The organism is Achromobacter sp. 10T422 (assembly GCF_056394065.1).
The window spans coordinates 747,670-803,805 of sequence record NZ_JBFTHD010000001.1; the positions used below are offsets into that span (position 1 = coordinate 747,670).

Annotated in this window: 55 protein-coding genes and 1 tRNA gene (2 of these 56 cut by a window edge); 21 read left to right on the forward strand and 35 right to left on the reverse strand. The window is 62.7% G+C overall.

Features of this window, described 5'->3' with window-relative positions; translation table 11 throughout:
- Positions 1–451: the 3' portion of a transcriptional repressor LexA gene (gene lexA, locus AC1DB0_RS03135; protein ID WP_054425136.1), read on the forward strand. The gene continues 200 nt to the left of window position 1, outside the view; the window shows 451 of its 651 coding nt (coding positions 201–651); its start codon lies off the left edge, out of view; the stop codon is at positions 449–451.
- A gap of 111 nt (positions 452–562) precedes the next feature.
- Here lexA and lon read toward each other — a convergent pair whose 3' ends face one another.
- The 5 genes from lon to loiP form a co-directional block, all read right to left on the reverse strand.
- The gene (gene lon / locus AC1DB0_RS03140; protein WP_054425133.1) at positions 563–3,013 is read right to left on the reverse strand and encodes an endopeptidase La; all 2,451 of its coding nucleotides are present in this window, start codon (positions 3,011–3,013) and stop codon (positions 563–565) included.
- Between the two features lie 206 nt (positions 3,014–3,219).
- Positions 3,220–4,518 carry an ATP-dependent Clp protease ATP-binding subunit ClpX gene (gene clpX, locus AC1DB0_RS03145; RefSeq protein WP_054425132.1) on the reverse strand — a complete coding sequence of 433 codons (1,299 nt, stop codon included), beginning with the start codon at positions 4,516–4,518 and terminating at the stop codon, positions 3,220–3,222.
- Positions 4,519–4,619: 101 nt separating this feature from the next.
- Positions 4,620–5,273, reverse strand: coding sequence for an ATP-dependent Clp endopeptidase proteolytic subunit ClpP (clpP, locus tag AC1DB0_RS03150; protein ID WP_054425130.1), 654 nt, complete (start codon positions 5,271–5,273; stop codon positions 4,620–4,622).
- A 4-nt stretch (positions 5,274–5,277) separates the two neighbouring features.
- Positions 5,278–6,588: a trigger factor gene (gene tig / locus AC1DB0_RS03155; RefSeq protein WP_054425128.1), complete on the reverse strand. Its 1,311-nt coding sequence runs from the start codon at positions 6,586–6,588 to the stop codon at positions 5,278–5,280.
- Between the two features lie 164 nt (positions 6,589–6,752).
- On the reverse strand, positions 6,753–7,508 hold the full coding sequence (gene loiP, locus AC1DB0_RS03160) for a metalloprotease LoiP (protein WP_054425126.1): 756 nt from the start codon (positions 7,506–7,508) through the stop codon (positions 6,753–6,755).
- Positions 7,509–7,772: 264 nt separating this feature from the next.
- Between loiP and AC1DB0_RS03165 the strand changes: the two genes are divergently transcribed.
- Positions 7,773–8,318: a TIGR00645 family protein gene (locus tag AC1DB0_RS03165; protein ID WP_054425124.1), complete on the forward strand. Its 546-nt coding sequence runs from the start codon at positions 7,773–7,775 to the stop codon at positions 8,316–8,318.
- A 119-nt stretch (positions 8,319–8,437) separates the two neighbouring features.
- Here AC1DB0_RS03165 and AC1DB0_RS03170 read toward each other — a convergent pair whose 3' ends face one another.
- From AC1DB0_RS03170 to AC1DB0_RS03190, 5 genes are all read right to left on the reverse strand, one after another.
- The gene (locus tag AC1DB0_RS03170; RefSeq protein ID WP_006225311.1) at positions 8,438–8,644 is read right to left on the reverse strand and encodes a cold-shock protein; all 207 of its coding nucleotides are present in this window, start codon (positions 8,642–8,644) and stop codon (positions 8,438–8,440) included.
- A gap of 343 nt (positions 8,645–8,987) precedes the next feature.
- A complete protein-coding gene (locus AC1DB0_RS03175) occupies positions 8,988–9,551 on the reverse strand; it encodes a DUF924 family protein (RefSeq protein WP_476756851.1) in 564 nt (187 codons plus the stop codon).
- Positions 9,552–9,727: 176 nt separating this feature from the next.
- Positions 9,728–9,931, reverse strand: a complete 204-nt coding sequence (locus AC1DB0_RS03180; protein ID WP_006220190.1) for a cold-shock protein — start codon at positions 9,929–9,931, stop codon at positions 9,728–9,730.
- Between the two features lie 370 nt (positions 9,932–10,301).
- Positions 10,302–10,622 carry a hypothetical protein gene (locus AC1DB0_RS03185; RefSeq protein ID WP_054425120.1) on the reverse strand — a complete coding sequence of 107 codons (321 nt, stop codon included), beginning with the start codon at positions 10,620–10,622 and terminating at the stop codon, positions 10,302–10,304.
- 96 nt (positions 10,623–10,718) lie between these two features.
- Complete coding sequence (locus AC1DB0_RS03190) at positions 10,719–11,117, reverse strand: hypothetical protein (protein ID WP_054425118.1); 399 nt, start codon at positions 11,115–11,117, stop codon at positions 10,719–10,721.
- 120 nt (positions 11,118–11,237) lie between these two features.
- Here AC1DB0_RS03190 and AC1DB0_RS03195 point away from each other — a divergent pair, with 120 nt between their 5' ends.
- Positions 11,238–11,540: a DUF2513 domain-containing protein gene (locus AC1DB0_RS03195; protein WP_054425587.1), complete on the forward strand. Its 303-nt coding sequence runs from the start codon at positions 11,238–11,240 to the stop codon at positions 11,538–11,540.
- A gap of 15 nt (positions 11,541–11,555) precedes the next feature.
- On the opposite strand, the gene AC1DB0_RS03200 is transcribed toward AC1DB0_RS03195, so the two are convergent.
- The 3 genes from AC1DB0_RS03200 to AC1DB0_RS03210 form a co-directional block, all read right to left on the reverse strand.
- Complete coding sequence (locus tag AC1DB0_RS03200; RefSeq protein ID WP_054425115.1) at positions 11,556–11,828, reverse strand: hypothetical protein; 273 nt, start codon at positions 11,826–11,828, stop codon at positions 11,556–11,558.
- A gap of 63 nt (positions 11,829–11,891) precedes the next feature.
- Positions 11,892–12,287 (reverse strand): RidA family protein, encoded by a 396-nt coding sequence (locus AC1DB0_RS03205; protein ID WP_476756592.1) that lies wholly within the window; start codon positions 12,285–12,287, stop codon positions 11,892–11,894.
- Positions 12,288–12,312: 25 nt separating this feature from the next.
- Positions 12,313–13,458, reverse strand: a complete 1,146-nt coding sequence (locus AC1DB0_RS03210) for a DSD1 family PLP-dependent enzyme (RefSeq protein WP_476756591.1) — start codon at positions 13,456–13,458, stop codon at positions 12,313–12,315.
- 125 nt (positions 13,459–13,583) lie between these two features.
- Here AC1DB0_RS03210 and AC1DB0_RS03215 point away from each other — a divergent pair, with 125 nt between their 5' ends.
- Positions 13,584–14,504: a LysR family transcriptional regulator gene (locus AC1DB0_RS03215; RefSeq protein WP_054425110.1), complete on the forward strand. Its 921-nt coding sequence runs from the start codon at positions 13,584–13,586 to the stop codon at positions 14,502–14,504.
- Here AC1DB0_RS03215 and AC1DB0_RS03220 read toward each other — a convergent pair.
- On the reverse strand, positions 14,501–14,899 hold the full coding sequence (locus AC1DB0_RS03220; RefSeq protein ID WP_054425107.1) for a RidA family protein: 399 nt from the start codon (positions 14,897–14,899) through the stop codon (positions 14,501–14,503). The genes AC1DB0_RS03215 and AC1DB0_RS03220 overlap by 4 nt on opposite strands.
- Positions 14,900–14,965: 66 nt before the next feature.
- A complete protein-coding gene (locus AC1DB0_RS03225; protein ID WP_054425105.1) occupies positions 14,966–16,156 on the reverse strand; it encodes an MFS transporter in 1,191 nt (396 codons plus the stop codon).
- Between the two features lie 95 nt (positions 16,157–16,251).
- On the opposite strand from AC1DB0_RS03225, the gene AC1DB0_RS03230 reads away from it, so the two are divergent.
- The 3 genes from AC1DB0_RS03230 (at position 16,252) to AC1DB0_RS03240 (ending at position 18,785) form a co-directional block, all read left to right on the forward strand.
- Positions 16,252–16,836, forward strand: a complete 585-nt coding sequence (locus AC1DB0_RS03230) for a TetR/AcrR family transcriptional regulator (RefSeq protein WP_054425103.1) — start codon at positions 16,252–16,254, stop codon at positions 16,834–16,836.
- Between the two features lie 93 nt (positions 16,837–16,929).
- Positions 16,930–18,363 carry an MFS transporter gene (locus AC1DB0_RS03235; RefSeq protein ID WP_447982034.1) on the forward strand — a complete coding sequence of 478 codons (1,434 nt, stop codon included), beginning with the start codon at positions 16,930–16,932 and terminating at the stop codon, positions 18,361–18,363.
- Positions 18,364–18,476: 113 nt separating this feature from the next.
- Entirely contained in the window at positions 18,477–18,785 is a 309-nt protein-coding gene (locus AC1DB0_RS03240; RefSeq protein WP_175169285.1) for a hypothetical protein, read from the forward strand.
- A gap of 52 nt (positions 18,786–18,837) precedes the next feature.
- On the opposite strand, the gene AC1DB0_RS03245 is transcribed toward AC1DB0_RS03240, so the two are convergent.
- On the reverse strand, positions 18,838–19,095 hold the full coding sequence (locus AC1DB0_RS03245) for a hypothetical protein (protein ID WP_054425097.1): 258 nt from the start codon (positions 19,093–19,095) through the stop codon (positions 18,838–18,840).
- Positions 19,096–19,238: 143 nt separating this feature from the next.
- The gene (locus AC1DB0_RS03250) at positions 19,239–20,879 is read right to left on the reverse strand and encodes a PqiB family protein (RefSeq protein ID WP_476756590.1); all 1,641 of its coding nucleotides are present in this window, start codon (positions 20,877–20,879) and stop codon (positions 19,239–19,241) included.
- Between the two features lie 173 nt (positions 20,880–21,052).
- Between AC1DB0_RS03250 and AC1DB0_RS03255 the strand changes: the two genes are divergently transcribed.
- On the forward strand, positions 21,053–21,547 hold the full coding sequence (locus tag AC1DB0_RS03255; RefSeq protein WP_175169287.1) for a GNAT family N-acetyltransferase: 495 nt from the start codon (positions 21,053–21,055) through the stop codon (positions 21,545–21,547).
- Here the strand turns inward: AC1DB0_RS03255 and AC1DB0_RS03260 are convergent.
- The 3 genes from AC1DB0_RS03260 to AC1DB0_RS03270 form a co-directional block, all read right to left on the reverse strand.
- Complete coding sequence (locus tag AC1DB0_RS03260; protein ID WP_454669282.1) at positions 21,544–21,852, reverse strand: carbohydrate isomerase; 309 nt, start codon at positions 21,850–21,852, stop codon at positions 21,544–21,546. The two genes, AC1DB0_RS03255 and AC1DB0_RS03260, sit on opposite strands and share 4 nt — an antisense overlap.
- Before the next feature lie 66 nt (positions 21,853–21,918).
- On the reverse strand, positions 21,919–22,776 hold the full coding sequence (gene kdsA / locus AC1DB0_RS03265; RefSeq protein ID WP_054425092.1) for a 3-deoxy-8-phosphooctulonate synthase: 858 nt from the start codon (positions 22,774–22,776) through the stop codon (positions 21,919–21,921).
- Positions 22,777–22,953: 177 nt separating this feature from the next.
- Positions 22,954–23,643: an MgtC/SapB family protein gene (locus tag AC1DB0_RS03270; protein WP_346550443.1), complete on the reverse strand. Its 690-nt coding sequence runs from the start codon at positions 23,641–23,643 to the stop codon at positions 22,954–22,956.
- 275 nt (positions 23,644–23,918) lie between these two features.
- On the opposite strand from AC1DB0_RS03270, the gene AC1DB0_RS03275 reads away from it, so the two are divergent.
- Entirely contained in the window at positions 23,919–25,136 is a 1,218-nt protein-coding gene (locus tag AC1DB0_RS03275) for a DUF1444 domain-containing protein (RefSeq protein ID WP_342065893.1), read from the forward strand.
- A 73-nt stretch (positions 25,137–25,209) separates the two neighbouring features.
- Here the strand turns inward: AC1DB0_RS03275 and aqpZ are convergent, their stop codons facing one another.
- From aqpZ to AC1DB0_RS03310, 7 genes are all read right to left on the reverse strand, one after another.
- Entirely contained in the window at positions 25,210–25,923 is a 714-nt protein-coding gene (gene aqpZ, locus AC1DB0_RS03280; protein WP_054425086.1) for an aquaporin Z, read from the reverse strand.
- Positions 25,924–26,181: 258 nt separating this feature from the next.
- On the reverse strand, positions 26,182–26,574 hold the full coding sequence (locus tag AC1DB0_RS03285; RefSeq protein ID WP_054425085.1) for a VOC family protein: 393 nt from the start codon (positions 26,572–26,574) through the stop codon (positions 26,182–26,184).
- Between the two features lie 130 nt (positions 26,575–26,704).
- Positions 26,705–27,289, reverse strand: coding sequence for a glycerol-3-phosphate responsive antiterminator (locus tag AC1DB0_RS03290; protein WP_175169288.1), 585 nt, complete (start codon positions 27,287–27,289; stop codon positions 26,705–26,707).
- Positions 27,290–27,291: 2 nt separating this feature from the next.
- Complete coding sequence (locus AC1DB0_RS03295; protein ID WP_054425081.1) at positions 27,292–28,848, reverse strand: FAD-binding oxidoreductase; 1,557 nt, start codon at positions 28,846–28,848, stop codon at positions 27,292–27,294.
- Positions 28,845–30,524, reverse strand: a complete 1,680-nt coding sequence (locus tag AC1DB0_RS03300) for a glycerol-3-phosphate dehydrogenase/oxidase (RefSeq protein WP_476756589.1) — start codon at positions 30,522–30,524, stop codon at positions 28,845–28,847. The genes AC1DB0_RS03295 and AC1DB0_RS03300 overlap by 4 nt, the downstream gene beginning before the upstream one ends.
- A complete protein-coding gene (locus AC1DB0_RS03305) occupies positions 30,521–32,062 on the reverse strand; it encodes an FGGY family carbohydrate kinase (RefSeq protein WP_476756588.1) in 1,542 nt (513 codons plus the stop codon). The genes AC1DB0_RS03300 and AC1DB0_RS03305 overlap by 4 nt, the downstream gene beginning before the upstream one ends.
- Positions 32,059–33,516, reverse strand: coding sequence for an MFS transporter (locus tag AC1DB0_RS03310; protein WP_346550447.1), 1,458 nt, complete (start codon positions 33,514–33,516; stop codon positions 32,059–32,061). The genes AC1DB0_RS03305 and AC1DB0_RS03310 overlap by 4 nt, the downstream gene beginning before the upstream one ends.
- Before the next feature lie 455 nt (positions 33,517–33,971).
- Here AC1DB0_RS03310 and AC1DB0_RS03315 point away from each other — a divergent pair, with 455 nt between their 5' ends.
- Complete coding sequence (locus tag AC1DB0_RS03315; RefSeq protein ID WP_447578122.1) at positions 33,972–34,208, forward strand: toluene tolerance protein; 237 nt, start codon at positions 33,972–33,974, stop codon at positions 34,206–34,208.
- 113 nt (positions 34,209–34,321) lie between these two features.
- On the opposite strand, the gene AC1DB0_RS03320 is transcribed toward AC1DB0_RS03315, so the two are convergent.
- The 3 genes from AC1DB0_RS03320 to AC1DB0_RS03330 form a co-directional block, all read right to left on the reverse strand.
- On the reverse strand, positions 34,322–34,567 hold the full coding sequence (locus tag AC1DB0_RS03320) for a hypothetical protein (RefSeq protein WP_054425071.1): 246 nt from the start codon (positions 34,565–34,567) through the stop codon (positions 34,322–34,324).
- A 165-nt stretch (positions 34,568–34,732) separates the two neighbouring features.
- Positions 34,733–34,936 carry a cold-shock protein gene (locus AC1DB0_RS03325; RefSeq protein WP_175169550.1) on the reverse strand — a complete coding sequence of 68 codons (204 nt, stop codon included), beginning with the start codon at positions 34,934–34,936 and terminating at the stop codon, positions 34,733–34,735.
- A gap of 414 nt (positions 34,937–35,350) precedes the next feature.
- Positions 35,351–35,437 (reverse strand) — tRNA-Leu (locus AC1DB0_RS03330).
- Positions 35,438–35,484: 47 nt separating this feature from the next.
- Between AC1DB0_RS03330 and dapC the strand changes: the two genes are divergently transcribed.
- The 9 genes from dapC (at position 35,485) to AC1DB0_RS03375 (ending at position 47,144) form a co-directional block, all read left to right on the forward strand.
- Complete coding sequence (dapC, locus tag AC1DB0_RS03335; protein ID WP_447982044.1) at positions 35,485–36,681, forward strand: succinyldiaminopimelate transaminase; 1,197 nt, start codon at positions 35,485–35,487, stop codon at positions 36,679–36,681.
- Between the two features lie 24 nt (positions 36,682–36,705).
- Positions 36,706–37,527, forward strand: a complete 822-nt coding sequence (gene dapD, locus AC1DB0_RS03340; RefSeq protein ID WP_054425067.1) for a 2,3,4,5-tetrahydropyridine-2,6-dicarboxylate N-succinyltransferase — start codon at positions 36,706–36,708, stop codon at positions 37,525–37,527.
- On the forward strand, positions 37,528–38,667 hold the full coding sequence (gene dapE / locus AC1DB0_RS03345) for a succinyl-diaminopimelate desuccinylase (RefSeq protein WP_476756587.1): 1,140 nt from the start codon (positions 37,528–37,530) through the stop codon (positions 38,665–38,667).
- Positions 38,668–38,756: 89 nt separating this feature from the next.
- Positions 38,757–39,653 carry a 50S ribosomal protein L3 N(5)-glutamine methyltransferase gene (prmB, locus tag AC1DB0_RS03350; RefSeq protein ID WP_054425063.1) on the forward strand — a complete coding sequence of 299 codons (897 nt, stop codon included), beginning with the start codon at positions 38,757–38,759 and terminating at the stop codon, positions 39,651–39,653.
- Positions 39,650–41,584, forward strand: a complete 1,935-nt coding sequence (locus AC1DB0_RS03355; protein WP_476756586.1) for an ABC-F family ATP-binding cassette domain-containing protein — start codon at positions 39,650–39,652, stop codon at positions 41,582–41,584. Before prmB ends, AC1DB0_RS03355 begins: the two co-directional genes overlap by 4 nt.
- A gap of 126 nt (positions 41,585–41,710) precedes the next feature.
- Positions 41,711–42,199 (forward strand): RNA polymerase sigma factor, encoded by a 489-nt coding sequence (locus AC1DB0_RS03360; RefSeq protein ID WP_476756585.1) that lies wholly within the window; start codon positions 41,711–41,713, stop codon positions 42,197–42,199.
- Positions 42,199–43,125 (forward strand): FecR family protein, encoded by a 927-nt coding sequence (locus AC1DB0_RS03365; protein WP_054425057.1) that lies wholly within the window; start codon positions 42,199–42,201, stop codon positions 43,123–43,125. Before AC1DB0_RS03360 ends, AC1DB0_RS03365 begins: the two co-directional genes overlap by 1 nt.
- A gap of 123 nt (positions 43,126–43,248) precedes the next feature.
- Positions 43,249–45,882, forward strand: coding sequence for a TonB-dependent receptor plug domain-containing protein (locus AC1DB0_RS03370; protein WP_476758599.1), 2,634 nt, complete (start codon positions 43,249–43,251; stop codon positions 45,880–45,882).
- A gap of 137 nt (positions 45,883–46,019) precedes the next feature.
- Positions 46,020–47,144 (forward strand): cytochrome-c peroxidase, encoded by a 1,125-nt coding sequence (locus tag AC1DB0_RS03375; RefSeq protein ID WP_476756583.1) that lies wholly within the window; start codon positions 46,020–46,022, stop codon positions 47,142–47,144.
- Between the two features lie 65 nt (positions 47,145–47,209).
- Here AC1DB0_RS03375 and AC1DB0_RS03380 read toward each other — a convergent pair whose 3' ends face one another.
- From AC1DB0_RS03380 to AC1DB0_RS03390, 3 genes are read right to left on the reverse strand one after another with little or no spacing between them, the layout of a single operon-like run.
- Positions 47,210–47,515 (reverse strand): chorismate mutase, encoded by a 306-nt coding sequence (locus AC1DB0_RS03380; RefSeq protein ID WP_054425052.1) that lies wholly within the window; start codon positions 47,513–47,515, stop codon positions 47,210–47,212.
- A 2-nt stretch (positions 47,516–47,517) separates the two neighbouring features.
- Complete coding sequence (locus AC1DB0_RS03385; protein WP_054425050.1) at positions 47,518–49,812, reverse strand: UvrD-helicase domain-containing protein; 2,295 nt, start codon at positions 49,810–49,812, stop codon at positions 47,518–47,520.
- On the reverse strand, positions 49,809–51,017 hold the full coding sequence (locus AC1DB0_RS03390) for a DesA family fatty acid desaturase (protein WP_054425049.1): 1,209 nt from the start codon (positions 51,015–51,017) through the stop codon (positions 49,809–49,811). Before AC1DB0_RS03390 ends, AC1DB0_RS03385 begins: the two co-directional genes overlap by 4 nt.
- A 435-nt stretch (positions 51,018–51,452) precedes the next feature.
- Between AC1DB0_RS03390 and AC1DB0_RS03395 the strand changes: the two genes are divergently transcribed.
- Positions 51,453–51,773 (forward strand): hypothetical protein, encoded by a 321-nt coding sequence (locus AC1DB0_RS03395; protein WP_342065905.1) that lies wholly within the window; start codon positions 51,453–51,455, stop codon positions 51,771–51,773.
- A gap of 24 nt (positions 51,774–51,797) precedes the next feature.
- On the opposite strand, the gene AC1DB0_RS03400 is transcribed toward AC1DB0_RS03395, so the two are convergent.
- Both AC1DB0_RS03400 and purN read right to left on the reverse strand, forming a co-directional pair.
- The gene (locus AC1DB0_RS03400; protein WP_346550902.1) at positions 51,798–53,264 is read right to left on the reverse strand and encodes an RsmB/NOP family class I SAM-dependent RNA methyltransferase; all 1,467 of its coding nucleotides are present in this window, start codon (positions 53,262–53,264) and stop codon (positions 51,798–51,800) included.
- Positions 53,265–54,684: 1,420 nt separating this feature from the next.
- On the reverse strand, positions 54,685–55,350 hold the full coding sequence (purN, locus tag AC1DB0_RS03405) for a phosphoribosylglycinamide formyltransferase (RefSeq protein WP_054425047.1): 666 nt from the start codon (positions 55,348–55,350) through the stop codon (positions 54,685–54,687).
- A gap of 168 nt (positions 55,351–55,518) precedes the next feature.
- On the opposite strand from purN, the gene AC1DB0_RS03410 reads away from it, so the two are divergent.
- On the forward strand, positions 55,519–56,136 hold the 5' portion of the coding sequence (locus AC1DB0_RS03410) for a bifunctional riboflavin kinase/FAD synthetase (RefSeq protein WP_054425045.1). It continues 348 nt past the right edge of the window; the window shows 618 of its 966 coding nt (coding positions 1–618); the start codon lies at positions 55,519–55,521; its stop codon lies off the right edge, out of view.

Genomic DNA, 56,136 nt, shown 5'->3' on the forward strand with positions numbered 1-56,136 from the left:
CCGCTTGAAGGACAGCGCCGCTGCGTCCTCACAGACTTCCCTGCCCCTTCCCTCACTGGCACAGCTGTTGCTGCCTCTGGTGGGCCGTGTGGCCGCTGGCAGCCCCATTCTTGCGGCCGAGCACGTGGAACGCGAAGTGGGCGTCGACCCACACCTGTTTGCTCAAGCGCCCGATTACCTGCTGAAGGTTCGCGGCATGAGCATGCGCGATGCCGGTATTCTTGAAGGCGACTTGCTCGCTGTGAAGAAAGCGTCCGAAGCCCGCAATGGCCAAATCGTCGTCGCTCGCCTGGGTGACGACGTCACAGTCAAACGGCTGCAACGCACAAACGGCCATATCGAGCTGTTGCCCGAAAATCCTGACTTCCAAACCATCATTGTTGAAGCCGATCAGGAATTCGCGCTGGAAGGCATCGCGGTCGGCTTGATCCGAACTCACGCTCTGCACTGATCGCAGGAGTTTTGTGGGAGCCCTTCCCCGAAACGATCAGCCCATAAAAAACCCCGCCGCAGCGGGGTTTTTACTGGGCGCCTGCTTTCGAAGGCGCCCTGGGCTTCACGATCAGTGCTTGAGCACCGGATCAGTCGAACCCGGCTCGGCCGGCTTGGCAACCAGAGGTTCCTTTACGGCTTCGTCCTCTGCCAGAGGTTCCGGCAGACGTTCCAGCGCCAGCTCCAGCACCTTGTCGATCCAACGGACCGGCACGATCTCAAGGTGGTTCTTGACGTTGTCCGGAATCTCCGCCAAATCCTTGACGTTTTCTTCCGGGATCAAGACCGTCTTGATGCCACCACGGTGCGCCGCCAACAGCTTTTCCTTCAGGCCGCCGATCGGCAGCACTTCGCCGCGCAGCGTGATCTCGCCGGTCATGGCGACATCGGCGCGCACCGGGATGCGCGACAACGCCGACACCATGGCCGTCGTGATTGCGATGCCTGCGGACGGACCGTCCTTGGGCGTCGCGCCTTCCGGCACGTGGACGTGCATGTCGTGCTTCTCGAAGACGCTGTCAGCGAAGCCCAGACGGCGAGCACGCGAGCGCACCACCGTACGAGCCGCCTCAACCGACTCCTTCATCACGTCGCCCAGCGAACCGGTGCGTTGGATGACGCCCTTGCCGGGCATGTCCGCGACTTCGATCGTCAGCAGGTCGCCACCAACTTCCGTCCACGCCAGACCCGTCACCTGACCAATCTGGTTTTCCTTTTCGGCCATACCGAACGTGTAGCGGCGCACGCCCAGATAGTCGCTCAGGTTGTCGCCCGTGACGTTGACCGGCTTGACCTCAAGGGTCTTGCCTTCGGCCTTGGCACGATCGGTCTGGGTCAGCAACTGCTTGATGACCTTGCGGCAGATCTTGCCCACTTCGCGTTCGAGCGCACGCACACCAGCTTCGCGGGTGTAGTAGCGAACGATATCGCGCAGCGCGCTGTCATCGACCGTCAACTCGCTGTCCTTCACGCCGTTGTTCTTCATCAGCTTCGGCAGCAGATGGTCGCGGGCGATATGGATCTTTTCCTCTTCCGTGTAACCGGACAGGCGGATCACTTCCATACGGTCCAACAGGGCCGGCGGAATGTTCAGCGTGTTGCTGGTGGCCACGAACATCACGTCGGACAGGTCGAAGTCGACTTCGATGTAGTGGTCCTGGAACGTGTGGTTCTGTTCCGGGTCCAGCACTTCGAGCAACGCCGACGAAGGGTCGCCACGGAAATCCATGCCCAGCTTGTCGATTTCATCAAGCAGGAACAACGGATTGCGCACGCCAACCTTCGACATGTTCTGAACGATCTTGCCCGGCATCGAGCCGATGTACGTACGACGGTGGCCGCGAATTTCGGCCTCGTCGCGCACACCGCCCAGCGCCATGCGCACGAACTTGCGGTTCGTCGCCTTGGCGATCGACTGCCCGAGCGAGGTCTTGCCCACACCAGGAGGGCCAACCAGGCACAGAATCGGCGCCTTCACCTTGTCCACGCGCTGTTGCACGGCAAGATATTCGAGAATGCGTTCCTTGACCTTTTCCAGACCATAGTGGTCGTTGTCCAGCACCGTCTCGGCGTTGGCGATCGAGTTGTTGATCTTGCTCTTCTTCCTCCAGGGGAGGTTGATGAGCGTATCGATGTAGTTGCGCACCACCGTGGCTTCGGCCGACATGGGCGACATGAGCTTGAGCTTCTTGAGCTCGGCATCGGCCTTTTTACGGGCCTCTTTCGGCATGTGGGCAGCGATGATCTTCTTTTCAAGCTCTTCGATGTCCGCGCCTTCTTCGCCTTCGCCCAACTCCTTCTGAATGGCCTTGACCTGCTCATTCAGGTAGTAGTCGCGCTGGCTCTTTTCCATCTGCTTCTTCACGCGGCCGCGAATCCGCTTCTCGACCTGGAGAATGTCGATTTCGGTTTCGAGCTGGGTGAGCAGACCTTCAAGGCGCTCGGACGTGCCGACGATCTCGAGCATCTTTTGCTTCTGCTCGAGCTTCAGCGGAAGATGCGCGGCGATCGTGTCGGCCAGGCGTCCGGCATCATCGATGCCAGCCAGCGAGGTCAGGATCTCCGGGGGGATCTTCTTGTTGAGCTTTACGTACTGTTCGAACTGGGCGACGATCGCGCGGCGCAGGGCCTCGGTCTCGGAGCCTTGCATGGCGTCCGGCTCGATCGGCGTCACCTGGCAGGTGAAGTGCGAATCCGCATCTTCAATGCTGTTGATGCGGGCACGCTGGGTGCCTTCGACCAGCACCTTGACGGTGCCGTCGGGCAGCTTGAGCATCTGCAGGATACCGGCCACGCAACCGATCTCGTAGACGTCTTCGGGGGTGGGATCATCCTTGCCGGCGGACTTTTGGGCCACCAGCATGATGCTCTTGCCCGCTTCCATCGCAACCTCGAGCGCGCGGATAGAGCGCGGACGGCCGACGAACAGCGGGATGACCATGTGCGGAAACACCACGACGTCACGAAGTGGGAGCAGAGGGAGGTCGATCGGGTCGGAAGGCAGGGTCTGGCTGGCAGACATAGGAGGTTCCTCTGTATGACTCGGCGTATCGGGGACAGGAGACCCGGGTATACCCCGGGCTATCCACGTCAGTTACGTCTGTTATGGGAACAATAGCCGAAAATTCAAGATCTCGGCTGCCAGATATCCGAAAGGGGAAAAAAAATGCCCGGGAGGGCGGCCGAAAGGCAAAAAAACCCGTTACAGGAACGGGCTTTTTTGAAATATCAGGCTGCCGCGTCGCGGACTTCTCCGCGCTCGGGCTTGTCGGTCTCGCTGGCTTCGTCCGCGTAGATCAGCAAGGGCTTGCCCTCACCTTCAATCGCGTTCTCGTCAACCACCACGCGCTTGACATTGCCTTGCGACGGCAACTCATACATGGTGTCCAACAAGGTCTGTTCGATAATCGAACGCAGACCACGAGCCCCGGTCTTGCGCTTGAGCGCCTTGCGGGCGATCGCCTTCAATGCGGCAGGCCGCAAGTCGAGCTCGGCGCCTTCCATGGCAAAAAGCTTCTGGAACTGCTTGAGCAAGGCGTTCTTGGGCTCGGTCAGAATTTGCACCAGCGCCGCTTCGTCGAGTTCGTCCAGCGTCGCAACAACGGGCAGACGGCCGACCAGCTCGGGGATCAGACCAAACTTGATCAGATCTTCCGGTTCGACTTCGGAGAACAGCTCGCCCACACCGCGCTCGGACTTGGCGCGTACCGACGCCGAGAAACCGATGCCCGATTTCTCGGTGCGGTCGCGGATGACCTTTTCCAGTCCGTCGAAGGCGCCGCCTACGATGAACAGGATGTTGGTCGTGTCGACCTGAACGAAGTCCTGGTTAGGGTGCTTGCGGCCGCCCTGCGGGGGCACCGAGGCAACGGTGCCTTCAATCAGCTTCAGCAAGGCCTGCTGCACGCCCTCGCCCGACACGTCGCGCGTGATGGAGGGGTTGTCGGACTTGCGGGAAATCTTGTCGATTTCGTCGATGTAGATGATGGCGCGCTGCGCCTTCTCGACTTCGTAGTTGCAGTTCTGCAGCAACTTTTGAATGATATTTTCGACGTCTTCGCCCACGTAACCCGCTTCGGTCAGCGTGGTGGCGTCAGCCATGACGAACGGCACGTTCAGCATGCGCGCCAACGTCTGAGCCAAGAGCGTCTTGCCGGACCCGGTGGGGCCGATCAGCATGATGTTGCTCTTGGAGAGCTCGACTTCGTCACCCTTGATCTCGCCGTGACGAATGCGCTTGTAATGGTTGTAGACCGCTACGGCCAGCATGCGCTTGGGCGAATTTTGCCCAATGACGTACTGATCCAGGAAGGTCTTGATTTCAGCCGGAGTGGGCAGTTCGGAACGAATCGCCGCGCGCGCGGTAGCCTGCGCTTCCTCGCGGATGATGTCGTTGCACAAGTCGATGCACTCATCGCAGATGAATACCGACGGACCCGCGATCAGCTTGCGGACTTCATGCTGGCTTTTATTGCAAAACGAGCAATGCAGCACTTTTGCGTCTGCCGATCCCTTTTTTTCAGGCATATTTGTTTCGTATCTCAGGTAAAGATGCGCCAGACCGGTAACGGGCCCGGCGCATGCGCTTACTCAAACTTGATGGCAGCGGGTTCAGATCAACCGGGAAGTCAGCCTTCCGAGCGGGAGCTCATCACCTTGTCCACCAATCCATACGATACCGCATCTTCGGCGGACATGAAGTTGTCACGCTCCGTGTCCAGGCCGATGCGCTCCATCGACTGGCCGGTGTTCTCAGCCAGAATCCGGTTAAGACGTTCGCGCAGATCCAGGATCTCGCGAGCCTGAATCTGGATGTCGGACGCCTGCCCCTGGGCGCCGCCCGACGGCTGGTGGATCATGATCCGCGAGTTGGGCAGCGTGAAACGCTTGCCCTTCTTGCCAGCCGCCAGCAGGAACGCGCCCATGCTGGCCGCGAGGCCCGTGCACAGGGTCGATACGTCCGGCTTGATGAACTGCATGGTGTCAAAAATGGCCATTCCCGCATACACCGACCCGCCAGGCGAGTTGATGTACAGGGAAATGTCCTTGTCAGGATTCTCCGATTCCAGGAACAGCAACTGCGCCACAACCAGATTGGCCGTTGCGTCATTGACCGGACCCACCAGGAAAATGAGCCGTTCGCGGAGCAGACGCGAATAGATGTCGTAGGCGCGTTCGCCGCGCCCCGACTGCTCGATAACCATGGGAATGTAGCCCAGGCCGGTGGGGGTCACCGAAGACCCGCCATTCATTGCCGCATAGAAATCGGTGAATCTCTGCATAGTGTTACGCCATCCCCATCAACTGATCGAAAGGCACCTTCTCTTCGGTGACCTTGGCCTTTTCCAGCACGTGCGCGACGACGTTGTCTTCCAGCACGATAGCCTCGATTTCAGCACGACGCTGGCGGTCAGCCAGGTAATAGCTGACAACCTGAGCGGGTTGTTCGTAGTTTTCTGCGAACTCTTCAATGCGCGCGCGCACTTGCTCGGGCTTGGCTTGCAGTTGCTCTTGCTTGACCAGTTCCGACACCAACAGGCCCAGACGGACACGGCGTTCGGATTCGGTCGAGAAGGCTTCTGCCGGGATCGGCACGGACTCGGCGTTGGGGATGCCACGCTGCTTCAGCTCTTCGCGGGCAGCGGCGACACGGCCTTGCACGTCGTTGTCGACCAGCGCCTTCGGCACGTCGAACTTGCCGGCTTCGACCAGGGCGTCCATGACGCTGGACTTGGTGCGGCCAGCCGAACGGACCTTGACTTCGCGTTCGATGTTGCTGCGGATGTCGGCCTTCAGCTTTTCGACGTCGCCTTCGGCTTGGCCGAGGGACTTGGCGAATTCGCTGTTCAGCTCGGGCAGAACGCCTTCAGCCACTTCCTTGACGGTGATGGTGAATTCGGCAGTCTTGCCGGCAACTTCAACGCCTTGGTAGTCGTCCGGGAACTTCAGTTCGAAAACCTTGGTTTCGCCAGCCTTCAGGCCGCGAGCGGCTTCTTCGAATTCCGGCAGCATGCGGCCTTGGCCGAGCACGAACGGGAAGTCTTCGGCCTTGCCGCCTTCGAACGGCACGCCGTCGATGGTGCCGGCGAAGTCCAGCGTGACGCGGTCGCCGTCTTGCGACGCACGGCCTTCACGGGCTTCGAACGTGGCGCGCTGCTTGCGCAGAACGTCCAGGGTTTGTTGCACTTCGGCGTCGGTGACAGCCGTGTCGTAGCGGGTGACGGCCAGCGCCGACAGATCCGGTACGGCGACTTCGGGGTAGACCTCGAACGTGGCGGTGAACGCCAGCGTGTCGTCGGTAACGCCTTCAGTCTTGGGTTCGAGGTTCGGGGCGCCAGCAACGCGCAGCTTCGCGCCGTCGATGGCTTGTTCGAAGGCACGGCCAACTTGGCTATTGATCACGTCGTAGCGGATGCTGGGGCCATGGCTGCGCTCGAGCATGGCGAGCGGAGCTTTACCCGGGCGGAAGCCGGGGACCTTGGCGGTGCGAGCCACGCGCTTCAATTGCGCCTGGACTTCCTTTTCGACGTCGGCCACCGAGACGGCCAGATCAACACGGCGCTCCAGGCCGGAGAGGGTTTCAACCACAGGCTGCATTAAAAGACCTATTTTCCGAGAGATGAGATTACGGGCGGATAAACGCGGCATTTTACCGGAAACTTCCGGAACCCTGACGCAAAGGGGCGCGAGCCCCGGATTTGCCCGGATGCTCGCGCCCCGTTTTCCGCCCGAAAAGGGAGGGCTAACGTCGATTTGACGTCTTATTTTGCCTTGGCGATGCGATCTTCGATGTGCTGAGCGCGCTTTGCCGAGGACGGGTGCGAGCTCATCATATCGCTCTTGCCGCCATCCAGCTCGGCAAGCTTCTGAAACGCGGTCACCAGACCACGGGTATTGAGCTTCTTGGCCTGCAGCTGATCGAACGAATAGTCGTCCGCCGCGCTTTCCTGCGATTGCGAGAATTGCGCGTTGATGAACTTCTCGGTCAGGTCGCCCAACTGCGACGAGTTCAGCGCGGCGACCGTTGCACCACCGGCAGCACCGGCGGCGTCACGCGCGGCCGACACCGTGTAGGCGGTCTGCATGGCCTTCTTGCTGTGGCCCAGGGCCACGTGGCCGATTTCGTGGCCAACCACGCCCAGCACTTCGTCGTCGGTCATCATGTCCATCAAACCGCTGTAGACGCGGATGCAGCCGTTGGCCATGGCCCAGGCATTGACGTCCTTGGTGATGTAGACCTTGTAGTTGGCCTTCTGGCCATTGACCGTGCCGCCCAGCGACTTGGCGATCTTCTGCAGGCGCACGTCGTACTTGCTGCCCGGCGCGGCGATCTTTTCCTGCGAATCGCTCTGCGCGCAAGCCTTGTCCGACAGCGTCTTGATTTCAGCATCGCTCAGGGTGGCCGCTTGCACGACCTTGCTGCCGGCGCCCACCAGGCCACCGATATCGAGGGCATGCGACGCGGAGAAAGGGGCAAGCGCAACGGTCAACGCGGCAACGGTGTAGCGGATCTTCATGGGAACAAACTCCTCTTGACTGGCTCTATGCGAGTGAGGCGGCAATTCTATATACGGCCAAAGCTCTCAAAGCGTTTCGCCACAGAGTTTCGCAAATGCCAGTTTCGCTTACATAAAAGCGCTGCAAGCGCTGCGCAAGCGTGCTAATGCCCCCTTTTTTTGCGTCACGCATCCGTCATAAAAAACTGCTGCCTGCCGGGGTCAGGCATTGATAGAATTGCCGCCGCACTTTTATTGCAAACTCAAAACGGCTCGCACCCAACAATGATTGAGAACCCCCCTCCCCGCTTAGGCATCTTGCCCAGCGTGATCTTCAGTTCGCGCTGGCTGCAACTGCCGCTGTACCTGGGCCTGATCGTCGCGCAAGGCGTCTACGTCATGCTGTTCCTGAAAGAGCTGTGGCACTTGCTGACGCACGCCAACAGCTTTGGCGAAATGGAGATCATGCTGCTCGTCCTGGGCCTGATCGACGTGGTCATGATTTCGAACTTGCTGGTGATGGTGATCGTCGGCGGATACGAGACTTTCGTGTCGCGCCTGCGCCTGCAGAATCACCCTGATCAGCCGGAGTGGCTCAGCCACGTCAATGCCAGCGTGCTCAAAGTGAAGCTGGCCATGGCCATCATCGGGATCTCGTCCATCCATCTGCTGCGCACGTTCATCGAAGCCGGCACGATCGGCACGCCGAATGCGCGCTTCACCGAAGCCGGCGTCATGTGGCAAACCATCATCCACGCGCTGTTCATCCTGTCGGCAATCGGCATTGCAGTGGTGGACCGCCTGGCCACGCCGCCCGCACACAAGCACTGAAAAAACGCACCGAGAATACGGACTTAGAAAACGCAGGACAAAAAAAGCCCCCATACGCAGGTATGGGGGCTTTTTTATGGGCCGAACACCGGGCTTGCCGGCGCGCTACCCGAAAGACATCAGGCCGCGACCTTGATGTTCTTCGCGCTTGGACCTTTCGGGCCGGTACCGACCTCGAAGGTGACGCGCTGGTTTTCCTGCAGCGACTTATAGCCTTCGCTGCGGATTTCGGAGTAATGAGCGAAAAGGTCTTTGCTGCCGTCATCGGGCATGATGAAGCCATAACCCTTTTCGGCGTTGAACCACTTAACGATGCCGGTTGCCATGGAGTGTCCTTGAACCTAGAAGAAGCGATTTCTCGCGGGGCGCCAGATCATCAAGGATGGGAGAGGAAGCAACCGCAGCACCACTGACGGCGACAAGTAACGCAGACCGCGTCTCTTGAAAATCTCGCTGAACCCAGTGTATTGGTGAACGCCAAAAAACGTCAAATATGCGAATGATGGAAGGACGCAGGCACGGGTGCATACGGATCGGGCAAGCACGCGGCAGCAGGCCCAACGGGGCCGCCGGCACGGGATATTTTTCAGATTGGTATGAACAGATACATGGCGATACCGAGACGATGTTCAACCCGGCCGCCCGCCAGGGCTTGCCGCCACGCCGGCCTCAGCCCGAAAACCCGCCCGCATCAAGGAACTGTTGCTCGGCCTGCGTCGTCTGCCGGCCTAGCGCGGCGTTGCGATGGGGGAAACGGCCAAAGCGTTTGATGATGTCGCGATGCAACACGGCCCAGCGCAGCGTATCCGCATCCAAAGATTCCATTAGCGCAACGCCTCGGTTTTGCATCATGAGGCTTTCCGAGTGCTCAAACGGCATGTAGAAAAACTGTCGCATCTGCGGGTCCACAGCCAAATCCAGCCCTGAGGCGATCGCACGTTCAGCAAAATTCTGAGCCAGCGGATCGGTAGCGAACATATGCGCCGTGCCGCGGTAGGCATTACGCGGAAACTGGTCCAACAAAATCATCAGCGCCAACGCCCCGTCGGCATCTTCCAGCCATGCATCCAATTCACGCCCGGCGGCAGCCCAGTGAGCCGCTTCGAAGCGCTGGCGGAATTCAGCGTCAAACGCATCGCTTTTGCTGTACCACTGTTGCGGCCCCGCATCCCACCAGAACGCAACGACGTCTTGCGGGCGCATAGCAAGGGGCTGGGGCGAGGAAGAGGTCATGGCGAGGGTCCTGATGGCGATGGCGTCGCCAGAGGCGTGGCGGCGCTTGAGAAGCTGCCAGGCGCGGCCAGGATATGGCCAGGGAGCCCGAACAAGCTGAACGACGGAACGCAGAGAGAATACCGCGTCCAAACGCAAAAAAGCCCCCGAAGGGGCTTTTCCGAAAAGTCAGACCTTTACAGGACCTGAATCTTCGTGGCTTGCGGGCCCTTGGGGCCATTGGCCGTCACAAAGCTGACGCGCTGGTTCTCTTCCAGAGACTTGAAGCCAGAACCCTGGATTTCGGAGAAGTGAGCGAACAGATCCTTACCACCCGCTTCCGGGGTGATGAAGCCATAGCCTTTTTCCGAATTGAACCACTTAACGACGCCGGTTTCCATACTGTATTTCCTAGAGATAATGGGCAAATGCCCGGAGGTCACGAATCAATCAAGGAGGGGACAGTAGAACAATAACGCTGAGCCGGAAAAGGCACGGCACTGAACGAAAATCGCAACGCTTGTGATCGTGTGCCGACACTATCGTTATGTTCCCCTCACAAGTCAACATAATCCTAAAAAATACGTGCCAATAATGCAACAAAGAGAAACTGCGTTGAAAATTTACACGTTTTCATAGGCAAAACTTGTCCCTGCATAGGTGTAAACACCCATACAACATAAAAAAACAATCAAGGCTTATATAAATGCCGTCTAAACGCGTACGTCTTTCATACACCGTTCAGATCGGCACTTTGGTTTGCCGTCAGGCTTACTCGTCGATAGGTAAACCCAACAGATCGAGCGCCGCACCAAAAGTATCGGAACCCGAGCAAAGGAAAACCGCCACGTCGCCGGGATTCATATTTTCCAGGACTTGGTCGATTTGTTCTTGCGCATTATCAACATTGTCGACATTTGAAGCGTGTATATCCGCTCCAGCTTCGACTTTTTCGATGGGGACGATGTCCGCGATCGCATTGAGATCGGTTACGCCCACTACGACATAGACGCTGATGGGCTCGCCATCCAGCGTCGTGAGCAGCTCGACGCCGCCCGCCACGTCGGCAAGGTGCCGACTTACTATTTCCATGTTCACTCTTCCTTGATCTGCGGGGTCTAGCCCGCTTGGACGCACGCACCGTGCAGGTGCAATCTCACGCCCAGGCGCGACTATAACAGCCTTAGGCTAATGCTTCCTGACATTCGGACCAAGGGACTGGCGCGCGGCCCCAGACGTTGCTGCCACGGTACGGCAGCGCACCCCGGCGTCGGTGAGGACGCGGATGAGTGGCTTCTGGGCGGCCAGGAAGGCCGCCTTGTCATCGCCGACCAGCTTGCAGATGAACATCTGGGCCTGCAACTGCGTGCGGCGGGCCTTGCGGTTGTCGGCTTCCTGGGCGAGCCAGTCGCGGATCCAGGCCGATGCGGCCTCAGCATCAGCTTGCAGCTTGATGTGGCCTAGCAGGTCATAAACCGTCACGCCAGTGATGCTTTCGTCTTCGCCGCGCGTCAGGAAGAGCTTGGCGGCCTGGCCCGTGTAGCCAGGGATCACCGCGAGGCAATCGCGTTCAGCGGGTTTCTTCATAGAGTTTTACGTGTTCTGTTGTCGAGAACCTTGGACTGTAACCCGGCCTTGCGCCCTGTCGCATCGGCGCCACGGAACTCTGCTATTGTCGCCCTACCTATTTCCAAAACGGTGAATATCATGCAACGCGATTTCGACCTGGTCGTCACGATTCTGGGCGCCCTGCGCGACGCGCCCGGCCCCAACCTGAGCACGCACGACATCAAGAACGCCGCCTTGGCGCCGCACCCCGAAGAACAGGGCTTGCAGGTCATTGCGCACCACCTGGATCTGCTGGAGGATGCCGGTCTGGTCAAACAGGTGAGCGAAACCGCCGCCAACGCAGGCGCGGCGCGCTGGCGCATCACCTGGAAGGGCTACGACGCCCTGGAACAGGATGAGGACGACGAAGACGACGCCGACGAGTTCGACGCCGAAGAATAAGGCCGACGCCTGGGCTTAGCGGCGCTGCAGGATGCGCCGCGTAAGCAGCGATGCGGCTGTGCCGATCACCAGGCTGAACATGAAGGCGGCGATGGACAGCATCGCCGCCAAGTCGCTAAACCCCCCATGCCGCGCCAGCAGCAGCACCGCGGCGAAAATGGCGGCGGCCAAGGCGGCAACCCCCATCAGCACATGCTTGACCGAGCGCAAGCGGCCACAAAGCGAGCCGCCGATCAGCGCGGCCGCCACCATCGCGGCCATGGACCAGAACAGATATTCGTACTGCATGCGAACGTGCTCCCCCGAAGGCATTGAGGCGCCCGCATTATAGGCGTMGGATCGCGCCTGCCATCACCCTTGAGCGGCAACCGCGACGACGCTGATTTCGACCAGCGCGCCATAGTGCAATTCGCGCGTGGGCACCACGGCCCGTGCGGGGCGATGATCGCCGAACGCGCGTTCGTAGACCCGATTGACCTCGTCCCACAGCCCGATGTCGGGGATGTACACGGTAACGTTGACGACCGAGCCCATGGACGCGCCAGCGGCCTGGAGAATGGCTTTGACGCTACGCAGCGCCGCTTCGGTCTGGGCCGTTGCACCGACGGCAAGACTGGGCCGCGCCCCCGCCTCTGCGGCGGGCAAAAAGCCCAATTGCCCAGAAACAAAAACAAAGCCATTGGCACGCACTGCCTGCGAATAGTGGCCAGCAGGCGGCGTGGCGTTGGGAGTGCGAATGATGTCCATGTCGACGTCCTTTTCAGAGCCAGGCTTACCAGCCGCGGAAACGTTCCCAATGAGCCACCACGCCAGGGTCGCTGCCACGCACGACCTCGTAGGCATCGTGCTGGGCGCAGGTCGCGCAGGCGTGGTTGGGCACGATGCGCAGCTTCGCGCCAATCGGCAGATCAGGCAGGCTTGCATTGCTACCCGCGCGCAGTTTGATGATGCCCTGCTCCTGGTTGGTTTCCGCCAGAAGAAGATCAGGATACGGCTTGCCCTGGGCGTCGCACACCAGACCATACAACTGGTCAACCGGCTGCTTGGCGGTGCCGCGGTCGCGTGACATGGCCATCCATCCGGCGTCCACCAAAATCCATCCTTTATCGGGCTGATGGCCGATGACGGTGGTCAACACGGTGGCCGCGATGTCGTCAACGGCGCATACGCCAAGGCCCGCCATGACCAGGTCGAAGAAAACATACACGCCCGCGCGCACCTCCGTTACGCCGTCAAGGTGGCGTGCGAAGTGGGCGGTGGGTGTGGAACCCACGCTCACGACAGGGCACGGCAAGCCGGCCTGCCGAATCGCGTCGGCGCAACTGACCGCGGCCGCGCGTTCTTGTTCGGCCATGTCTGCAATGGCTTCAAGGCTGCGGCATCCGTAGGATTCGCCCGCATGCGTCATCACGCCGCGCAGGCAGCCAGCGTCATTCAGCACATGCGCAATTGCCAGCAGGTGTTCGTGATTGCCCGGCTGCACCCCGGCGCGGTGGCCGTCGCAGTCGATCTCGATCAGGGCGGGAATGCCCTCGCCCGCCACCTTGACGCGGGCGGCAACGGCGCGCGCGGCGTCGATGCTGTCGACGACCACCGTCAGGTCAACGCCGCGTTGGCGCAGCGCCAGCACGCGCTCCAGCTTGGCAGGCGCGATGCCGACGGCATAGAGCAGATCCGTGACGCCAGCGTCCGCGAATTGCTCGGCCTCTTGCAAGGTGGACACTGCGGCAGGCCCCTGCGGGCGGCTCATGACACGGCGCGCCACCTCGATCGACTTGGGCGTCTTCAGATGCGGACGCAGTTGCACGCCATGGCCGGCCATCAAGGCGTTCAGGCGCTCGATATTGCGGGTCATGCGGGTTTCGTCCAGCAACAGGCAGGGAGTTTCCAGCGTATCCAGGGTGGCGGTGGCAGTCATGGGTATGTCTCGTTCAGGCAAATCAAGAAACGCCGGGTCAGTGCGGCGTGGGATGTTCGCAGTATGGCGCGCCCACGCCTTTGCGTGTTTAATGTGGACTTAATTTTCACTTAATACCAATCTGAATGATCACCACGGATGACCTGCGTTTTTTCCTGAGCTTGGCCGCTACGCCGTCGCTTGCGCAGGCCGCGCGCGCGCTGGATGTGACGCCGCCCGCCGTCACGCAACGGCTGCACGCGCTGGAAAAGCGTCTGGGGGTGAGGCTGGTGAACCGCTCCGGACGCGGCACCGCACTGACCGACGAAGGCCGGCTGCTGGCGCTGCGCGCAGGGCAGATCTGTGGGGAGCTGGGCGATCTGGCAGACGAACTCGCGGGGCGGCGCGGCGTGGTGGCGGGACATTTACGTGTCATTGCACCGCTTGGATTCGGCCAGCGCTATGTCGCTGGACTCGTCGCCAGTTTTCGCAAGACCGCGGAAAACGTCACCGCCAGCCTGACGCTGTCCGATGGCCCGCCACGGCTGGCGACCGACAACTGGGACGTCATGGTTCATATCGGCGAGCTGCGGGATTCAACGCTGGTGGCCTATCCGCTGGCGCCGAATCGGCGCATTCTTTGCGCCTCGCCCGCGTATCTGGCGCGCCACGGCGCCCCCGCCAAACCTGAAGACCTGCGCGACCACGATTGCATCGCCTTGCGCGAAAACGACGAGGACGTCACTTTGTGGCGCTTCAAACGCGGCCGCGGGCCGGCGGTGGGCGTGCGCATCGCGCCGGTGCTGTCCAGCAATACCGGCGCAGCGGCGCTTGAATGGGCCTTGGCTGGCCACGGCATCGTCGCACGATCGGAATGGGACGTTGCCGAACATCTGAAGGCACGCTCGCTGGTGCCCTTGCTGGCCGGCTGGAATTTGCCCGACGCCAATGTGGTGGCGCTGGTGAAATCGCGCCAGGATCTGTCTGCGCGCACCGCAGGTTTCCTGGCGCATCTGCGCGAAGCCTTCGCCGCGACGCCCTGGCGCGACAAGGCCCAGCCGGCTTAATCCAGCATGGCTTCTGCTTCGATTTCGATCAGCCATTCCGGTAACGAGAGCCCGCTGACGATGACCCACGACGAAGGCGGCGGGTCGGCCGGAAAGCGGTCACGCAGCGCCTGCGCAATGACTTCCTGCTCTTCACGGACCGTATCGCAAATGTAGATGCGCAGCATGATCACCTGCGCCATCTTGCCGCCTGCCGCCGCCAGCACACGCTCGATGTTGTCGAGCGCGGCTTCGGTTTGCTCTTGCAGGCCGGGTCCGACCGTACGCTCGTGGATGTCGACACCCACTTGGCCAGACAGCAGCATCCTGCGCTGCCCCGTCACGATGACGGCCTGGCTGAAGCCGTACTGGACGGTGTTGAAAACGGTATCGGGATTGATGACGGTTCTGGACATGTTGTGCTCCTGTGAACGGCGCGCCCCGCAGCGCGCCGGAGCCCGAATTCTAACGAGCGGGCGGTGTCACGAAACCTCGCGCCCCGCCGCCGCCCCGCGCGCCCCGGCCACGGCTACCAGCAGCACAATAGCGCCGGCCACGACGGCGGTCCAGAACCCCGCCCCCACGCCGTAATGGTCCACCACCCAACCCGCCAGCGCCGCGCCGGCCGCAACACCCGCGCCCAGGCCCGTCACCAGCCACGTCAAGCCTTCGGTCAGACGCTGACCCGGCACGCTGGTTTCCACCAGCGCCATCCCGATGATCATGGTGGGCGCAAACGACAGGCCGGCCAACAGCACCCCCAGCGACAACGTGATCAGGTCGTTCACCAGCAGCAACGGCAAGGTCGTGAACGCCGTCACAGCGGCGGCAATGGACAGCATGCGGGGAAGCGGCATCTGGAACTTCATCACCCCAAACACCAAGCCCGCCACGCAGGAACCCAGGGCATAGGCCGACAGGATCAGGCTTGCCCCGGCAGGCACCCCCTGCGCCCGGGCAAACGCCACGCTCAACACGTCGATCGTGCCCACGATGACGCCCATGGCCGACATCATGGCCACCAGCGAACGCATCGGCGGCATGCGCAGCACGGACTCGACACGCCCGGCTTCGCGATGCTGCACGGCGGGCGCAGTGGCGCGTTGCAGGACGAATGCGGTCACGCCCACCGCCAGCAGCAACGCGGCGGCCAGCGGGCCAGCCTGCGGAAACAACGCAACGCTCAAGCCCACCGCAAAGGGCGGGCCCACGATAAAACTGAGCTCATCCGCCACCGATTCCAAGGCATAGGCCGTGCGCAACTGAGGCTGATCCCGAAAAATCTCCGTCCAGCGCGCGCGGATCATGGCGGGCATGCTGGGCAAGGCGCCTGCCAAGGCGGCAAAGACAAACAGAGTCCAATCCGGCGCATTCCAATGCACGCAGGCGCTCAGGCCAATCAGCGCCAGCACGCAAACCATGGCCGCCACCGGCAGCACCCGCCCCTGGCCGTGGCGGTCCACCAGACGAGAAATCCGCGGCGCCAGCAACGCCGTGGCCAGCGCGAACGTTGCGGCAACCGCACCCGCGAGCGTGTACGCGCCGCGCACCTCGGACAACATCGTAATGATGCCGATGCCGATCATCGGCAACGGCAGGCGGGCGATGGCGCCAGCCAACACAAAACCTAAAGCGCCAGGCGCCTGGAACAACTCGCGATACGGATTGGGCACCGATAACCTTTGAAACGGGGGTAGACGGCCGAATCGTATTCACATACATTGCGTATGTCAATTAACCTACGCGCCGTATGTCATAGGAGACCTGGATGTCGCGTTCCCGCGCCGAGATGATCGCAGCCACCCGGGCCAAACTGCTGGCCGCCGCCCGCCTTGCCTTTCAGCAAGCCGGCTATGCCGCGACGTCCATGGACGATTTCACCGCGTCGGCAGGATTGACGCGAGGGGCTTTGTATCACCATTTCGGTGACAAGAAAGGCTTGCTGGCCGCAGTCGCCGCGCAAATCGATGACGAAATCGATCAACGGCTGAACGCGATTTCGGATCAGGCGCCCGACGTCTGGACGGCGCTGCGCGAACGTTGCCGCGCCTATTTGCGCATGGCGCTTGAACCCGAGATCCGCCGCATCGTCTTGCAGGATGCGCGTGCGGTGCTCGGACCCGCCTCGCCCTCGACGCAGCAACAGTGCATTGCCTCGCTGGGCGGCTTGCTGCAACGCTTGATGGATGACCACGTGATCGACGCGGCCGATCCGCAGGCGCTTGCGCATCTGATCAATGGCAGCCTGACCGAGAGCGCGTTCTGGATTGCGGACGCTCCGGATGGTGAGGCGCGTCTTGAACACGCGCTGCATGCCGTGGATCTGTTGTTGCGCGGGCTGCTGCGGCGGTAAATCCCTACCGCGATCCGCGCGTTGGTGATCAACTGGCCGGAATCCGCGTATTATCCAAGACTTAACTTGTATAAATAAAACCCGGAGATTGTTTTGGCTGCCATCCCCCATCCTGAGCCCAGCGCGTCATGGGCTGACCTGCTGCACGGAGCAAACGCCCTGCGCTCCATTGCGCTCGCGGGCGGCGTGGCGCTGCACGCCATCAACGTCTATATCGTCACCACCATTCTGCCCAGCGTTATCCAGGACATCGGCGGGCTGGAATACTACGCCTGGAACACCACACTGTTCGTCGTGACGTCCATCATTGGGTCCGCGTTATCAGCCAAGCTGATCGAAACGGTAGGCCCGCGCGCCGCTTATCTGCTGGCCGTGGCGGTCTTCACCCTGGGCGCGGTCATCTGTGCCTTGGCGCCCAGCATGCCCGCGTTGCTGGCCGGGCGCAGCGTGCAGGGTCTGGGTGGCGGCATTCTGTTTGCGCTGAGCTACGCGCTGATACGGCTGGTGTTTGACGCGCCATTGTGGTCGCGCGCCATGGCGCTGGTGTCAGGCATGTGGGGCGTGGCGACGTTGTGCGGGCCGGCAATCGGCGGCATCTTCGCGCAGACGGGGCATTGGCGGCTGGCGTTCTGGGCGCTGCTGCCCGTGGCGGCCGCGCTGGCGCTTATCGTGACGTTCAAGGTCGGCGGGCGTGCGTCCGTTCCCCCTGCCCCGCCGTCCTCGTTGCCGTTGAGCACACTGGGCCTGTTGGTGGCGTCGGTGCTGGCCGTCACCCTGGCCAGCCTGTCGACGGAGTTGGGCTGGAACCTGGCGGGGATCGCGGGCGGGTTGGGAATTGCCGCGCTGATCGCCTACGTGGACACGCGGGCGCGCAAGCGCCTGCTGCCTACCGGCGCCTATTCGATCCGGGCGCCGCTAGGCGCGCTGTATGCGGTGATGTGCCTGGTGGTGGCCGCCATCACCACCGAAATCTTCGTGCCGTATTTCCTGCAAGTCATCCACGGCATGACGCCGCTGACGGCCGGCTACATGACGGCGGCCATGGCGGCGGGCTGGACGCTTGCCGCCATGCCCAGCGCCACGCGCAGCGGCGCGGCCGCCAACCGGTTGGTGTGGCTGAGCCCGGTCGTGATCCTGGCATCGCTGGTGGGGCTTGCCATCATGACGCCGCAGGCATCCATCCTGACTTCGCTGGCAGGATTCGCGGCGTTTGTCCTGGCATTGGCGGGCGTGGGATTCGGCATCGGCCTGGCTTGGCCCCACCTGCTGACGAAGGTGTTCAACGCCGCGCCGCAGGGCGAAGAGACGTTGACGTCGTCATCGATCACCACCGTTCAGCTCTATTCGGCGGCAGTAACGGCCGCGCTGGCGGGCGTCATCACCAACAGCGCCGGCTTGGCCGACCCGGGCGGCATCGCTGGCGCGCAGCAGGCGGCGCGCTGGCTGTTCGCCGCATTCGCCGTGGCGCCGGCGCTGGCATTACTGCTGCTGCCGCGCGTCACGCGGGCACCAGCCGCGGTACGTTGAGCCCGGGAAGTAGCGATAAATCTGCGAAGGTACGCACCGAAATCCACCAAACGCGGTATGGAACGTCACACGCGTCTTTGCTACGCTGACGGCACCTGAAGAAGGTGACGTTCATGAGCAATAAGATCCGAGTGCTTTGCGTTCAACCATCATCGATATCGGCGCGCTTCGCCTTCATGGCGATTGCGCTGCGATGGACGATGGGCGCCACCCCCCGCCCTTCGCGGCTCATGATCGGGCCGCACGATCTGGAACCCATGGGGTCGGAATCCGCGTTCTGGCAGTTTGCGCTGCGGCATGCGCTGACGGGTCAATCGTTTCTTGTGACCCGCGGTAATCACTGGGACGTTGGGGCCTCGGTGGACGGAGACGAAGTCCACGCGTTTGGCCGCAAGTTCGCGCTTAGTCAGTGTCTGTACTGAAGCTGGCGCGGGGCGTCAGCCCACGCGGCCGCCAGCGGCGGCCGCTACCGATCTAGACGCCGAACTGCCGCTTGCGGTGAAAGGAGGCCAATTCCTCGGCCGTCCAGCGTTGCCGGGCCTCTTCCTGACAGCAGCTGCGAAACACCAGGGCGCCAACCGCCAGGAAGCGTGTCACATCGGCATCCGAGAGTTTGGCTTGGACTTGCAACAAGCAATCCGCGTAGGCAGACAGAATGCCATCCCAGCCGTCGACTTTGCCCGGCGCAACGGGCTGCGAGATCATGCGCGCCATCATTTCACTATGGTCCATTCGATCGTCCCCCCTCGAATACCGCTCCGTCGCCCCGTTGTCCGGCAGCCGGTCGCACCCGTTGTTCAGCAAGTGCCGTACCCGCCTCGCTGCCCGGTTATCAGGCCAAATCTGCGGTCAAACGTCCCGATCGAATGCAGAAACTACCGGCGCAGTGCCGGATCAGGCGCCCGCCCGCGCAGCAGCGAATCGGGATTCGTCTGCAAGTAATCGGATAGTTCGCGCAAGGACCGCGCCGCTCGTCCAAGCTCGCGCAACGCCGTATCGGCATTTGCTGGCAAGTCCGCGTCGGGCGCGAGCAGACCGCCCACCACGCCCAACGAACGGTTGGCCTGGCGCAACAGGGCTTGCAGCTCGGGCGCCAGTTGCGAGTCCATCCTCTTGACGAGCCGCGACGCCCCCTTCAGCGCGCCGCTCAGTTCCATCCCGATCTCATCAAACGGCACCTTCTCCAGCTTGACCAGAATGTTGTTCAACTGCTGCTGCAATTGATCCAGGTTGTTGGGCGCCGTCGGGAGGAAGGGACGATCTTCCATCTTGAACGTAACGGGTTTGGCGTTCGGAATTTCCACCATCGCCACATACAGCTGGCCCGTGAGCAGGTTGCCGATGCGCAGTTGCGCCCGCGTGCCGCGCTCAATCATCGCCGCGAGTATCCGGCCGCTAGGGTGTTTCATATCCGTCCCGGCAAATTGCTTGATCTCCTGGTATGTCTCGCCCCCCAGGCGTTCGGGATACAACGTCGCAGACACCACCGCGTAGAACTGCTTGGTCTCGGAATCGAAATCCAGGCTGATCGCATCCACCTTGCCGATCGTCACGCCATAAGCATCGATGGGTGCGCCGACCACCAGGCCGCGCACCGACTGGTCGAATCGCATGCGGATCGGCACCGGTACGCCATCAGGCTGCGCGCGGGCCGCCTCTTCGTTGGGAAAGAGATCGAACGACGCATTGGCGGCCGCCGCAGTGTGGCTGCGCTCGGCTGATGTTTCGAACGCCACGCCCCCGACAATCACCGACACCAGCGACTGCGACCGCATTTGCAGGCCACGCGCATCCACGCTGAAATCCACGCCGCTGGCGTTCCAGAACCGCGTGCCATCGTTCACATAAGCATCGTTGGGGGCATCAATGAACACTTGCACCTCAACGCCCCGTCCGTCCTTCGCCAGTTGGTATCCAACCACCTGGCCCACGGCGATGCGACGGTAATAGATGGGGGAGCCCACATCCAGGGAACCAAGGTCGCTTGCGCGCAACGTAAAGCGCTTGCCGGCCCGGTCTTGTGCCACTTCGGGCGGGAGTTCAAGGCCGACGAATTCGGTCTTCCGGCCGGGACTGACGCCTGCCTTGCCCTTGCTGCCGATCGGGTCCAGCCCGATGTACGACCCCGACAATAGTGTTCCCAAGCCAGACACACCGCTTACCGTCAGGCGCGGCTTCACCACCCAGAACACGGTGCCGTCCCGCAGCAGGTGGCTAGCGTCCTTGGCGACGCGAATGGTCACCACCACGCCAGAGCGCTCGGTATTCAGCGCAACGCGCTCGACCTGTCCGATGGTGACTTCCTTGTAGCGGACCTGGGTCTTGCCCGCTTCCAGCCCTTCTGCCGTCTGAAAGTAGATCGTGGCCGTGGGACCTTTGTTCAACCAGACCTGCGCCACCAGGAACAATCCCGCCAGAGCAGCAATGACCGGCACGAGCCAGATCCAGGACACTCGGCGCGCTTTGCGCCCAGTGGACGGTGGTGTTTGACCTGCGGCAGAACCAGACTCAGCCATAGAGGACAACCCCTTTGTGTACGCGTCCGGACTCGAGGGCGGATTCCCTTGTCAGGGTCGCGCCGAGGCCTGCCCCGCGCAAGTGCGGGAATTCCCGGAAACGGGCCGGGACACCGTCCTGCAAACACCGAAATTAGCGGGTAGCATGGCCTTCCCTTTTGGAGGAAGTCAACGTGAATATCGCCATCCGCCCCGCCACTGTCTCGGACGCGGCCCAGATCTACGCATTCATCACTGAACTGGCCGTCTACGAACGCGCCGCCCATGAGGTGATTGCCAGTGCCGACGACGTCGCCCGCACCTTGTTTGCGCCAGAAGCGCCGGCCAAGGCGTTGATGTGCGAGGTAGACGGCAAGACCATTGGCTACGCCGTCTATTTCTACAGCTATTCCACCTGGTTGGGCAAGAACGGCATCTATCTGGAAGACCTGTACATCACGCCCGAGCAACGCGGCATCGGCGCCGGACGCGACCTGCTGCGCCACCTGGCCCGGGAAGCGGTGGCCAACGACTGCGGGCGGTTGGAATGGAGCGTGCTGGACTGGAACCAGCCCGCTATCGATTTTTACCAATCGATCGGCGCACGGCCGCTGGATGAATGGGTGCGCTACCGCCTGACGGACGGCGCACTGCGCGATTTCGCCGAAGGGCGCCGCGCCGCCGCTTAAAACTCGGGCAGGTCGAAGAGCGTGTGCAGCGTGGAGCTGGGCACGGGCACGGAGGCGAGATGCTCGCGTCCGTCGCCATCGACCAGTACCCGCACCGGACGCAGCGCCACGCGCATGCCATCGACACTGATGGCCGTTTCCACGTCCATCCCGTCTTTGATGACATCGATCACTTCGGAAGCCGCCGCCGTGACGGGTTCGGTAACCCAGCCCGGCACACCTGGCTCGGCCTGGCCCCACCGCACATAGGCGATTTGGCCGCTGACGGGTTCTTTTCGAACGGCGACGATCACGTACAAAGACATCCAGGCCTCCCTAATGTTTGGCCCGGATCGTATAACAAGTTGACGAAGGCGGCATGACAGCCAGCGTCACGGTTCGATATCAATCGCGGCAAAGGATTTCACCAGATCATCCAGCTGTTTGAGCTGCGTCAGGAAGGGTTCAAGCTTGTCCAGCGGCAAGGCGCTGGGGCCATCGCACTTGGCGTTTTTCGGATCAGGGTGGGCTTCCAGGAACAGGCCAGCCAAGCCCACCGCCATGCCCGCTCGGGCCAGTTCCGCCACTTGCTCGCGGCGGCCGCCGGATGCGGCGTCCAGCGCCGAACGCTGTTGAAGCGCATGCGTCACGTCAAAAATCAGCGGGCGGTTGCCCGTGACTTTCTTCATCACGCCAAAGCCCAGCATGTCGACCACCAGGTTGTCGTAACCGAAGCTGGTGCCGCGGTCGCACAGAATCAGCTTGTCGTTACCGGCCTCGGTGAACTTCTCGACGATGTTCAGCATTTGCGTCGGGCTAAGAAACTGGGGCTTTTTGATGTTGACGATGCGCTGCGTCTTGGCCAGCGCAACGACCAGATCCGTCTGCCTTGCCAGGAAGGCCGGCAACTGAACGATGTCGGCCACTTCGGCCACGGGCGCGGCCTGCCAGGGTTCGTGCACGTCGGTAATCACCGGCACGCCGAATTCCTTTTTCACGGCTTCGAAAATCTTCATCCCGGCTTCCAGGCCCGGGCCGCGGTAGGAATGAATCGACGAGCGGTTGGCTTTATCGAACGACGCCTTGAACACGTAGGGGATGCCCAGCTTCGTCGTCACGCGCTGGTATTCCTCGCATGCGCGCAAAGCCAGATCCAGGGATTCCAGCACATTGATGCCGCCGAAAAGCACAAAGGGGCGATCGTTTGCGCATTGGATCGACGAGGAAATAACGACTTCGGGGGCGGTCATGATGGGGTGCATCCTAGAAATAAGGCGGGGACAGTGCGTAATGTACAACCTGCCCGGTCCCGATTTCATCCCCTGCACCCGTTCCCCTCAGGATTCACCGGCTGGACAGCATGCGCCCGAGCACCCCGTGGCGCAGGTAGTAATGGTGACAGCCGGGTACGCCTGTACTAGCCGCGCCTAGGCGTCACCGGAGTCGGACGTCCATCTTGCCGAATACGTCTGAGGCAGCAGGCTCAGGCTGCCGACCAGCTTTTCAACCCGCTCGTCTTCCTGATGCGTCGTATACACGACGGCATGCACTTCCGAGCGGCCGCCGTCGCGCTGCTGGCTTTCAACTCCCCGCAGGCGCAGATTGTGCTTGCCCAAGGCGTTCAGCAATTCAGCGCGCACCATGGCCTCGTCCGACGAGGCGCAGGTCAGCGCGATGTTGTAGTAGCGTTCTTCCGTTTCCGCTTCGGGGACATGCCGGTCGACCAGTTTTGCGCCTCGGCGCAGCAGCACATTGGTAACCAAAATCAGGCCAGTCACCGCGCTGGCCTCGGCCACGAAGCCGTAGCCCGCCAGCACACCCACGGCGCCCGTGGCCCAAATGGTGGCTGCGGCGCTCAAGCCGCGGATGGTCAGGCCATCGCGCATGATCAGGCCGGCCCCGAGAAAGCCGATGCCTGTTACGACCTGACTGCCCAGGCGCATGTCAGCGCCGGCGTCCAACAAAGCGGGCAATGAGGTGTACGCCGCCGCGCCCAGCGAGACCAACGCGTGCGTCACGATCCCGGCGTAGTTCTGCCGCCACTGGCGTTCGACACCAACCGCGCCGCCCAACAGCATGGCCAGGACGAGATTGATTGCAATGGAGAATTCACTCATGGATCACTACCGGTACTTCTTATTCTTCTTGGAACATCAACGGCCGCAAGGAACAAGGGCTGGCGGCCGCGACGTATTATCGCCCGGCCAGGTCAGGCCCGGCCAGGTTAGGCCCGGCCAGGTTAGACCCGGCCCGGCCCGGCCTGGCCCGGCCATGCCCCGGCGCGGGCCGCCTCGCGCGGCGTTATCGCTGGACGCCAGGGACATCCCTGTCCACAATGACCCGTCGCGGACTGGCGCTTGCGCCGTCCCGCATTTGAATCAAAGGCAGGCAAATGGGTTTCTTCGATACGCTGTTCCGGCGCAAGCCCTCGCCGGATCAGTTCGCCACGCTGTTTGTGGCGGCGGCGCGGCGGCAAGGCTTTGACGGGGACGTCACCTACAAGGCCGATGAATTCCGCTTGTTGCTGGGCGAAGGCTCGTTCTTCAATCTGCACAACGCCTACCACGCGTACTGCAACACGCGCGGCTCGGAACAAAAGCGCGCGCTGCAAGGCTTCGTCTCGGCGTTGGCCAGCAGCACGCAAACCACGCCGCAGCAGGCAGCGGAGGCCCGGCCGATGCTTCGCCCCGTGATCCGCAGCCGCAGCGCACTGGAAGACATCCGCCTGCATCATGTGCGCACCGAAGGCAACGACACGGCCTTCCACCCTGCCTTTCTTTCCTTTGGCGATGACTGCGTAGTGCTGTTGGCGCTTGACCACCCCGACGCCATCTCCACCCTGACCAATGGCCCCGAAGCCGCCTGGCAGTTAACGTTCGACCAAGCGTTGGCCATTGCCGTCGACAACCTGCGCGACGCCCCTGACGATTTTTCAGAACTGACGCCGGGGGTGTTTCGCGGCGCCTGGGCAGACGGCTACGACATCAGCCGCGCGCTGTTGCCCGACATGATTGAACGCGTGCCGGTACGCGGCCGCCCCGTGTTCATGATGCCCACGCGCGATGTGCTGCTGGTCACCGGCGACAACGATGATGCCGGCCTGATCACCATGGTTGAACTCTGCCACCAGGCAGTGCAACACGGCCGCGTGGTCAGCGCGCACATGTACCACTACGAAGAGCGGCAGGCGCAGCGTTATGTGCCTGATGACTCGGGGCTCGCTCAGCGCCTGGCCCATCTGGCCCGCTTGCTGGAAAAGGCCGAGTACGACGCGCAGAAAGCGGCGCTGGACCACATCCACGAAGAGCAAGGCGCAGACATCTACGTCGCGAACTACAACCTGTTCACGGCGGACGACGATCCGGCGATGTCGTTCTCGCTCGCGTCATGGACACGCGGTGTCGACACCTCATTGCCAAAGGTGGACCGGCTGGCGTTGGTCCGCCCCGACGCCGAAGACGATATCGGCGAAGTGCGGGTTGTATCTTGGGAACAGGCCGCGCATCTGCTGGAGCCGTTGCTGGCCGAAGAAAAGGGCTACCCCGTCCGATACCGCACGCAAGGCTTTCCGGAAGACGCACAGCTCGCGCAATTGGACGAAGTGCCCTGAAGCTCCTTGAAGCGCCGTGAGCGCTTTGAAGTTCCTTGAAGTTCCTTGAGCACTTCGCCACTGGTGTGCGTCGTCAGCCGCGTTCCGCAGCCGGTTCGCTGACTAGACGATAGGCTATGGCGCCGATGATGGCCCCGGCAATCGGGGCCAACCAGAACAGCCACAACTGTTCTAGCGCCCATCCGCCCACGAACAATGCAGGCCCGGTCGAACGCGCCGGATTCACCGATGTATTCGTCACTGGAATGCTGATCAGGTGGATCAAAGTCAAGGCCAGCCCGATCGGAATCGCCGCAAAACCTGCGGGCGCCCGCTTGGACGTGGCGCCCAGGATCACGAACAAAAAGCCCGCGGTCAGCACCACTTCGGTCACCAGCGCCGACACCATCGAATACTTGCCCGGCGAATACGCGCCATAGCCGTTGGCCGCGAAGTGACTGCCTTTCAAATCGAAACCCAGCTTGCCGCTGGCAATGCACGCCAACACCGCCGCCGCCACAATGGCGCCAAGCACCTGCGCAATCACATAGGGCAGGATTTCCTTCGCCGGGAAACGGCCGCCCGCCACCAGGCCGACCGTCACCGCCGGGTTGAAGTGGCCGCCAGAGATATGGCCGACGGCAAACGCCATCGTCAGCACCGTCAAGCCGAAGGCCAACGCGACGCCTGCAAAGCCAATGCCCAACTCCGGAAAGCCGGCGGCCAGCACGGCTGCGCCACACCCACCCAGCACCAGCCAAAACGTGCCGAAGAACTCTGCGCCACAACGCTTCGAAAGCGAAACCATGACCTTCTCCAGAAGTGAAATGTTCAAGGTAGCGCGCAGGAAACGGCCTAGCTTCAAAGGCTTGATAAGTTTGACAGTATTTAAGATAAGTCCGATGCCTGGTCTGTATCGACCATAGGGCAACTCTACAGATTGCGGCATCGAGCAAACGAACGAAGCGGGATTAACCCCGCTTCGCGTGCTGTCCCGAGGCTTGCTTCACGGCACGCGGCACCGTGCGTTCAGCCGGCCGCCGCGGCATGCATTGATGCCGAGAAATCAGCCGTGCACCGGCGTGCACAATTCCACCAACGTGCCATCCGGGCAACGCAGGTAAGACACCACTTGCCCCCAGGGCTTGGCCGTCGGGGCGCTGAGTTCAGTCGCACCCAAGGACACGGCCTTTGCGTGGGCCGCCGCCACGTCATCGGTGACGAATCCCACTTCCATGCCCAACGGCTTGGGCGACGACGACGCTTCGACGTGGCCCGTTTGAAAGTTCATGCTGGCCAATTCATGCGCGGCGAACGACAAGGTGGTTTCGCCCGTTTCGAGTTCGCCGTACGTCTTGGACTCGTGCAGAAACCGAGTCGAAAACCCGAACGCCTGTTCGAAGAATGCCAGCGACGACGCCACATCGGGCACATAAACGATGGTGTATCCGAATTTCATGGTGATCCCCTGAAAGTTGAAGTTGGCGCGGCGCGGGGTAGCCGCCGCCGCAAGCCACGATTGAATCAGAATGCTGGTTATATATCCAGCATCTTGATTCAACCGATGGCCCCCGCCAACCCCGCCCCCTTCAGCCCTTGAGCTGCCGGGGGTCCAGGCTCCACAACTCCGGATCGCTGGTCGACACCCCCACCGCACCGTGCTTCATGGCGATGCCGATATCCGTCTGATTGCACACGAAGCCCGACGCGATGATCGGCGGCAAGGCTTTCAGGTCTTGCGCAGCCATGTGCGTGAGCATGGGCGCGGGCATCAGCTGCACCAGGTTGGGGTCGCTCTGCTCCAGCGCCTTGACGCTGCGCGGCCAGGTCGAACGGTCGGTCACGAACACTTTCTGCATCGTGACCATGCCCGCCCGGTTGGCGCGCTGGATCGTGGCCACGCGGGTGGATACCAGGCTCGCCACGCCAATGTCGGCCAGATACTCCACGCCGCCCTTGTCTTGCGACAAGCCTTCGCAACTGTCGATGTTGACGATGGCGAACTTGCCCGCCCGGTTCAGCGTTGCAATGACGGGCGCGAGCTTGCGCAATTCCACGTTGGCGACGATGCCGATTTCGGCCACGCTGCCCACAAAGGTATTGATCTGCTCAAGCCCGAACATCGTTGCAATGACCGGATGGCGCGCCAGGCATGCCCCGAATGACCTATCCATGGTTATCGATCTTCCTGATCGTAAAAGCGCTGATCGCTCAAGCCCAGCTTGCCAGGGTTGAGTATGTTCTGCGGGTCCAGCGCGCGCTTGACCGTGCGCAGCACGTCGAACGCGCCGCCCAGCGATTCCTGCATGTAAGGCGCGCGCAGCAGACCCACGCCATGGTGATGGCTGAGCGCGGCATTATATTTAATCAGCACCGCGTTGGCCGCATCCCAAGCGGCCCGATACCACTGGCCGCGCCGCTCGACCTCGACATCGCCGCGCAAAGAAAAATACAGGCAGGCGCCGTCGACATAGGCGTGCGACTGATGCGCCGATCCGGCCAGCGTGCCGGGCACGGCATTCACCGCGTCCACCACCTCGGTATAGATGGCCGCCAGGTCGCTCCAACGGCCCGACATTTCCAGCGTGTCGGCAACGAACCCCGGGCTGCGCTTGAAGCCTTCTGCGCTTTTCCCCGTGAGATAGCGCGTTTCCAGCCAGCGCTCAAAGATGGCGTCGCCATCCAGCTTTTCGCCCAGTTCTTCGCACACGCCTTCGCTGATTTCCATGACGGCGTCCACCATCTGGCGTGCGCCCTCGTCAGCCACCAGCAGCACGTTCAGATCGGGGCGATTGAACTGCACGCCGCTTTCCAATTCGTCATACAAACGCAGCGCGGCCGGGTTGGCGCCGCGTTGCATGATTTCGCGGCATGCATCCAGGCCGATGGCGAAGGTCTTGAAACCGTAGGCGATGGCGCGGCCGTAGTCAGGCAAGCGGTGCAGCTTCAGACGCAGGCGCACGATCACGCCCAGCGTGCCTTCCGACCCGATGAACATCTGCTGCACGTCACCGCCCACCGCCGCACGCGAGTACCCGCCCACGGTGATGAGGCTGCCGTCCGCCAGCACCACGTCCATGCCAAACACCATGTCTTCGATCTTGCCGTAGCGCGTGGACAACTGCCCTGCCCCGCGGCACGCCGCCCAGCCGCCCACCGTGCTGATGCCAAACGACGACGGCCAGTGGCCCATCGTCAAGCCGTATTCATTCTGGATGGTCTCTTCGAACACGTCACCGAACATGCCGGCCTCGACGTCAACGATCTGGCTTTCGCGGTCTACGCCGATCAGTTTGTTCAGCTGGCACACATCCAGCACGATGCCGCCGCGCACGGGCAAGGCCGCGCCCGTGACGTTGCTTCGGCCCGCTGACACCGTGACGGGAATGGCGTCCGCGTGCGCAATGCGCATCACGGCTTGCACCTGCTCAACCGTCGATACCGTCACGATCACCGCTTGCGGCGTGGCGGGCTTGCCGCCCGTTTCCGTCACCATCGACCCGGCCCACCAGTCACGCGTCCACGTCACGACGTCGGCGGTTGCCGTCAACACATCGTCGGCCACATGGCGCAGCGCATCGATCTGCGCATCGGTGACGCGCACGGGCTTGCGTTGCAGCCCGGGTTCCGTCCCGGTGGCCGTGAGCGTGGCGGCATAGGCCGGCGGCGTATGCGCCCCCACCACGTAGTTGCCACGGTTGTAGCCGCGCTTGATGGCTTCTTTGCTGATCATTCTTTGTCTCCCATGAGTACGGATTTTTCGTGCTGGATGGCAGCCAGGTAGTCGTTCACCTGCTGCGCGATGGTGGCAGGCGGCAAACCGAGTTCCGCCTGCAAGAGTTGTCCGACGCGTTCGGCGGCGCGCGCGGAAGCGTCACGCGCCATCAGGCGCGCCCGCATGCGCCGCGAAAGCACGTCTTCGACGGTGCCGGCCAGTTCATGGCGCACCGCATAAAGCACCTCGGCTTCGGTGTAGGGCAAGCCTTCGACAATGGGTGCAAGCAGCGCAGGCTGCGCCTGCATCAAGTCGCTGACGAAGCGCGCCTCGGTGCCGTAGCGTTCACCCAGATGCGCCGACATGCCGCCCGAGGCCACAATGGCCTGCGGGTCGTAGCCCGCCGCGCCTAACAGATACGCCTTCTTGGTGACGCAGGCGTTGCGCTGGCCCAGCACCTGCTGCGCCGCGTCGATCGTTTGTTCAGCCATGTGCCGCGATGTGGTCAGCTTGCCGCCCACTATCGTGACCAAGCCGTCGCCGGCCACGCGGATTTCGTGATTGCGCTTGATCTCCAGCGTCTTGCCGCCAGGCGGCGCAACCAATGGCCGGCACCCGGCAATGCTGCCCACGACGTCCTCGGCTTGCAGGTCCGTCTTCAACGCGGAGCGCGCGCCTTCCAGCAGGAAGTCCAGCTCGCGGCGCGTGCAGTACACGTCGTCAAGATCGCCTTCGTAGTCTTCGTCCGTTGTGCCCAGGTACGACACGTCGCCCCAGCGCGTGATGGTGGCGCGGCGGCTGCGGCCCGGCACCGGGATGGTCACGGTGCAATCGTTGCGGATCTTCATCCACGGCACCGCCACGTGCACCCCTTTGGCCGGGCGCACATGCAAGGCAGGCTGCTCGCCAGCCTTGGCCCCCGTCCAATCGCGCAGCCAGACGCCCGTGGCCATGATGACCACGCGTGCGCGAGCGCGAATTTCGCGTTCGCCAGCCTGGATGACGGCGCCATCCACCTTGCCGTGCGTATCGCGCGTGACGGCTGTCGCCTTGGCATGGTTGATGACAGTCGCGCCGTGAAAGGCCGCCGTGCGCGCGACCGCCAGCGTCAGCCGGGCGTCGTCCACGCGGGCGTCGTAATACAGGAAGCCACCCAATAGGCCATCTTCCTTGAACGTCGGGCAATGCGAAAGCACTTCTGCCGCCGTCAGCTTCTGATGCAGGATGCCTTCACGCCAGCCGCCCGCCACGTCATACGTCCATAGCAGGCTTTCAAAGGCCTTGGACAGACGCTTGTCGAACACGCCATCGCGTTCCAGGATGGGAAACAGAAACGGCAGACGCTGCACCAGGTGCCGCGCATTGCGCCGCAGCCGCTGGCGTTCATGCAGCGAATGGCGCACCAGACCCAGGTTTCCCTGTTCGATATAGCGCAGTCCGCCATGCACCATCTTGGAGGATTTCGATGATGTGCCGGAGGCGAAATCGTCTTTTTCCACCACGGCCACGCGATAGCCGCGCAGGCTGGCGTCCAGTGCGGCATACACGCCGGTGATGCCGCCACCGATGATAAGGATGTCGAATTGCTCACTGCCCAACCGGTCCAATTGCTCCTGGCGTATCAGGCGTAACGGTTCGGTGCTGGTCATGTCGGCCCGGTCCTTGCTGGGCCTTCTGGATAGCCAACCGATCATTTCTGCAATGCCTCCTCGTTGTCCTGCTTGAATTGCTTCACGTGGCCCAGCTCCGACCCCACGCGGGCGTGCCACAAGGCGCGGCGGTGCGCGCGTTCCGATGCATTGGCCAGCGGGTGGAATACGGCGTCGGCCACGATGGTTTTGCGGGCGTCTTGCAGCGACGGCCAAAGCAAACCGGATGACCCTGCCAGGTAGGCGATACCGCGCAGGCTGGCGCGGTCCGCCTCCTGCATGCGGCGAATGGGAATGCCGATCAGGTCCGCCTGAATCTGCAGCAGCGGGTCGCTGCGCGACAGGCCGCCGCCCACCACCAATTCCGACACCCGCACGCCCGACGCTTCTTCATCCGCTTCGATGCAGCTGGCGACCGAATGCGCAATGCCTTCCAGAATGGCGTAGGCCACTTCGGCCTGCGTGGTGGCCATCGACACGCCGGTAAGCGACGCGCGCGCGCCGGTCTCCATGCGCGGGACGCGCAAGCCCGTCAACGCCGGCACGAAGGTGACGCCTTGCGACGACGTGACTGTTTGCGCCAACGCGCTGATCTCGTGCGCGTCCTTGAACCACTTCAGCTTTTCGCAGACCCAGTCCAACGCGGAACCCGTGGTTGCCACAAAGGTCTCGACGGCAAAGTGCGACGCGCCATTCTGGCGGCGCGCCGTCATCGTCAGCGAACCATCCGCCATGCCGGGATGGGCAGGCGGTTCGGTGCCGACGATCAGGTCCACGAAGCTGCCGGTGCCATGCACGCACATCGCCTGCCCGCGGTCCAGGCAACCCAGCCCAATCGCGCCCGCGTGTTGATCCCCCGCCGAGGCCAGGATCGGGACATCGATGCCCAGGACGTCCGAGCGGGTACGCCCGAAGTCGTCGGCATCCTGGCGCAAGACGGGCAAGAGTTCATGCGGAAAGCCCAGCTCCTGTACCCATTCCAGGTAGTAGCGATGGTCGGCCAGCACATAGGCGCCGGCTGACGTGGCGTTGGTGGGTGTGGTCACGCATTCCCGGCGTTGCGAAAAATGCCAGAGCAGCCAGGTGTCAACCGTACCGAACGCCAGGCGTTTCTCCGCCCAGGCGCGGGCGACGTCCGGCGTGTCGCGCAAGTGACGCGCAGCCCACAGGTACAGCGAACGCACGCCGACAGGACGGCCCACGCTATCACGCAGGCGCGCATCCCACTCAGGCGCCATCTGCGACAGCTCGTCCACAAAACGCGTGTCCTGCCAGACCATGGCCGGCACCAGCGCCCGGCCCGTCTGCGTGTCCCACAACACAGCCGTGGCGCGTTGCGTGGCAAGTGCCAGCGCAACGATCTCCTGGCCATCGGCCTGGGCCTGCGCGATAGCGCTGCGGCAAACGTCAATGGTTCGATCCAGGATCTCGTTGGCGTCCTGCTCCACAACACCCGGCCGCGGCGACTCCACATGCAGCGTCTGGTATTGCAGGCAAGACACATGGCCATCGGCCGCGACGGTGGCCGCCCGCGTGCCGGACGTGCCTTCGTCAATGGCCAGAATTACTTTTTTATTCATCATCGCGAGGCTTTCCCAATGACGGGGTTCAAGGCGGGCAGCACGGCGTCGTCTTTGAACTGCGGCGCATCGGCTTCGTTATCCGGGTTGATGGGGGTGCGGGTGGGGTCCCACTTGATCACGAAGCAAATAATGCTGGCGACTAGCGGCACGACAGACAGGATGAGGAAGGTCTTTTCCAGCCCGTAGTTTTCGCGGAACAGCGGAAAAATCAGCAGCCCGATCGCGGCGCCCGTGGAACCCAGCGCGCCGATGATGCCGTTGGCGCCCGCGCGCAGCTCGCTGCGAAACGACAGCGACGACAGGCTCTTGCCATTGGCGCCCGGCCCGCCCGAGTGGAACAGAATGAACAGCGACGGCACCACAACGGCCAGCCACAGCGGCATCTTGCCGTGGAAGGTACCCAGAATCAGCAGCATCAGGAACACGGCCGCAAAGCCGAACGCCGACGCGCGCCGCAGGCCCAGCTTGCGGCCGATGTACGGCGACAGAAAGCCGCCGAAGATGCCGAACACGTTGAACACCAGCGCGCCAATGGTCGCGAAGACAAAGTCCTTGCCGAACAGCGCCGCGCTGATCAGCGGCAGATACCAGCCCACCGCGAAATACTGGATCGACTGGCCGATCTGGACCGTGGCGGCAAGAATGGTGCGCGGCAGGTAGACGCCGCGAAAGATCAGCAGCACGTTGGCGATACCGCGCTTGGCCTGGTTCGTGACAGGAATGCGCTCATGCAGGGGCGCGGCGGCGAATGGCTGCTCGTAGATCTTGGTCATGGCCAGCGCCGCTTGCTCCACGCGCTCTTTGCGCGCCAGCCAGATCGGGCTTTCAACCATGTAGCTCAGTTGCAGCACCAGAATCACGACGGCAAAAATGGCCGTGGCCGCAACCGAATACCGCCAGATCGAATCACCCACGTCCCACGAGAAAAACAGCAAGGCCAGCAGCAGGTTCGTGCAGACCGCCGTGTACCACATGCCCTGCCAGGTGTTCAGCCGGCTCTTGAACTTCACCGGCGTGAACTCGGCCAGCACGGCCATGGCAATCGCGAAGTCAATGCCATACGCCGCGCCGACAAAGAAGCGGCCCACCAGGATGACTTCGAAACTGGGCGCAAACATCACCAGCAGGGCGCCGATGACGGCCAGGAACTTCGCGATGATCAACGGCCGGATGCGGCCCCACCGATCCGCCATCCAGCCCCCGATGGGGTTGAACGCAATGGCGACCCAGGCAGCGAACGACGTCATCAACGCAACTTGACCGGCTTTCAAGCCCAGGTCGCGCGTCATGGGCCCCAGGCCCGCGCTCAGTGCAGAGTTTGCGAAGGCGTCCAGGAACAGGCCGCCCAACGCCAGCCACCAAATCAGGCCGGCTCGGCCAGTAATACCCGGGCGTGAATCAATAAAAGCGATGACATCGTCGATGCCACGTATTTTTACGGTCGATGATTGCACAGTCGTCTCCTCTTGGAATTATTTCTGTAAGAGGTCGACGCAAACTGCGCGCAATAAAAGACCACCCTACAGATGGTCTTTTATCTAAATCTGTGCGGTGACTTTATGGGTTGCGCTTGGGGGTGTCAAGGCACCCAGGCATCAGGACAAACCCTATTTCCCGCGGCTTTTTTCGGCGCTGGAAAAGTATCCAAAGCCGCTTAAAAGTATATGGAATGGCGATTTTTTATATGTTTTTCTCTTTATTTTTCAATGACTTGCAATAAATATTTAAGCTGTCAAACTACGCCCGCTCTTTGATCTTGCCTTCCCTGCGCAGGCCTCGATATTCGAAGCCAGCTCAATCACTGAATAACAAAAAAACACATCGTTGCCCGACGTGATACTCACGCGCGCCATGCGGGCGCTCGCCCGTTTCAGTCTCGCAACCCTCGCGTTTCACCAAGGAGAAACCCATGCGTTTAATCACCGATCAAGAACTCAGCAATATGTCGACGGAAAATAAGCGTCGCCGCCATCAAGAGCTGGATAAGAAGTTGTCGGTGGCCGCCGACCGGGGCTGGGCATGCGCGCATCGCATCGAAGCCAGCCGCGCAAAAGTCCATGCGGCAATTTTGATGGACGTGGAACTGGGCCGTGACGTCGAGCCCAAAACCGAGAAGCGCCGCGACCGCATCAAGGTCAAGAACTGAGTGAAGGCTTCCAGAGGCCTATACGGCGCGTGTGATTGGGGCGCTGTACACCCCAAAAGCCAAGGGCCTCTGGACCACGATTCATAACCACCTGAAGCGCGTACGCCCTAGCGTCAGATGCTCAACCAGGTTACAAGCGGCGATAGCGATAGCAACAGGCCTAGCCAGGCAATTTTGCTATTCGATTGGTGGATGGCATAAAAGCCGAAGGCCAGCCCGGGCAACCCGGGAATCAATTCAAAGATGATGTACGGCCAAAGGCCCAGGTGCATCACCACCCACCAGTGCAGGAAGGCGGTCGCAGCGCCGCAGATCAGCGCGCAGACACTAGAGAACGACCAGCCCAGATCGCGCAGCATCCTGACACCCCACAAACGGTTGATCGAGCCCGGATGTTACCGGACGGGGATGCTGCGAGGTAGCGATACTGCCGCCCAAAACGAAAGGGCCGAATCCAATGTTTCAAAGGATTCGGCCCCACACGAGCTACCAAGCTGCCTGCTTTACAGCAAGCAGCTCAGCGCTTAAATCGATTTGATCATTGTCGCCTGAGGACCTTTTTGTCCTTGGCCGGCAACGAATGAAACGCGCTGATTCTCTTCTAGAGATTTGTGCCCGTCACCCTGAATTTCCGAGTAATGCGCAAAGAGGTCTTTACCACCAAGTTCCGGCGAGATGAAGCCGTAGCCCTTGTCATTGTTAAACCACTTCACGATACCTGTTTCAATCTTCAATGTAAGTCCTAGATGTTCAGGGAAAAAATATTCCCGGGCAGACTATGGGCGCTTGGGGGCAGTAAAGATATAACCGTTTCCAAATGATACATGTGCCCTCGCCTCTCGGGCGGCTGCGAGACGGCCGCCGCCGAGTATCTTTACGCAAAGCGTCTGCATGCCCGCATCCTTCGGATGCGCAACAAATGGGCCCAAAGAACGGGGCCATGATCATCGGCGACTACGGGAAATGGATGCCGACCGCTGATCCCGGTGCCGTAGGCAAGGCCGTGGGCCTGTGGCGGGAAAAGCGGGCATCAAGGACAAGTACTACGGTGACATGCTGGAGCCAGAACGGCCCCAAAACACTTCCCAGATTCCAGATCAACGGAGCAAAAAATCTAAGCCGTTGATCTCATTGGGAAAAAGTGGTGCGAAGGAGGGGACTCGAACCCCTACACCTGTTACGGCGTCAGGACCTAAACCTGGTGCGTCTACCAATTTCGCCACCTTCGCTAAAGGTCAAGCCCGCTATTGTAGCTTGCTTGTTAAAATCTTGCGTCATGAATCCGCGCCTCGATGCTTTACACCCCTATCCGTTCGAAAAATTGCGTGCGTTGCTGGCTTCCGCCGCGGCGCAACAGAACGGTCTGACGCCCATCAACTTGTCGATTGGCGAGCCTAAACACGCCGCGCCGGAGCGTATTGCGCAAGCGATACGCGACCATATGGGCGGGCTGTCGGTGTACCCGTCGACCAAGGGCGACCCCGCGTTGCGGCAGGCGATTGCCGGCTGGCTGGCGCGCCGCTACAGCATCCCCGCCCCCGACGCCGACACGCAGGTGCTGCCGGCGCTGGGCTCGCGTGAAGCGCTGTTTGCTTTTACGCAGACGGTGATTGACCCGTCGGCCGGGTCGGTGGTGATCTGCCCCAACCCGTTCTATCAAATCTACGAAGGCGCCACGCTGTTGGCGGGCGCCACGCCCTACTTCGTCAACGCCGACCCGCTGCGCAATTTTTCCAGCGACTGGAATCAGGTGCCGGACGACGTTTGGAAGAAGACGCGCCTGGTGTTCGTGTGCTCGCCGGGCAACCCGGCGGGCAACGTGATGTCGCTGGACGAATGGGAAACGCTCTTCAAGCTGTCTGACCGCTACGGCTTCGTGATTGCGTCAGACGAGTGCTATTCCGAAATCTACCTGGACGAAGGCGATGCGCCGCTGGGCAGCCTGCAAGCCGCGCGCCGCTTGGGCCGGGACGACTACCGCAATCTGGTGGCGTTCTCCAGCCTGTCCAAGCGGTCCAACGTGCCGGGCCTGCGCTCGGGTTTCGTGGCGGGCGACGCCGCGCTGATTGGGCGCTTCCTGCTGTACCGCACGTATCATGGCAGTGCGATGAGCCCGCTGGTGTCCGCGGCCAGCATCGCCGCCTGGACGGACGAGGCGCACGTAAAAGACAACCGCCGCCTGTACCGTGAAAAGTTCGACGCTGTCGTGCCCATCCTGGAAAACGTGCTGGATGTGTCACGCCCGAAAGCGTCTTTTTACCTATGGGCGGCCACGCCGGGCTCGGATACGGCGTTTGTGCGCGACCTTTATGGCCGCACCGGTGTTACCGTTCTGCCGGGCAGCTTCCTGGCGCGGGAAGCGCATGGCGTGAACCCCGGCCACGGCCGCATCCGCATTGCGTTGGTGGCGCCTTTGGCTGACTGCGTACAGGCAGCCGAACGCATCGCCCATTTTGTACATACTTCTGTTTGATCAACCTTTAAAAGCTGAGCCGATATGACTCTCGACCTGCAGACCACCATCGAAAAAGCCTGGGACGACCGGGCCAACCTGTCGCCCGTCGACGTCAGCGCCGAAGTGCGCGAAGCGGTGGAACACACCATCGACGGCCTGGATCTGGGCCGCTTGCGCGTGGCCGAGAAAATCAACGACGACTGGGTTGTGCACCAGTGGATCAAGAAGGCCGTGCTGCTGTCGTTCCGCCTGAACGACAACGCCATCATGGGCCAGGCCCCGCTGCAGTTCTACGACAAGGTGCCGCTCAAGTTCTCGGAATACGGCGACAACGCCTTCAAGCAAGGCGGCTACCGCGTGGTTCCGCCGGCCGTCGCCCGCCGCGGCGCCTTCATCGGCCGCAACGTCATCCTGATGCCCTCCTACGTGAACATCGGCGCCTACGTCGATGAAGGCACGATGGTCGACACCTGGGCCACCGTCGGTTCGTGCGCCCAGATCGGCAAGAACGTCCACCTGTCGGGCGGCGTGGGCATCGGCGGCGTGCTGGAACCCCTGCAAGCCAACCCCACCATCATCGAAGACAACTGCTTCATCGGCGCCCGTTCGGAAGTCGTGGAAGGCGTGGTCGTGGAAGAAAACTCGGTGCTGGCCATGGGCGTGTTCCTGTCGCAAAGCACCAAGATTTTTGATCGCGCCACCGGCAAGATCACCTATGGCCGCGTGCCCTCGGGTTCGGTCGTTGTTCCGGGTTCGCTGCCGTCGGCCGATGGCTCGCACAGCCTGGCTTGCGCCGTCATCGTCAAGCGTGTTGACGCGCAAACGCGCGCCAAGACCAGCATCAATGATTTGCTGAGGGCGTAAATGAGCACGTCAGCCGTACTGGATCTGGTCAAGGACCTGATCGCCCGCCCGTCGGTCACGCCGGCGGATGAAGACTGCCAGGCGGCGCTTGCCGCCCGGCTCGAGCGCATCGGCTTCACGTGCGAGACCATCGCACAGGGCGGCGTCACCAATCTGTGGGCCCGGCGCGGAAGCGCCGCGCCGCTGACCGTGTTCGCCGGTCACACCGATGTGGTGCCTCCGGGTCCGCGCGAAAAGTGGGAAAGCGATCCGTTCGTGCCCACTGAACGCGACGGCTGGCTGTACGGCCGCGGGGCGGCCGACATGAAAAGCTCGATCGCCGCCTTCGTGGTGGCGGCCGAGGAGTTCGTGGCGGCCCACCCGCAACATGACGGTTCGATCGCGCTGCTGATCACGTCCGACGAAGAAGGCCCGTCCATCGACGGCACCGCCATCGTCTGCGACGCGCTAAAAGCACGCGGCGAACAGCTGGACTACTGCATCGTCGGCGAGCCGACCTCGGGCGACGTGCTGGGTGACACCTGCAAGAATGGCCGCCGCGGCTCGTTGTCGGGCAAGTTGACGGTCAAGGGCATCCAGGGCCACGTGGCCTACCCGCACCTGGCGCGCAACCCGGTGCACCAGTTGTCGCCGGCGCTGGCCGAGATCGTCAGCATTGAATGGGACCAGGGCAACGAGTACTTCCCGCCCACGACGTTCCAGGTATCGAACCTGAACTCGGGCACCGGCGCCACGAACGTGGTGCCTGGCGAAGCGGTAGCGCTGTTCAACTTCCGTTTCTCGACGGCCAGCACGCCTGAAAGCCTGAAGGCCCGCGTGCATGCGGTGCTGGACAAGCACGGCCTGGAATACGACCTGGACTGGGACTTGGGCGGCGAGCCGTTCCTGACCCCGCGCGGTTCGTTGACGGACGCGCTGGTGCAGGCGATTCGCGCCGAAACGGGCGTGACCGCCGAACTGTCCACCACCGGTGGCACGTCTGATGGCCGCTTCATCGCCAAGATCTGTCCGCAAGTGATTGAGTTCGGTCCGGGCAACGCCACGATCCACAAGGTCAACGAACGCGTTGAAGTGGCCTCATTGGAACCCCTGAAGAACATCTATCGGCGCACGCTGGAAAACCTGCTGCTGCCCAAGTAAAACGCCGCTACGCGGACGCTCTGCCCCCCTTTCAGAGGGGGGTGTTTTTTCCCGGTCCGGCATGCTGAGCCGGGAACAAAAGGCCTGTTATGTATCAATCCGCCCGCCAAGAATTGCACACCCTGCGCGACCTCATCCGCTACGGGGTGTCGCGCCTGAACGGCGCCCAGGTGGCGCTGGGACACGGCAGCGACAACGCCTGGGACGAGGCGGTCTACCTGACGCTGCACGCCCTGCACCTGCCGCTGGACACGCTGGAACCGTTCCTGGACGCCCGCGTCGTCCGCGAAGAGCGCGACCGCGTGCTGGATCTGCTGGAACGCCGCGTCACCGAACGCGTGCCGGCCGCCTACCTCACCAACGAGGCCTGGCTGCGCGGTCACCGCTTTTACGTGGACAAGCGCGTCATCGTGCCGCGCTCACCCATCGCCGAATTGCTGGACCAAGGGCTGTCGCCCTGGGTGCAGGACGCAACGGCCGTGGAAAACGTGCTGGACATGTGTACCGGTTCGGGCTGCCTGGCCATCCTGTCGGCCATGGCCTTCCCCTACGCGCATGTTGACGCGGTGGACGTGTCGGCTGACGCGCTGGAAGTCGCCCGCCGCAACGTGGACGACTACGGCCTGCAAGACCGCCTGGACCTGCACGAAAGCAATCTGTTCGACAGCCTGCCCGCGTGCCAGTACGACGTCATCATCTGCAATCCGCCCTATGTGAACAGTGGTTCCATGGACGTGCTGCCGCAGGAATACCGCCACGAACCGCATCTGGCGCTGGCCGGCGGCGAAGACGGCATGGACCTCGTGCGGCGCATTCTGGCGGCGGCTCCTCAGTACCTGACGCCCGACGGCGTGATCGTGCTCGAGATCGGCCACGAGCGCGACTTCTTCGAAGCCGCCTTCCCGCAGCTGTCGCCCGTCTGGCTGGATACGGAAGAAGCGTCCGACCAGCTTCTGCTGCTGACCCGAGAGCAACTCACCCTGTGATACGCGCTACTGGATTGACCCTGCGCCGCGGCACGAAAGTGTTGTTGGACGGCGCTGAATTCGTCGTGCACCCGGGCGAGCGCGTAGGTATCGTCGGCAAGAACGGCGCGGGCAAGTCCTCGCTGTTCGCGCTGTTGACGGGCGCGCTGGACCTGGACGCCGGCAATGTGAACCTGCCGGCTGGCTGGCGCATTGCCAGCGTCAAGCAAGAGCTCGACGCCGACGACCGCCCTGCCCGCGAATTCGTCATCGACGGCGACACGCACCTGCGCGAATTGCAGGCGCGCCGCGCCGAATTGACGGACGACCAAGGCACGCAGATTGCCGAAGTGGAAGCCGCGCTGATCGAAGCCGGCGCCTGGAGCGCGGCCTCGCGCGCCGAGCAACTGCTGGCCGGTCTGGGCTTCAAGCCCAGCGAATGGATGCTGCCCGTTGAGAGCTTCTCGGGCGGCTGGCGCATGCGTCTGGCGTTGGCCAGCGCGCTGATGGCGCCGTCGGAATTGCTGCTGCTGGACGAACCCACCAACCACTTGGATCTGGACGCAATGCTGTGGCTGGAGAAATGGCTGGGCGCCTATCCAGGCACCGTCATGCTGATCTCCCACGACACCGAGTTTCTGGACGCGGTGGCCAAGTCCATCCTGCATTTCGACCACGCCAAGCTGGTGCGCTATCGCGGCGGCTATGGCGACTTCCTGACGCAACGCGCCGAGCGCCTGCGCCAGACCAATATCGCTTACGAACGCCAGACCCGCGAATCCGCGCGCCTGCAAGGGTTCATCGACCGCTTCAAAGCCAAGGCCTCGAAAGCCAAGCAGGCACAAAGCCGCGTGAAGGCGCTGGCGCGCATGCAGGTGCTGGCGCCGCTGCACGCCGAAGCCGGCATTGATATCCGCATCCCCTCGCCCGATCAGGTGCCTGACCCGCTGCTCACGCTTGAGCATCTGTCGGCCGGTTATACGGATGCGGTGGGCAATGCGATTCCCATCCTGCGCGACGTGACCTTGATGGTGCGCGCGGGCAGCCGCGTGGGTGTGCTGGGCGCGAACGGCGCTGGCAAGAGCACGCTGATCAAGACGCTGGCGGAAGAAATTCCTGTGCAGGCGGGCGAACGCCGCGCCTCGCGCGGACTGGCCATCGGCTACTTCCATCAGCACCAGCTGGACATGCTGGACGTGGACAGCACGCCGATTGCCCACCTGGCGCGGCTGGCGCCCGAAACGCGCGAGCAAGAGCTGCGCAATTACCTGGGCGGTTTCGGCTTTTCAGGCGACACCGTCACCAGCAAAGTCGGCCCGATGTCGGGCGGCGAAAAGGCACGTCTGGCGCTGTCGCTGATCGTCTGGCAAAAGCCCAACCTGCTGCTGCTGGACGAACCCAGCAACCACTTGGACGTCGAAACCCGTGAGGCCCTGGCCGCCGCGTTGGCCGACTTTGGCGGCAGCATGCTGCTGGTCTCGCACGACCGGCACCTGCTGCGCACCACCGTGGACAGTTTCTGGATTGTCGCGGATGGCGCCGTGCGCGAATTCGACGGCGACCTTGAAGACTATCGAGACTGGCTGGCCGCCCGCAACGCCGGCGAACGCGCAGAAGCCGCTCGCGAAAGCGCAGAAAGCGGCGAGCCGGTCGTAGACCGCAAAGCCCAACGCCGGGCCGAAGCCGAACAGCGCCAACGCCTGTCCGCCCTGCGCAAGCCGCTGGAATCGAAGCTGGCCAAGGTCGAGACCGAGATGGAAAAACTGCGCGCCAAACTGCACGCGCTGGACGCCATCATTGCCGACGCGGACTTGTATTCCGATGCACGCCGCGCGGAACGCCAAAAGGTCATGGCCGAGCATGGCGAACACGGCAAACGCATGGACGAGCTCGAAGAGCAATGGCTTGAAATCCAGGGTTCTCTGGAAGAGATTGACCAGAGCGAAGCCTGAAGCACGGCGATGGACGGGCGGGTTTGCCCGCCGTCCATTGCTGATGTTTTCTATCTATTAATAATAACCATTATCATTTATACTTCGTCGCGAATTTGACTCCATCTGGCGCCGGACGCCAGCGACATGTCGACGCTTACGGACGTATTTCTCCGCCATTACCGCGAACTGCTGGGCTTTCTCTCGATGCGCACGGGCTCGCGCGATGTGGCCCAAGACTGCGCGCAAGACACCTGGATCAAACTGGCGGAATTCAACGACCGCACCCGCCCGGACAATGACCGCGCGTACGTATTTCGGGTAGCCGCGAACATTGCCACTGACTGGCACCGCCGCCGCACACGCGAAATGTCGGCCACCGCTGACTACGCCGCCGCCCAGCCCGTGGCCTTTGCGGCCGACACCTTCGACATCGCCTCGGCCCATCAGATCTTGCGCCGCCTGGAAACGGCCCTGCTCGCCCAGCCCCGGCGCAGCCTGGACGTCTTCGTGCTGCATCGCCATGAAGGGCTGACGTATCGCGCGATTGCCGAACGTTTTGGCATATCAATCAGCGCCGTCGAAAAGCACATGATGCGCATCCTGCTGGCCTGCGATGTGGCGTTGGCCCACTGATGGCCACGTCCCGCACGCGCCCCGCCAACCCGGTTGAAGAAGCGTCACGCTGGGTTATCCGGCATAGCGGCCAGCACCTGGACGATGCGGAGCACGCGGCGTTTGAAGCCTGGTATCGAGCGGATGCCCAACACGCAGCGGCGTATGACCGCTTGTCTCGGCTGTGGCGGCGCATGGGTGAAATTGACCGCGGCAAGCTCGCGAAGCGCCCCGCCCGCAAGCTGCGCGCAACTGCCATGCTGGCGATGCTGACGGCTGCGTTTGCGGGCTGGTTCGGGTCAACCAACCCGGCGCAGCAAGCTGATTATCTGGCCGGCTCCAGCGTCTTGCCAGTCACCCTGCCCGACGGTTCAACCGTGGTGCTGGACGCGCACAGCGCGCTGGCGGTGGACTACGCCGATGGCCGGCGGCAAGTCCGGTTGCTGGCGGGCCGCGCGCAGTTCGAACCGACGCCCCGCCAAGACGGCATGGCGCCGTTCTCCGTCCTTACCCGCGACGCTTCCGCCACGGCGCTTGGCACGCAGTTCACCGTTGACGTGCAAGACGATGAAACCCGGGTCGCCGTGCAATCGCATCAGGTCGCGGTGCGCTGCCTGCCTTGCGCCGACGATCAGGGCGTGACGCTGTCGGCGGGCGAAGCCGTCGAGGTGTCCAAGGCGGGCGTGAAACGCCACGCCGAAGCCGGCACCGCATCGCCCGGCTGGACGCGTGGCCTGTTGAGCTTTGACGATGTGCCCTTGCCGGCCGCCGTACAGGCGCTAGCGCGCTACAGCGGCAAGCACATCGTGGTGATGGGCGATGCAGCCCGGGCGCAACGCGTATCAGGCACGGCCAATGTGGCGGACACCCGCCGCGCGCTTGAGCTGTTGTTGGCGCAGACGCCGGTGCAGGTGACGGATCTGCCTGGTTTGCTGATCTTGCGTTGACACGCGCCACGCGGATTCTCAATTGGTAAATGAGAATCGATATAAATTGTTCATCACGAATTTGATGAGGGGTTTGGGCAGTGCCGACGTCCTACGGCTGACATTACTGTTTAGGACTTACGCATGTCTTCCCGCCCTTCCCTCCGCCGCCTGCCCGCTGGCGCAGCCGCCCTGGCCACCTTGAGCCTGGTGCTGACACTGGCGAACCCGGCGCTGGCCCAAACGCGCGCCACGCCTGTCACGTTCGACATTCCCGCTCAGGCGCTGGGTTCCGCCCTGCTTGCGCTGGGGCAGCAGGCCAACCTGGAAGTGTCGTTCGTGCCGGCGGCCGTTGCAGGCAAATTGGCGCCCGCATTGCATGGCACCTTGTCGCCACTGGACGCGCTGGACCAGTTGCTGCGCGGCTCGGGTCTCGCCCTGCGCAGTGATGGCCCGGGCCGCTACATCATCTACGTCGACAAGACCAACCAGTTTTCGGCGCTGCGGCTGGACGCGGTGAAGGTCTATGGCGAGCACAGCGACGAACGCGTCTACACGCAGGAAGAGATCGCCACCACGCCGACCGCCAACCAGGACCTGACATCGCTGGTGGCCACCCACCCCGCCGTGCGAACGAACGCAACGGCCAATGGCTCAACAAACCGTGGCTCGATGAATGTAGAAGACATCTCCTTCCACGGTTCCAGCCCGTATCAGAACCTGTTCCAGATCGACGGCATGGATGCGACCAACCGCGTTGATCCCGCCAGCAAAAACCTGAACTTGCAGATCGGCAACATCCCCAGCAATTCGCAGTCGTACTTCGTGGACACGAACCTGCTGGGCGAAGTGCGCGTGATGGACAGCTTTGTGCCCGTGGAATATGGCCGCTTCACCGGCGGCGTGGTGGATGCCCGCCTGCGCCGGCCAACGGGTGAAAACCATCTGCAATTGGACTATCGCTGGAACACGTCGAAAATGACCCAGCAGAAGATTGCCGAAGGCGATGAGAATGGATGGGGCCAGGGCAAGCCGGGCTTTTCGCCGGAATGGAAGAAGCGCTTCTATACCGCCATTGGCGACATCGCCATCAATGACAAAACCGGCGCGGTACTGAGCATGTCGCGGCGCGAATCGAGCATCCGGCGGTGGAACATGGGGGTAGATGCCGACCAGCCCACGCAAGGCGAAGATAACTACACCGACCGCATCGACAACTTCCTGGGCAAGTTCACGGTGCGCGCCACGGCCAATACCATTTCCGACCTGACCCTGAAGTACAGCGACCGCCGCGAAACGCTGGCGAGCGACACGTTCCGGAACACGCAATGGGACAACACGCACGCAGCGCGCGGCATCGGCTGGAACCTGGACCACGCTTTCCAGGGCGGCCGCGCATCCGTGCAGGCGGGTTGGGACAATGCGCTTAGCAACCGGTCATCCGACGCCACCGAGCTTGTCACGCACAAATTCCCGTCCATTCCCCTATTCACCACGGGGGGCTACGGCAAAGAACAGAAGGAACAGGACACCTGGACATTGAAAGGCCGGATTGACCTGGACCCGATGCGCACCGGCCCCTTCACCCATACGCCCTATGCGGGCATAGACGTGCAGCGCGTTGCGGTGAATTTCGAGCGCTTCAGCGATTCGTATTCGTACATTGCCACGCACCTGCCCAACGGCACCGAACGTCAGGCAAGCAAGGTGCACAACATTCAGGGCACGGTTGCGACGAAGTACAACACGGCGTCCGTCTACCTGTCAGACCGCGTAGAGTTGGGCCGCGTCGCCTTCACCGGCGCCCTGCGCGCCGACCGTGAAACGTTCCTGAACAACACCAATGTGTCGCCACGCACACGGTTGGACTGGGACGCGTTCGGCGACGGCAATACGGTGGTCAGCGGCGGCTGGGCCCGCTACTACGGGTCCGACGTGCTGAACATTGCGCTGGAAGAACGCATCAACACGCTGCGGCGCCAAGTGTTGGATCGCTATGGCAACCCGGTGGCCGACGGCTCCAAGCCGTACTACGTGTCGTACGAGGGTCTGCGCACGCCGTATGACGACGAGTGGGCGCTGTCGGTCAGGCAGCGCATGGGCAGCATGGAAGGCGTTGCCGCCTACGTGCACCGCAACGGCCGCGACCAGGTGAGCAAGTCGGGCGACAGCGTACAGGGCTATCGCTATCTGAATGATGGCAAGTCCACCACCGACACCATCAGCCTCACGCTGCGCACGCTGGAACCGTGGCGGCTGATGGACACGCGCTGGACGGCGCGCGCCGACTGGAGCTATCAGAAGCGCAAGGTCAACGCAGATCTGGTCGAAGGCTATGAGGGCGGCGCGCGTGACCCGGACGAGTACATTCTTTATGACGGCGAACGCATGCGCGCCATCGACCGCCCGCCGACGTCGTTCTACCAACCCCAGAAAGCGTCGGTAAGCCTGACGGGCATCTGGCCCAAGGCCGGCCTGACCTGGGATAACAGCATCCAGTGGCGCAGCTCGCGCATGTCGTCGGTATATGTGGGCTATGGCCCGCGCCCGGAATCGCTGCAAAGCTACCGCAGCGCCCGTCTGGCCTCGTACTGGACGTGGGACACGCGGCTGATTTGGGAACCCACGTTTGCGCGCAACGTTGCCTTCACGGTGGATGTTCTGAACGTCTTGAACAAGACGCCTGCTATTACCGCCACGAACCCGAATCTGTCGACTAACCGAAKCACCTATCAGGTCGGCCGCGAGATCTGGGTCCAAGCGAGTTACCGCTTCTGATGCGCCGCACTCCTATTCGACGTGGTCTCTTGGGCGCGGCGTTTGTTGTCGCCATGGGTGGGGGGCTGGCTGTACGGGCGGAGCCAGCGGACTCGTCCGGCGCTTGCTTCGATGGCGGGCCATGGAACATTGCCTGCTTGCGCACGCAATATGCCGGCCCGGCCAGCCACTGGCCTGCGCCGGACATTGATGCCGGCATCGCGTGGACCGAATGGACCACCGTGCCGCCGCCCAGCGCGCCACCATCGACATGGCTGGCGGCCAATGCCGGCCGAACGCAGCTGGCAGAAGACATTCAGAAGCCCGACGTCGTGGCCTTGGGGCAAATGTTGTTCTTCGACGCGCACCTGTCGCGCAAGGGGCAGGTGTCATGCGCGTCCTGTCATCAACCGCAACGCGCCTTCACGGATGGGCGTCCGCTTGCCGTTGGTGAAGACCGCCTGATGGGGCGGCGGCGTTCAACGCCGCTGAACGCTGCGCCCTTTGCACCGCGCCTGTTCTGGGATGGACGCGCGGAATCGCTGAAAGCACAGGTGCTGGGACCCGTGCAGGACAGCCGAGAGATGAACCACGATCTGACGGACGCGATCGCTCGTCTTCGGAATTTGCCGCCGTATCCCGCGCAGTTTCTCAAGGCATTCGGGCCGGGTGAATTCGGGCCGGGTGATGTGAGGAAGGACGAGGCGGTTGATGGTGTGGCGGTTGATGGTGCGGCGGTTGATGGCGTGGCGGTCGATACGGCTGCGGTCGACACTGATCGGCTCGCCCGTGCGCTGGCGGCGTTCGTCGCGACGATCCGCCCGCAGGCCACGCGCTTCGATGCGTTTCTGAATGGCCATCACAACGTCCTGGACGACCGCGAATTGTTGGGCCTGCATCTGTTCCGTACCCAAGCCAGATGCATGAACTGCCACAATGGCCCGCTGCTGACGGACCATCAATTCCATAACATCGGGCTGTCGTTCTACGGCCGGCGCAATCAGGACCTGGGGCGGTTTGAGGTGACGCGCGATCTTGCCGATCTTGGCACATTCCGCACCCCCAGCCTTCGCAATGTCTCGCAAGCCGGGCCGTGGATGCACAACGGCCTGTTCACGGATTTGAAGGGTCTGCTGCGCATGTACAACGCCGGCATGGGACGGGACGCGGCGCAAGCCGCGCCGCCTGACGTTTACGCGCCGCGCAAGTCCGAGCACATCCGGCCGCTGGCGCTAAGCGCGGATGACATCGACGCCTTGTTGGCGTTCTTGAACGTCTTGTAGAGAAAGGGGAAAGCGGCGTCCCGGAGTTGGCTCGAAGCCAGTCCGAAAACGCCGCTGGCCTGCCGTTACGAGTACGGGCGCTCGCGCAGGCGGGTGTGATGATCGACCACGGTGTCGATCACTTCACGCAGGATGGTTTCGGCCAAGGCAGGCGGCACCCCCGCCTCTTCGGCCAAGCGGCGGATGCGCTCGACCTGCTGGGACTCCCTGACGGGGTCCACCAGATCCATGCCGTGGTTGGTCTTCAATTCGCCGATCATGTCCGTGCAGCGGAACCGCACGCCCAGCAGCAGCATGATCTGCTGGTCGATTTCGTCGACCTCAGCGCGCAGTGACGCCAGCTCGGCTTTCGGGGACTCATTGTTAGCCATGTTTAACCCTGAACAATATCAAGCTTCGCGATACCCAGCGCCAAGGTCTTGGCGCCCACATCGCGGAACTGGATTTCTGCCTGGGCGTCCTGACCGGCGCCGCTCAAGCCAATAATCGTGCCATCGCCAAACCGCGCGTGATGCACGCCCTGACCCACACGATACTGCTTGTCGCCCACCGTGACACCGCTCGCAATGCCACGAGGTTGACGCGGCGCAATGGTGTTGGTGGCCTTGCGGCCAAAGGCGTCGCCACGGTTGCCGCCGCCCCACCCTGCGCCCGTGCTGCTGACCGGCGCCAGGCCGGCCTTGGGCGACAGCCACTTCAGATGCTCTTCGGGAATCTCATCCAAAAAGCGCGATCGCATGGCGTAGCGCGTCTGGCCATGCAGCATCCGGCTTTGGGCCAGGCTGATGTACAGGCGTTGACGTGCGCGCGTAATCGCCACATACATCAGGCGGCGTTCTTCTTCCAGCCCGGACTGCTCAAGAATGCTGTTCTCGTGCGGGAACAGCCCCTCTTCCAGGCCGGTAATGAAGACGGCGTCGAACTCCAGACCCTTGGCGGCGTGTACCGTCATGAGCTGGACGGCGTCCTGGCCTTGCTGGGCCTGGTTGTCGCCCGCCTCCAACGCCGCGTGGGACAGGAACCCTGCCAGCGGCGTCAGGCCGTCAGACGCCACGATGGGCGCATCGACCACGCCCGGCATCAAGGTCGACGAGGTGGCTTGTTCAGGCACCACACCGGCCGGCATACCGTCGTAATTCTCTTCGGACGCAAACACGGCGGCGGCCGTGATCAGTTCGTTCAAGTTTTCCAGCCGCTCGGCGCCTTCGCGTTCAGCCTTGTAATGGGCATTCAGACCGCTGGCTTCGAGCATGTGCTCAACCATTTCCGGCAGCGGCAAGTCGCGCGTTTCGTCGATCAGGCGATGGATCAGTTGCGCGAACTGGGCCAGGTTGGACCCGCCCTTGCCGCCCACCAACGCCACCGCTGCGTACAGGCTGGTGTCATGCGCACGGGCCGCGTCGGCCAGTTGCTCCAGCGTACGCGCGCCAATGCCGCGCGTCGGGAAATTGACGACCCGCATCCACGACGTATCGTCGTTGGGGTTGGCCATCAGACGCAGATACGCCAGCGCGTGCTTGATTTCCTGGCGTTCAAAAAAGCGTAGGCCGCCATAAACCTTGTACGGAATGCCGGCCGAGAAAATGGCGTGTTCGAGCACGCGCGACTGCGCGTTGCTGCGGTAAAGCACGGCGATCTCGCGGCGCAAGCTGCCTTCGTGAATCAGCGAACGAATTTCGTCCACGATCCACTGGGCTTCCATGCCATCAGACGGCTGTTCGATGACGCGCACCGGTTCGCCTTCACCCTGGTCCGTCCACAAGTTCTTGCCTAGGCGGCCGCTGTTGTGGCCGATGAGCGCGTTGGCGGAATCCAGGATGTGGCCAAAGGAACGGTAGTTCTGTTCCAGACGGATCACGGTGCCGTGCGCGTAGTCGCGCTCGAAGTCGGACATGTTGCCGACGTTCGCGCCACGGAAGGCGTAGATGGACTGGTCATCGTCGCCCACGGCGAAGATGGCCGCGCCGCCACCGGCCAACAGACGCAGCCACTTGTATTGCAGCGTGTTGGTGTCCTGGAACTCGTCTACCAGGATGTGGCGGAAACGGCGCTGGTAATGTTCGCGCACGGGCGCATTGCGCGACAGCAGTTCGTAGGCGCGCAACAACAGCTCGGCGAAATCCACCACGCCTTCGCGTTGGCATTGGGCTTCGTAGAGCTGATAGATCTCGATCAGGCGGCGGCGATGGGCGTCATAGGCCTCGACGTCTTGCGGACGAAGGCCCTCTTCCTTGGCGCCGTTGATGAAACGCTGTACATCGCGGGGCGGGTACTTTTCGTCGTCGACGCCATTGGCCTTCATCAGGCGTTTGATGGCGGCAAGCTGATCGGTAACGTCCAGGATCTGGAAGCTTTGCGGCAGACCGGCATCGCGATGGTGCGCACGCAGCATGCGATTGCACAGGCCGTGGAACGTGCCGATCCACAGGCCGCGCGTATCGATCGGAAGAATCGCCGACATGCGCGCCAGCATTTCGCGGGCGGCCTTGTTGGTGAACGTGACCGCGAGAAGCCCAAAAGGCGAAGCCTGGCCGGTTTGAATCAGCCAGGCCATGCGGGTGGTAAGTACCCGGGTCTTCCCGCTGCCCGCCCCGGCCAAGACCAGGGCGTGCTGCGGTTCTAACGTTACTGCGGCGCGTTGTTCAGGGTTGAGCTTCTCTAGCATCATGCCGCGTAGCGGCGCAGATGTTGAGCAAATTGCTCGAGCCCGGCGATGCCGCTTTGCTGGGCGCGCTGGCACCAGGCCTGCAGGTCATGAAGAAGCTGTTCGCTGCTGGCGCTGGAGCTTTCCCAGATGCGGCCGAGTTCGCGGCGCATCTGCACCAGGGTCGACAGCGACTTGTTCTGGGCAATGGCGCTATCCACGGCAGCCAACTGTTCCGGCTGGAGGATGTCCTCGTTGCGGTGGATGGCGCGGCGCACTTGATGCAGCTTGGTGTAGTCGCAATCCGCGTTGCCTTCCTGGCGCGAGGCCTTCAGCTTGCTCAATTCTTCACGAGCCGCGCTCTTGATCACGTCCGCGTAGCGGGCCATGACTTCGTAGCGGTGGGTGATCACGCCTTGCAGCGTGCGCAGGTCGATGCCGGTGCGGGTGTCGTCCAGCTTCAGCTTCGGCGCAACCTTCTTGATCTTGGCCAGGCCAAAGAACTTCAGGATGTTGATGTAGCACCAGCCGATGTCGAACTCATACCACTTGGCCGAGAACTTGGCCGACGTGCCGTGGGCGTGGTGGTTGTTGTGCAGCTCTTCGCCGCCAATCACGATGCCCCACGGGAACACGTTGGTGCTGGTGTCCGGGCTGTTGTAGTTGCGGTAGCCCCAGTAGTGGCCGATACCGTTCACGACGCCAGCCGCCCAGAAGGGAATCCAGGCCATCTGAACCGCCCACACCGTGACACCGACTGCGCCGAACAGGGCAACGTCGATGGCGAGCATGGACAGCACGCCCCACAAGCTGTGCTTGCTGTAGACGTTGCGTTCGAGCCAGTCGTCAGGCGTACCGTGGCCGAACTTGGCCATAGTTTCCTTGTTGTTCGATTCTTCGCGATACAGTTCCGCGCCGCGGAACAGCACCTTCCAGATACCGAACAGCATGGGCGAGTGAGGATCGCCTTCCTTTTCGCACTTGGCGTGGTGCTTGCGGTGAATGGCGACCCATTCCTTGGTGACCATGCCGGTCGTCATCCAGAGCCAGAAACGGAAGAAGTGCATGACAGCCGGATGCAAATCCAGACCGCGGTGCGCTTGGCTGCGATGGAGGAAGACGGTGACCGCAACAATCGTGATGTGCGTCACGACCAAGGTGAATACGACGACCTGCCACCAAGTGGCTTGGGTCAGACCGCCGGCAATGAAGGAGAGGATGTAATCCATAAAGCTGTTATGAGCCTCGCTAGATGAAGTGCCTGAAGTTTAGCTTACCTTTGTCTGCTTATGACAAGGGAGTTTCAAAATAGTTTTTGAGCGAAATCAAGGACTAAGCCCCAGTTTGAGCGCACAAAAAGCCACTCTCGCGATCCGTTCAGGCAAATCGCGAGGCCGGGCCTTGCGGACATCCGGCACTTGGGCCGGCTAACCCATGAAAGTGGGGGGTATTCGCAATGGCACCAGGTTTTGGCTACATTTCGCTACTAAAGTTCCTGTCAGCAAAGGAATTTCGTCTTGAGAACGCCACACGCGTGGCGCACACTTTCCGCCCTTACCGCAGACCAAACTGTCTCTTTTGTCCCACTGATGTCACCCAAAATGTTCCGACCCCGTTTGTTTTCCGCCATAGCCTTGCTTGGAATAGGGCTATCCGCGCCCACTGTGGCCCAGACGATGAAGTCGGGCGATGTGGTCGTGCTGGCTTCTTACTACGAGATCCGGGGGTCGGATTGCCTGGCGCTGCGAGCGCCGCGGGTGCTGATCACTCAGCAACCCCAGCTTGGCAAGGCCAGCATCGTGCAAACGCGCGGTCAATCCGCCGCGTCTGGACGCTGCGCCTATAAGGCAGTGGCGGTGTCGCAAGTGGTGTACCAGGCGGATCAGCCGGGCACCGACACCTTGGGCTGGGAAGTGAAATACCAGACCAAGGCGTTGGGCACCCGCCGCTACAGCACCACGGTCGGCGTCAAGCCGGCTCCCTGAGCCAGCGCGACGCCGCACGGGCACTTAGGCTGGCTTCACTTCCTCGGCCGGCTTCGCTTCCTCGGCCGATTCGCCCACCGAAGCGGCCTCAGCTTCGGCTTGAGCCACCGGCTCTGCCACGGGTTTGGCTTCTGCCTCGTCAGCGATGACTTCGGCCGGCATTTCAGCCTCGGCATCCGCTTTGACGTCAACATCAACATCAACATCAGCATCGACACCCGCATCGGCATCAGCCGCCACTGCCGCTTCAGCCGTATCGGCCGCAGCGCCCTTCTTTTTGCGCTCGAACACGGCGGCGAAGAAGCCGTCGGTGCCATGCACGTCGGGACGCAGTTGGACGTAAGGGCCTTCCAGCTTCAGTGTTTCGCAACGCGCAGCCAGGATTTCAGCCGCGTCGACGCGTTCAAAATCCGGATGACTGGCCAGGAAACGCTCGGCTTGCACTTCGTTTTCTTCGGCCAGCAGGCTGCACGTGGCATACACCAGGCGACCGCCCGGGGCCACGCAACGCGCGGCGCTATTCAGGATGCGTTCCTGCAGCTGGCCCAGTTCGGCCAGCGCCTCGGGGTGCTGGCGCCACTTCAGGTCGGGGTTGCGGCGCAGGGTACCGATACCGCTGCACGGCGCGTCGACCAGCACGCGCTGGGCCTTGCCGGCCAGGCGCTTCACGCGGGCATCGTTTTCGCTATCGATCACCACCGGCACGACGTTCGACAAGCCGCTGCGGGCAAAGCGCGGCTTGGCGCGCGCCAGGCGGGCGGCCGACACGTCAAACGCGTACAGGCGGCCGGTTGAGCGCATCAGCGCGCCCAACAGCAGCGTCTTGCCGCCCGCGCCAGCGCAGAAATCAATGATCATTTCGCCACGGCGCGGGGCGACCAGCAGGGCCAGCAATTGGCTGCCTTCGTCCTGCACTTCGATGCTGCCGTTTTCGAATTGCGGCCAGCGGTTGATCGCCGGACGGCCTTCCATGCGGATGCCCCAGGGCGAAAACGGCATGGCGACGGGTTCATAACGGCCCGCGCTTTGCTGCAATTCGGTCAACATGGCATCGCGCTCGGCCTTCAGCGGGTTGACGCGCAAGTCCAGGCTGGCCTGGCGGTTCAAGGCTTCGACCAGGGTTTCCGGGCTGTCCATCAGCGCCAGGCGCTCGTCCAGCCAATCCGGGATGCTGCCGCGCACGGCGCGGGGCAAGGTGGCCAGATCGATCTGCGACACGCGCTTGAGCCATTCGGCTTCCGCGGCATCCATGCCCTCTTCCAGCGCCTCGGCGCCCAGCGTCGCGTTCAGGCCCAGGATGGCCAGGCGGCGGGATGCGGGACCCACGCCGCTTTCGCCGAATTGGCGGTAACGGCGAAGATGGCGCAATACGTCGTAAACGGCTTCGGCGACTTCGGAACGATCGCGCGCGCCCAGGTTCGGATGGTGGCGCAGCCAATGCGACAACGCGGAGTCAGCCGGGTACGTCCATTGAAGGATTTCGCCCAGCACGCGCTGCACCTGATCGATGCGGATAGCGGCGTAAGACTGGCGCGGACGATTGAACTGGGGTTTTTGCGGCGTCTGATCGCGATGGCCGTGCGACGAATCGCCGCCACGCGAGCCGGCGTACTGGCCGCGCTCACCACGATCTTCACCGCGCGGGCCGGCGTACTGGCCGCGTTCGCCACGATCGTCACCACGCGGGCCGGCGTATTGGCCGCGTTCACCACGTTCTTCACCGCGGGGGCCGTCAAAGGACGGACGGCCTTGGCCTTCGCGGCGCTCGGAGCCGTACGAACCACGCTCACCGCCACGGCTGTCGCCGCGCGGGCCGTTGCCATACGACGGACGCGAATCCGGACGGCCGCCTTGGCCTTCGCGGCGATCGGAACCGTAGGAAGCACGTTCACCGCCACGGCTGTCGCCGCGCGGGCCGTTGCCGTACGACGGACGCGAATCCGGACGGCCGCCTTGGCCTTCGCGGCGCTCGGAACCGTAGGAAGCCCGTTCACCGCCACGGCTGTCGCCGCGCGGGCCGGTGCCGTACGACGGACGTGAATCCGGACGGCCGCCTTGGCCTTCACGGCGCTCAGAACCGTAGGAAGCACGCTCACCGCCACGGCTATCGCCGCGCGGGCCGTTGCCGTACGACGGACGCGAATCCGGACGGCCGCCTTGGCCTTCGCGGCGATCGGAACCGTAGGAGGCACGCTCACCGCCACGGCTATCGCCGCGCGGGCCATTGCCATACGACGGACGTGAATCCGGACGGCCGCCTTGGCCTTCGCGGCGCTCGGAACCGTAGGAAGCACGCTCACCACCACGGCTGTCGCCGCGCGGGCCGTTCCCGTACGACGGACGCGAATCCGGGCGGCCGCCTTGGCCTTCGCGGCGCTCGGAACCGTAGGAAGCCCGCTCACCGCCACGGCTGTCGCCGCGCGGGTCGTTGCCATACGACGGACGCGAATCCGGACGGCCGCCTTGGCCTTCGCGGCGCTCGGAACCGCGTTCCGAACCATAAGAACCGCGTTCACCGCCACGGCTGTCGCCACGCGGGCCGCCGCGGTTATCGCCTCGCGGCGCATCGTAGGACGGGCGGGGAGCCGGACGGCCCTGGCCTTCACGGCGGTCGCCGCCGAAGGAGCCGCGTTCGCTGCGGCCTTCACCACGCGGGGCGTCAAACGAGGGACGCGGGCCCGGACGGCCGCTGTCGCGGCTGGGGCGCTCTTCGCGCACACGCTCGTTGCGCTCGCGCGGCGGGGCTTCGCGGGCCTCGCCCTTGGGACGCGAGAAAAAGGACCGACCGTCGCGCCCTTCGGAGGCTGCCCTCGGGGAGCCTGCCGGACGAGAACGCGGAGATTGGGGTTTATTCATGGTGTGTTCCAGTGGGGCGGAAGGGTTCCGCCCGGTAAAAGCGATTCAGGGCCGCTCAAGCGGCCGGCGACCAGGTGAACAGGCGTGCGGGGTCACCCTGCACGTCCACCCGGTGGTCGTTTGTGAGGGTAACCCGGCCTTCGGCCAGCCAGCGCACTGCGGCCGGAAAAGCCTGATGTTCCACTGCCAGGACGCGATTGGCCAGCAGTTCCGGCGTGTCGCCCGCCAGAACCGGCACGCAGCCCTGCGCAATGATGGGGCCGTGGTCCAACACCGGCGTCACGAAATGCACGGTACAGCCATGCACGCGCACGCCAGTCGCCAGCGCCTGGGCATGCGTATGCAGCCCCGGAAATGCCGGCAGCAGCGACGGATGGATATTGACCAGCCGGCCCGCGTAGTGGTTGACGAAGCCCGGTGTCAGCACGCGCATGAAGCCCGCCAGGATGACGTAATCCGGCGCGTAGCGGTCGATTTCGGCAGCCAGCGCGGCGTCAAAGGCTTCGCGGCTGGCGTAGTCCTTGTGATACAGGGCGGCCGTGGGAATGCCCTGGGCGGCGGCCCATTCCAGGCCGCCCGCATCCGGGCGGCTTGCGATGACGGCGGCCACGTCGGCAGGCCAGCCCTCATCGCGGCAGGCCTCGACCAACGCCTGCATGTTGCTGCCCCGCCCCGAAATCAGGATGACGAGTCGGCGCTTAGAAAGTTGTGTTTCCGGCAAGATAGAAGAATCCAAATATTTAGCCCCCGAGGCGCCCCGCCAGGGACGCGCTTTGCTTGGCGCAAAGGGCTTGTCCGCCACCATTCCGCACCCCGGAAAACCCGTCGGCGCACAAATGGTTGGGGGGATTAGAACAAACCCGGAATCCAAAATTGTAAACTCTCGCTCGTGAAACCATCGCTGCGTATCTACCGATCCCTGCCCCCGCCCGACCGGCGCGCTCCTTGCGCGCTGACGATCGGCAATTTCGACGGCGTCCATCGCGGACATCAGGCCATGCTGGCGCGCGTCTGCCAAGTCGCCCGCGAACGTGGCCTGGTGCCGTCCGTCATGACGTTCGAACCCCATCCGCGTGAGTATTTCGCCACGCTGAACCAACGCCCTGAACTGGCGCCCACCCGGGTTTCCGGGCTGCGCGACAAGCTGGCGGCGCTGGCGCGCTATGGCGTATCCCAAGTCGTCGTCGAACGCTTCAACGCCCGGCTGGCGGAAATGTCGGCCAACGCCTTCATCGAAAACCTGCTGGTGCAAGGCTTGCAGACCAAATGGCTGCTGGTGGGCGAAGACTTCCGTTTTGGCCACAAACGCAGCGGCGACATTGATCTGCTGCGCGAAGCCGGCATGCGGCATGGGTTCGAAGTGCAAACGCTTGCCGACGTCACCGACCAGCAAGGCCACCGCATTTCCAGTTCTGAAGTGCGCACGGCCCTTGCCGTTGGCGACCTGGACCGCGCCCGCCATTTGCTCGGCCACCCCTTTCATATCAGCGGCCATGTGATCCATGGC

Coding starts and splice junctions, on each gene's coding strand:
- AC1DB0_RS03210 (WP_476756591.1), bottom strand. CDS start 13,458: ATGACTGCCACCGCCACCCTGGATACGCTGGAAACTCCCTGCCTGTTG.
- dapE (WP_476756587.1), top strand. CDS start 37,528: ATGAGCACGTCAGCCGTACTGGATCTGGTCAAGGACCTGATCGCCCGC.
- AC1DB0_RS03200 (WP_054425115.1), bottom strand. CDS start 11,828: ATGCAGTACGAATATCTGTTCTGGTCCATGGCCGCGATGGTGGCGGCC.
- AC1DB0_RS03205 (WP_476756592.1), bottom strand. CDS start 12,287: ATGGACATCATTCGCACTCCCAACGCCACGCCGCCTGCTGGCCACTAT.
- AC1DB0_RS03380 (WP_054425052.1), bottom strand. CDS start 47,515: ATGGCTAACAATGAGTCCCCGAAAGCCGAGCTGGCGTCACTGCGCGCT.
- AC1DB0_RS03250 (WP_476756590.1), bottom strand. CDS start 20,879: ATGGCTGAGTCTGGTTCTGCCGCAGGTCAAACACCACCGTCCACTGGG.
- clpX (WP_054425132.1), bottom strand. CDS start 4,518: ATGCCTGAAAAAAAGGGATCGGCAGACGCAAAAGTGCTGCATTGCTCG.
- tig (WP_054425128.1), bottom strand. CDS start 6,588: ATGCAGCCTGTGGTTGAAACCCTCTCCGGCCTGGAGCGCCGTGTTGAT.
- AC1DB0_RS03245 (WP_054425097.1), bottom strand. CDS start 19,095: ATGGACCATAGTGAAATGATGGCGCGCATGATCTCGCAGCCCGTTGCG.
- AC1DB0_RS03175 (WP_476756851.1), bottom strand. CDS start 9,551: ATGACCTCTTCCTCGCCCCAGCCCCTTGCTATGCGCCCGCAAGACGTC.
- dapD (WP_054425067.1), top strand. CDS start 36,706: ATGACTCTCGACCTGCAGACCACCATCGAAAAAGCCTGGGACGACCGG.
- AC1DB0_RS03270 (WP_346550443.1), bottom strand. CDS start 23,643: ATGAGTGAATTCTCCATTGCAATCAATCTCGTCCTGGCCATGCTGTTG.
- AC1DB0_RS03390 (WP_054425049.1), bottom strand. CDS start 51,017: ATGGATTACATCCTCTCCTTCATTGCCGGCGGTCTGACCCAAGCCACT.
- AC1DB0_RS03320 (WP_054425071.1), bottom strand. CDS start 34,567: ATGCTGCGCGATCTGGGCTGGTCGTTCTCTAGTGTCTGCGCGCTGATC.
- AC1DB0_RS03195 (WP_054425587.1), top strand. CDS start 11,238: ATGCAACGCGATTTCGACCTGGTCGTCACGATTCTGGGCGCCCTGCGC.
- AC1DB0_RS03305 (WP_476756588.1), bottom strand. CDS start 32,062: ATGATGAATAAAAAAGTAATTCTGGCCATTGACGAAGGCACGTCCGGC.
- AC1DB0_RS03220 (WP_054425107.1), bottom strand. CDS start 14,899: ATGTCCAGAACCGTCATCAATCCCGATACCGTTTTCAACACCGTCCAG.
- AC1DB0_RS03285 (WP_054425085.1), bottom strand. CDS start 26,574: ATGAAATTCGGATACACCATCGTTTATGTGCCCGATGTGGCGTCGTCG.
- AC1DB0_RS03240 (WP_175169285.1), top strand. CDS start 18,477: ATGAGCAATAAGATCCGAGTGCTTTGCGTTCAACCATCATCGATATCG.
- AC1DB0_RS03190 (WP_054425118.1), bottom strand. CDS start 11,117: ATGAAGAAACCCGCTGAACGCGATTGCCTCGCGGTGATCCCTGGCTAC.
- AC1DB0_RS03185 (WP_054425120.1), bottom strand. CDS start 10,622: ATGGAAATAGTAAGTCGGCACCTTGCCGACGTGGCGGGCGGCGTCGAG.
- dapC (WP_447982044.1), top strand. CDS start 35,485: ATGAATCCGCGCCTCGATGCTTTACACCCCTATCCGTTCGAAAAATTG.
- AC1DB0_RS03300 (WP_476756589.1), bottom strand. CDS start 30,524: ATGATCGGTTGGCTATCCAGAAGGCCCAGCAAGGACCGGGCCGACATG.
- clpP (WP_054425130.1), bottom strand. CDS start 5,273: ATGCAGAGATTCACCGATTTCTATGCGGCAATGAATGGCGGGTCTTCG.
- AC1DB0_RS03275 (WP_342065893.1), top strand. CDS start 23,919: ATGGGTTTCTTCGATACGCTGTTCCGGCGCAAGCCCTCGCCGGATCAG.
- kdsA (WP_054425092.1), bottom strand. CDS start 22,776: ATGACCGCCCCCGAAGTCGTTATTTCCTCGTCGATCCAATGCGCAAAC.
- prmB (WP_054425063.1), top strand. CDS start 38,757: ATGTATCAATCCGCCCGCCAAGAATTGCACACCCTGCGCGACCTCATC.
- AC1DB0_RS03365 (WP_054425057.1), top strand. CDS start 42,199: ATGGCCACGTCCCGCACGCGCCCCGCCAACCCGGTTGAAGAAGCGTCA.
- AC1DB0_RS03260 (WP_454669282.1), bottom strand. CDS start 21,852: ATGTCTTTGTACGTGATCGTCGCCGTTCGAAAAGAACCCGTCAGCGGC.
- AC1DB0_RS03295 (WP_054425081.1), bottom strand. CDS start 28,848: ATGATCAGCAAAGAAGCCATCAAGCGCGGCTACAACCGTGGCAACTAC.
- AC1DB0_RS03315 (WP_447578122.1), top strand. CDS start 33,972: ATGCGTTTAATCACCGATCAAGAACTCAGCAATATGTCGACGGAAAAT.
- AC1DB0_RS03360 (WP_476756585.1), top strand. CDS start 41,711: ATGTCGACGCTTACGGACGTATTTCTCCGCCATTACCGCGAACTGCTG.
- AC1DB0_RS03290 (WP_175169288.1), bottom strand. CDS start 27,289: ATGGATAGGTCATTCGGGGCATGCCTGGCGCGCCATCCGGTCATTGCA.
- loiP (WP_054425126.1), bottom strand. CDS start 7,508: ATGAAGATCCGCTACACCGTTGCCGCGTTGACCGTTGCGCTTGCCCCT.
- AC1DB0_RS03170 (WP_006225311.1), bottom strand. CDS start 8,644: ATGGCAACCGGCATCGTTAAGTGGTTCAACGCCGAAAAGGGTTATGGC.
- lon (WP_054425133.1), bottom strand. CDS start 3,013: ATGTCTGCCAGCCAGACCCTGCCTTCCGACCCGATCGACCTCCCTCTG.
- AC1DB0_RS03215 (WP_054425110.1), top strand. CDS start 13,584: ATGATCACCACGGATGACCTGCGTTTTTTCCTGAGCTTGGCCGCTACG.
- AC1DB0_RS03180 (WP_006220190.1), bottom strand. CDS start 9,931: ATGGAAACCGGCGTCGTTAAGTGGTTCAATTCGGAAAAAGGCTATGGC.
- AC1DB0_RS03165 (WP_054425124.1), top strand. CDS start 7,773: ATGATTGAGAACCCCCCTCCCCGCTTAGGCATCTTGCCCAGCGTGATC.
- aqpZ (WP_054425086.1), bottom strand. CDS start 25,923: ATGGTTTCGCTTTCGAAGCGTTGTGGCGCAGAGTTCTTCGGCACGTTT.
- AC1DB0_RS03385 (WP_054425050.1), bottom strand. CDS start 49,812: ATGATGCTAGAGAAGCTCAACCCTGAACAACGCGCCGCAGTAACGTTA.
- AC1DB0_RS03230 (WP_054425103.1), top strand. CDS start 16,252: ATGTCGCGTTCCCGCGCCGAGATGATCGCAGCCACCCGGGCCAAACTG.